The organism is Paraburkholderia sp. PAMB 6770, from assembly GCF_057748135.1.
This window is the reverse complement of sequence record NZ_CM173239.1, coordinates 1603130-1658730: the sequence shown is the minus strand read 5'-3', so window position 1 is coordinate 1658730 and position 55601 is coordinate 1603130. Positions and strand designations below refer to the sequence as shown.

At 67.9% G+C, this 55601-nt stretch carries 54 protein-coding genes and 1 pseudogene (2 of these 55 running past the window's edge); 34 read left to right on the top strand and 21 right to left on the bottom strand.

What is annotated here, in order from left to right; genetic code table 11:
- Positions 1-335, top strand: a pseudogene (locus AC3AP7_RS24780) (alkane 1-monooxygenase); its annotated part reaches 193 nt to the left of the window's first position; the annotation flags it as partial.
- A gap of 10 nt (positions 336-345) precedes the next feature.
- On the opposite strand, the gene AC3AP7_RS24775 reads toward AC3AP7_RS24780, so the two are convergent.
- The 3 genes from AC3AP7_RS24775 to AC3AP7_RS24765 all read right to left on the bottom strand — a co-directional run bounded on the left by AC3AP7_RS24775 (position 346) and on the right by AC3AP7_RS24765 (position 1858).
- Entirely contained in the window at positions 346-534 is a 189-nt protein-coding gene (locus AC3AP7_RS24775) for a hypothetical protein (RefSeq protein WP_487362945.1), read from the bottom strand.
- 139 nt (positions 535-673) lie between these two features.
- The gene (locus AC3AP7_RS24770; protein ID WP_487362944.1) at positions 674-1087 is read right to left on the bottom strand and encodes a DoxX family protein; all 414 of its coding nucleotides are present in this window, start codon (positions 1085-1087) and stop codon (positions 674-676) included.
- 45 nt (positions 1088-1132) lie between these two features.
- A complete protein-coding gene (locus AC3AP7_RS24765) occupies positions 1133-1858 on the bottom strand; it encodes a pirin family protein (protein WP_487362943.1) in 726 nt (241 codons plus the stop codon).
- A 152-nt stretch (positions 1859-2010) separates the two neighbouring features.
- On the opposite strand from AC3AP7_RS24765, the gene AC3AP7_RS24760 reads away from it, so the two are divergent.
- The 3 genes from AC3AP7_RS24760 (at position 2011) to AC3AP7_RS24750 (ending at position 5213) form a co-directional block, all read left to right on the top strand.
- The gene (locus tag AC3AP7_RS24760; protein ID WP_487362942.1) at positions 2011-2901 is read left to right on the top strand and encodes a LysR family transcriptional regulator; all 891 of its coding nucleotides are present in this window, start codon (positions 2011-2013) and stop codon (positions 2899-2901) included.
- Between the two features lie 335 nt (positions 2902-3236).
- Positions 3237-4034: a peptide-methionine (S)-S-oxide reductase MsrA gene (gene msrA / locus AC3AP7_RS24755; RefSeq protein ID WP_487365009.1), complete on the top strand. Its 798-nt coding sequence runs from the start codon at positions 3237-3239 to the stop codon at positions 4032-4034.
- A 270-nt stretch (positions 4035-4304) separates the two neighbouring features.
- A complete protein-coding gene (locus AC3AP7_RS24750) occupies positions 4305-5213 on the top strand; it encodes a MipA/OmpV family protein (protein ID WP_487362941.1) in 909 nt (302 codons plus the stop codon).
- Positions 5214-5307: 94 nt separating this feature from the next.
- Here AC3AP7_RS24750 and AC3AP7_RS24745 read toward each other — a convergent pair whose 3' ends face one another.
- From AC3AP7_RS24745 to treA, 5 genes are all read right to left on the bottom strand, one after another.
- Complete coding sequence (locus AC3AP7_RS24745; RefSeq protein WP_487362940.1) at positions 5308-5781, bottom strand: hypothetical protein; 474 nt, start codon at positions 5779-5781, stop codon at positions 5308-5310.
- Between the two features lie 571 nt (positions 5782-6352).
- Positions 6353-6553: a DUF6566 family protein gene (locus AC3AP7_RS24740; protein ID WP_487362939.1), complete on the bottom strand. Its 201-nt coding sequence runs from the start codon at positions 6551-6553 to the stop codon at positions 6353-6355.
- A 128-nt stretch (positions 6554-6681) separates the two neighbouring features.
- Entirely contained in the window at positions 6682-7035 is a 354-nt protein-coding gene (locus tag AC3AP7_RS24735; RefSeq protein WP_487362938.1) for a hypothetical protein, read from the bottom strand.
- A gap of 81 nt (positions 7036-7116) precedes the next feature.
- Entirely contained in the window at positions 7117-7404 is a 288-nt protein-coding gene (locus AC3AP7_RS24730) for a hypothetical protein (protein WP_487362937.1), read from the bottom strand.
- A gap of 244 nt (positions 7405-7648) precedes the next feature.
- Positions 7649-9667, bottom strand: coding sequence for an alpha,alpha-trehalase TreA (treA, locus tag AC3AP7_RS24725; protein ID WP_487362936.1), 2019 nt, complete (start codon positions 9665-9667; stop codon positions 7649-7651).
- A gap of 834 nt (positions 9668-10501) precedes the next feature.
- Here treA and AC3AP7_RS24720 point away from each other — a divergent pair.
- Genes AC3AP7_RS24720 through AC3AP7_RS24705 form a run of 4 tightly spaced genes read left to right on the top strand, consistent with a single transcriptional unit; the run spans position 10502 to position 16765 of the window.
- Positions 10502-14083: a response regulator gene (locus AC3AP7_RS24720; RefSeq protein WP_487362935.1), complete on the top strand. Its 3582-nt coding sequence runs from the start codon at positions 10502-10504 to the stop codon at positions 14081-14083.
- A 19-nt stretch (positions 14084-14102) separates the two neighbouring features.
- Entirely contained in the window at positions 14103-14951 is an 849-nt protein-coding gene (locus tag AC3AP7_RS24715; protein ID WP_487362934.1) for a CheR family methyltransferase, read from the top strand.
- 42 nt (positions 14952-14993) lie between these two features.
- Positions 14994-15626, top strand: coding sequence for a chemotaxis protein CheB (locus AC3AP7_RS24710; protein ID WP_487362933.1), 633 nt, complete (start codon positions 14994-14996; stop codon positions 15624-15626).
- An 11-nt stretch (positions 15627-15637) separates the two neighbouring features.
- A complete protein-coding gene (locus AC3AP7_RS24705; RefSeq protein ID WP_487362932.1) occupies positions 15638-16765 on the top strand; it encodes a hybrid sensor histidine kinase/response regulator in 1128 nt (375 codons plus the stop codon).
- Between the two features lie 47 nt (positions 16766-16812).
- Here the strand turns inward: AC3AP7_RS24705 and AC3AP7_RS24700 are convergent, their stop codons facing one another.
- On the bottom strand, positions 16813-17412 hold the full coding sequence (locus AC3AP7_RS24700; RefSeq protein WP_487365008.1) for a cytochrome b: 600 nt from the start codon (positions 17410-17412) through the stop codon (positions 16813-16815).
- A gap of 658 nt (positions 17413-18070) precedes the next feature.
- Between AC3AP7_RS24700 and AC3AP7_RS24695 the strand changes: the two genes are divergently transcribed.
- The 12 genes from AC3AP7_RS24695 (at position 18071) to AC3AP7_RS24640 (ending at position 31561) form a co-directional block, all read left to right on the top strand.
- On the top strand, positions 18071-19006 hold the full coding sequence (locus tag AC3AP7_RS24695) for an ABC transporter substrate-binding protein (protein WP_487365007.1): 936 nt from the start codon (positions 18071-18073) through the stop codon (positions 19004-19006).
- 8 nt (positions 19007-19014) lie between these two features.
- Positions 19015-20568, top strand: coding sequence for a sugar ABC transporter ATP-binding protein (locus AC3AP7_RS24690; protein WP_487362931.1), 1554 nt, complete (start codon positions 19015-19017; stop codon positions 20566-20568).
- A complete protein-coding gene (locus AC3AP7_RS24685; RefSeq protein WP_487362930.1) occupies positions 20565-21608 on the top strand; it encodes an ABC transporter permease in 1044 nt (347 codons plus the stop codon). The genes AC3AP7_RS24690 and AC3AP7_RS24685 overlap by 4 nt, the downstream gene beginning before the upstream one ends.
- Positions 21608-22672: a galactofuranose ABC transporter, permease protein YjfF gene (gene yjfF / locus AC3AP7_RS24680; RefSeq protein WP_487365006.1), complete on the top strand. Its 1065-nt coding sequence runs from the start codon at positions 21608-21610 to the stop codon at positions 22670-22672. The genes AC3AP7_RS24685 and yjfF overlap by 1 nt, the downstream gene beginning before the upstream one ends.
- 78 nt (positions 22673-22750) lie before the next feature.
- A complete protein-coding gene (locus tag AC3AP7_RS24675) occupies positions 22751-23101 on the top strand; it encodes a hypothetical protein (RefSeq protein ID WP_487362929.1) in 351 nt (116 codons plus the stop codon).
- Positions 23102-23518: 417 nt separating this feature from the next.
- Positions 23519-24778, top strand: a complete 1260-nt coding sequence (locus AC3AP7_RS24670) for an ABC transporter substrate-binding protein (RefSeq protein WP_487362928.1) — start codon at positions 23519-23521, stop codon at positions 24776-24778.
- Between the two features lie 85 nt (positions 24779-24863).
- Positions 24864-25745 (top strand): branched-chain amino acid ABC transporter permease, encoded by an 882-nt coding sequence (locus AC3AP7_RS24665; RefSeq protein ID WP_487362927.1) that lies wholly within the window; start codon positions 24864-24866, stop codon positions 25743-25745.
- Positions 25738-26694, top strand: coding sequence for a branched-chain amino acid ABC transporter permease (locus tag AC3AP7_RS24660; RefSeq protein WP_487362926.1), 957 nt, complete (start codon positions 25738-25740; stop codon positions 26692-26694). The genes AC3AP7_RS24665 and AC3AP7_RS24660 overlap by 8 nt, the downstream gene beginning before the upstream one ends.
- The gene (locus AC3AP7_RS24655) at positions 26684-27391 is read left to right on the top strand and encodes an ABC transporter ATP-binding protein (protein WP_487362925.1); all 708 of its coding nucleotides are present in this window, start codon (positions 26684-26686) and stop codon (positions 27389-27391) included. Before AC3AP7_RS24660 ends, AC3AP7_RS24655 begins: the two co-directional genes overlap by 11 nt.
- Positions 27388-28095 carry an ABC transporter ATP-binding protein gene (locus tag AC3AP7_RS24650; protein ID WP_487362924.1) on the top strand — a complete coding sequence of 236 codons (708 nt, stop codon included), beginning with the start codon at positions 27388-27390 and terminating at the stop codon, positions 28093-28095. Before AC3AP7_RS24655 ends, AC3AP7_RS24650 begins: the two co-directional genes overlap by 4 nt.
- A gap of 239 nt (positions 28096-28334) precedes the next feature.
- Entirely contained in the window at positions 28335-30224 is a 1890-nt protein-coding gene (locus tag AC3AP7_RS24645) for a sensor histidine kinase (RefSeq protein WP_487362923.1), read from the top strand.
- A complete protein-coding gene (locus AC3AP7_RS24640) occupies positions 30224-31561 on the top strand; it encodes a sigma-54-dependent transcriptional regulator (RefSeq protein ID WP_487365005.1) in 1338 nt (445 codons plus the stop codon). Before AC3AP7_RS24645 ends, AC3AP7_RS24640 begins: the two co-directional genes overlap by 1 nt.
- Positions 31562-31713: 152 nt before the next feature.
- Here the strand turns inward: AC3AP7_RS24640 and AC3AP7_RS24635 are convergent, their stop codons facing one another.
- The gene (locus AC3AP7_RS24635; RefSeq protein WP_487362922.1) at positions 31714-32007 is read right to left on the bottom strand and encodes a hypothetical protein; all 294 of its coding nucleotides are present in this window, start codon (positions 32005-32007) and stop codon (positions 31714-31716) included.
- A 173-nt stretch (positions 32008-32180) separates the two neighbouring features.
- On the opposite strand from AC3AP7_RS24635, the gene AC3AP7_RS24630 reads away from it, so the two are divergent.
- A complete protein-coding gene (locus tag AC3AP7_RS24630; RefSeq protein ID WP_487362921.1) occupies positions 32181-32609 on the top strand; it encodes a hypothetical protein in 429 nt (142 codons plus the stop codon).
- A 115-nt stretch (positions 32610-32724) separates the two neighbouring features.
- Positions 32725-33018, top strand: coding sequence for a hypothetical protein (locus AC3AP7_RS24625; protein ID WP_487362920.1), 294 nt, complete (start codon positions 32725-32727; stop codon positions 33016-33018).
- A gap of 173 nt (positions 33019-33191) precedes the next feature.
- On the opposite strand, the gene AC3AP7_RS24620 is transcribed toward AC3AP7_RS24625, so the two are convergent.
- Together AC3AP7_RS24620 and AC3AP7_RS24615 are read right to left on the bottom strand one after the other, a co-directional pair.
- A complete protein-coding gene (locus tag AC3AP7_RS24620) occupies positions 33192-33839 on the bottom strand; it encodes an MAPEG family protein (RefSeq protein ID WP_487362919.1) in 648 nt (215 codons plus the stop codon).
- 149 nt (positions 33840-33988) lie between these two features.
- The gene (locus AC3AP7_RS24615) at positions 33989-34990 is read right to left on the bottom strand and encodes an AraC family transcriptional regulator (protein WP_487362918.1); all 1002 of its coding nucleotides are present in this window, start codon (positions 34988-34990) and stop codon (positions 33989-33991) included.
- A 132-nt stretch (positions 34991-35122) separates the two neighbouring features.
- Between AC3AP7_RS24615 and AC3AP7_RS24610 the strand changes: the two genes are divergently transcribed.
- Positions 35123-35659, top strand: a complete 537-nt coding sequence (locus AC3AP7_RS24610) for a carboxymuconolactone decarboxylase family protein (RefSeq protein WP_487362917.1) — start codon at positions 35123-35125, stop codon at positions 35657-35659.
- A gap of 292 nt (positions 35660-35951) precedes the next feature.
- On the opposite strand, the gene AC3AP7_RS24605 is transcribed toward AC3AP7_RS24610, so the two are convergent.
- Complete coding sequence (locus tag AC3AP7_RS24605; protein WP_487362916.1) at positions 35952-36860, bottom strand: LysR family transcriptional regulator; 909 nt, start codon at positions 36858-36860, stop codon at positions 35952-35954.
- Between the two features lie 111 nt (positions 36861-36971).
- Here AC3AP7_RS24605 and AC3AP7_RS24600 point away from each other — a divergent pair, with 111 nt between their 5' ends.
- The 3 genes from AC3AP7_RS24600 (at position 36972) to AC3AP7_RS24590 (ending at position 39447) form a co-directional block, all read left to right on the top strand.
- Positions 36972-37868 carry an aldo/keto reductase family oxidoreductase gene (locus tag AC3AP7_RS24600; RefSeq protein WP_487362915.1) on the top strand — a complete coding sequence of 299 codons (897 nt, stop codon included), beginning with the start codon at positions 36972-36974 and terminating at the stop codon, positions 37866-37868.
- Positions 37869-38093: 225 nt separating this feature from the next.
- Entirely contained in the window at positions 38094-38708 is a 615-nt protein-coding gene (locus AC3AP7_RS24595; RefSeq protein WP_487362914.1) for a nucleoside/nucleotide kinase family protein, read from the top strand.
- A 292-nt stretch (positions 38709-39000) separates the two neighbouring features.
- The gene (locus tag AC3AP7_RS24590) at positions 39001-39447 is read left to right on the top strand and encodes a hypothetical protein (RefSeq protein WP_487362913.1); all 447 of its coding nucleotides are present in this window, start codon (positions 39001-39003) and stop codon (positions 39445-39447) included.
- A 19-nt stretch (positions 39448-39466) separates the two neighbouring features.
- Here AC3AP7_RS24590 and AC3AP7_RS24585 read toward each other — a convergent pair whose 3' ends face one another.
- Positions 39467-40321 carry an NAD(P)-dependent oxidoreductase gene (locus tag AC3AP7_RS24585; protein WP_488324875.1) on the bottom strand — a complete coding sequence of 285 codons (855 nt, stop codon included), beginning with the start codon at positions 40319-40321 and terminating at the stop codon, positions 39467-39469.
- Between the two features lie 305 nt (positions 40322-40626).
- On the opposite strand from AC3AP7_RS24585, the gene AC3AP7_RS24580 reads away from it, so the two are divergent.
- The 3 genes from AC3AP7_RS24580 to AC3AP7_RS24570 are packed head-to-tail and all read left to right on the top strand — an operon-like array spanning position 40627 to position 45380.
- On the top strand, positions 40627-43548 hold the full coding sequence (locus AC3AP7_RS24580) for a molybdopterin oxidoreductase family protein (protein WP_487362911.1): 2922 nt from the start codon (positions 40627-40629) through the stop codon (positions 43546-43548).
- Between the two features lie 15 nt (positions 43549-43563).
- Entirely contained in the window at positions 43564-44424 is an 861-nt protein-coding gene (locus AC3AP7_RS24575) for a 4Fe-4S dicluster domain-containing protein (protein WP_487362910.1), read from the top strand.
- Positions 44421-45380, top strand: coding sequence for a dimethyl sulfoxide reductase anchor subunit family protein (locus AC3AP7_RS24570; RefSeq protein WP_487362909.1), 960 nt, complete (start codon positions 44421-44423; stop codon positions 45378-45380). Before AC3AP7_RS24575 ends, AC3AP7_RS24570 begins: the two co-directional genes overlap by 4 nt.
- Before the next feature lie 100 nt (positions 45381-45480).
- Here the strand turns inward: AC3AP7_RS24570 and AC3AP7_RS24565 are convergent, their stop codons facing one another.
- The 3 genes from AC3AP7_RS24565 to AC3AP7_RS24555 form a co-directional block, all read right to left on the bottom strand.
- Positions 45481-45777, bottom strand: a complete 297-nt coding sequence (locus AC3AP7_RS24565) for a DUF4148 domain-containing protein (RefSeq protein ID WP_487362908.1) — start codon at positions 45775-45777, stop codon at positions 45481-45483.
- A gap of 210 nt (positions 45778-45987) precedes the next feature.
- Positions 45988-46353 carry a DUF4279 domain-containing protein gene (locus AC3AP7_RS24560; protein ID WP_488324826.1) on the bottom strand — a complete coding sequence of 122 codons (366 nt, stop codon included), beginning with the start codon at positions 46351-46353 and terminating at the stop codon, positions 45988-45990.
- A 58-nt stretch (positions 46354-46411) separates the two neighbouring features.
- On the bottom strand, positions 46412-47254 hold the full coding sequence (locus tag AC3AP7_RS24555; RefSeq protein ID WP_487362906.1) for a hypothetical protein: 843 nt from the start codon (positions 47252-47254) through the stop codon (positions 46412-46414).
- A 731-nt stretch (positions 47255-47985) separates the two neighbouring features.
- Here AC3AP7_RS24555 and AC3AP7_RS24550 point away from each other — a divergent pair.
- The 3 genes from AC3AP7_RS24550 to AC3AP7_RS24540 all read left to right on the top strand — a co-directional run bounded on the left by AC3AP7_RS24550 (position 47986) and on the right by AC3AP7_RS24540 (position 49756).
- Complete coding sequence (locus AC3AP7_RS24550; RefSeq protein WP_487362905.1) at positions 47986-48264, top strand: HU family DNA-binding protein; 279 nt, start codon at positions 47986-47988, stop codon at positions 48262-48264.
- Positions 48265-48500: 236 nt separating this feature from the next.
- Complete coding sequence (hmuQ, locus tag AC3AP7_RS24545) at positions 48501-48827, top strand: heme-degrading protein HmuQ (RefSeq protein ID WP_487362904.1); 327 nt, start codon at positions 48501-48503, stop codon at positions 48825-48827.
- A 68-nt stretch (positions 48828-48895) separates the two neighbouring features.
- The gene (locus AC3AP7_RS24540) at positions 48896-49756 is read left to right on the top strand and encodes a class I SAM-dependent methyltransferase (RefSeq protein WP_487362903.1); all 861 of its coding nucleotides are present in this window, start codon (positions 48896-48898) and stop codon (positions 49754-49756) included.
- Positions 49757-50068: 312 nt separating this feature from the next.
- Here the strand turns inward: AC3AP7_RS24540 and AC3AP7_RS24535 are convergent, their stop codons facing one another.
- Positions 50069-50986: a LysR substrate-binding domain-containing protein gene (locus tag AC3AP7_RS24535; protein WP_487362902.1), complete on the bottom strand. Its 918-nt coding sequence runs from the start codon at positions 50984-50986 to the stop codon at positions 50069-50071.
- 104 nt (positions 50987-51090) lie between these two features.
- Between AC3AP7_RS24535 and AC3AP7_RS24530 the strand changes: the two genes are divergently transcribed.
- Positions 51091-51876, top strand: coding sequence for a transporter substrate-binding domain-containing protein (locus AC3AP7_RS24530; protein WP_487362901.1), 786 nt, complete (start codon positions 51091-51093; stop codon positions 51874-51876).
- Between the two features lie 42 nt (positions 51877-51918).
- On the top strand, positions 51919-53031 hold the full coding sequence (locus AC3AP7_RS24525) for a succinylglutamate desuccinylase/aspartoacylase family protein (protein ID WP_487362900.1): 1113 nt from the start codon (positions 51919-51921) through the stop codon (positions 53029-53031).
- 183 nt (positions 53032-53214) lie between these two features.
- Here AC3AP7_RS24525 and AC3AP7_RS24520 read toward each other — a convergent pair whose 3' ends face one another.
- From AC3AP7_RS24520 to AC3AP7_RS24510, 3 genes are all read right to left on the bottom strand, one after another.
- Entirely contained in the window at positions 53215-54204 is a 990-nt protein-coding gene (locus AC3AP7_RS24520) for a sugar-binding protein (protein ID WP_487362899.1), read from the bottom strand.
- A gap of 202 nt (positions 54205-54406) precedes the next feature.
- Positions 54407-55399, bottom strand: coding sequence for an ABC transporter permease (locus AC3AP7_RS24515; protein WP_487362898.1), 993 nt, complete (start codon positions 55397-55399; stop codon positions 54407-54409).
- 54 nt (positions 55400-55453) lie between these two features.
- Positions 55454-55601, bottom strand: the end of a protein-coding gene (locus AC3AP7_RS24510; RefSeq protein WP_487362897.1) for an ATP-binding cassette domain-containing protein. 593 nt of this gene lie beyond the right edge of the window; 148 of the gene's 741 nt are visible here — the last part of the coding sequence; its start codon lies off the right edge, out of view; its stop codon occupies positions 55454-55456.

Sequence of the window (55601 nt, the reverse complement as noted above, 5' to 3'; positions counted from 1 at the left end):
GATTGCCGGACGGCCGCTACGAGCGCTGCCAGGCCGAGCATTCGTGGAACAGCAACCGCATCGTCACCAACCTGTTTCTGTACCAGTTGCAGCGGCACGCGGATCATCATGCGAATCCGACGCGCCCGTATCAGGCGCTGCGCCATATCGACGCCGCACCGCAACTGCCGTCGGGCTACGCGACGATGATCATGCTCGCGTATGTGCCGCCGCTGTGGTTTCGCGTGATGAATCCGCGCGTGCGCGCGCACTATCGCGGCAGGCTCGCGCAGGCGAACATCAGGCCGTCCATTCGCGCGCGCGTGCTCGCGCAGTACGCGGCGGCCGGAAGCTGACGCTGCGGGCCTACGCCTCGTGCGGCTGCGCGCAGACAGAGGGCGCGGCGCGCTCCTCGCTGCTCGCGGCGCGCACCGCGTCGGCAAAACGCTGCAGCGACGACAGCGAGCCTGTCACGCTGTGATAGGTCTGCCGGCCGATGCGGGCATCGAGCAGAATCTGCAGGCCCGCGGCGCGGGCGAGTTCGACAATATCCACGGCCTTCTCCTCGTCACGGCGGAACCGCCGCGCAATGCGCGCGACGGATCCTGTCACAAGCGTAAGATCGGCGCGCGTGCGGCGATGATCCGAACAGAAGCCATGAACGAAGGCAATTCGCCAGTTTGGCGCGCGGCGCCTACCGGCGATCGAGCGAGTACTTGCCCGGACCCGCGACGCACAGCACCAGCAGGCCGCCGATGATGCTGATGTTCTTGTAGAAGTTGATCATGTTCATGAGCCGTTCCATGCCGCTCATGCCCCAGAACGGATGGCCGATCAGCGCGGTGCCGAGCGTGTAGAGCGCGAGCAGCGCCGCGAGCGGGCGCGTGTAGACGCCCAGCACGATCGCGATGCCGACGAACAGCTCCATCACGACCGCGATGACCGCCGCGAGCGGCGGCAGCGGCGCGCCGACGTGGGCCATGTACGCGACCGTGCCCTGAAAGCCGGTGATCTTCGACCAGCCGAAGATCACGAACAGCAGCATGAGCAGCACGCGGGCGACGAGCAGGACGCCGTCCTTCTGGTTATCGAACAGGGTGTAGCGCATGACGATTCTCCTTGGTGGGTCAATAAAGGGTGGCGGGGTGCGGCCTCAGTGCCACAGATCGGGGGTGTCGGCGTTGCGCAGGTCGAATACCAGCACTTCGGCGTCGCGGCCGTCGGTGAAGCGCAGTGTGCGCTCGTCGCGCACGCGCGCGCCGTCGCCTTCGCCGAGCGCGATCCCGTTCACCTTGACGCTGCCGCGCGCGACGTGCACGTAGGCGCGGCGATCGGCGGGCAGCGCAAGCTGCGCGTGCTCGTCGCCGTCGAACAGACCCGCGTACACGCGGGCGTCCTGCTGCACGACGAGCGAGCCGTCGGCGCCGTCCGGTGAAATCACGAGGCGCAGCGCGCCGCGCTTGCCGGCGGCGTCGAAGCGGCTTTGCTGATAGCGCGGCGCGGTGCCGAACGCACGCGGCACGATCCAGATCTGCAGAAAATGCACCGGTTCCGTGCGCGACGGGTTGTACTCGCTGTGCGCGACGCCCGTGCCGGCGCTCATCAACTGGATGTCGCCCGGCACGATCACCGAGCCGGTGCCCATCGTGTCCTTGTGTTCGAGCGCGCCTTCGAGCACGTACGAGAAGATTTCCATGTCGCGGTGCGGGTGCGTGCCGAAGCCGCGGCCGGGCGCGACGCGGTCGTCGTTGATCACGAGCAGGTCCGAGAAACCGGTCTGTTGCGGATCGTGGTACTGCGCAAACGAGAACGTGTGGCGCGAGCTGAGCCAGCCGTGCTCCGCGCGGCCGCGTTCGTGGGCGTGTCGGATCTCGAGCATGCGGATTCTCCTGAAGGGTAGGACCGCGCGGCGGCGGCGCCCGCGATCGATGGCAGGCAGTGTACGTCAATCGATGCTGTCATAATCGGGCACGGAAAGGAAACACTGTCCTATCCTTGTAGACAATCCGACCGCAGGCAACCGTTCTCCCGATGCAGCTCGATGACATGCGAATCTTCGTCGCGACAGTCGACGCGCGCAGCTTCACGACCGCCGCGAACCGGCTGGCGCTGTCCAAGCAGTTCGTCAGCCGGCGCGTGATGGCGCTCGAAGCGGCGCTCGGCGTGCGCCTGCTGGTGCGCAATACGCGCAAACTGGCAGTGACGGAGCTCGGTCAGACGTTTTACGAGCGCGCGAAGCGGATTCTCGCCGAGGTCGAGGACGCCGGGCAGGCCATGTCGCTGCAGCGCGCCGCGCCGCACGGGCTGCTGCGGATCAGCGCGCCGATGTCGTTCGGCGTGCTGCATCTGTCGCCGCTGGTGGCCGCGTTTCTGCAGCGCTATCCGGACGTGCGCTTCGACATGGAGCTGAGCGACCGGCTCGTCGACGTGGTCGGCGAGGGCTTCGACATGGCGATCCGCATCGGCACGCTGGCCGACTCGACGCTGGTCGCGCAGAAGCTCGGCGACGTGCGGATGCTCGCGTGCTGCAGCCCGCAGTATCTGCGGCGGCGCGGCGCGCCGGCGACGCCCGCCGACCTCGCGCGCCACGCGTGTCTCGCTTACGGCCACGGCGGGCCCGCAAGCTGGGAGTTTGCCGTCGACGGCGCGCGCCGCCACGTCGAGGTGCGGGGGCCGCTGCGCAGCAATAACGGCGAGCTGATTCGCGATGCCGCAATGGCCGGGCTCGGGATCGCGCTGCTGCCGGATTTCATCGTTGCCGCCGCGATGAAGGCGGGGCAACTGGTCCCGGTGCTCGACCCGTATCTGCCGCGCGCGTCGGCGCTGTACGCGGTGTATCCGCAACACCGGCAAGGCTCGACGACGATCCGCGCGTTGACGGGATTCCTGCGCGAGCAACTGGCGCCGGCGCGCGGCGGGTAAGGGCGGCGGGATGCGCGCACGGGCCGCGGGCGCGTATCGAAGCGGTGCACGCGCGGTCTGCGGGAGCGTTTGCAGGCGCGACGGCCTGGCTAACAGCAAGAGCGACAGCAAGAGCGACAGCAAAAGCGACAGCAAGAGCGACAGCAAAAGCGACAGCAAAAGCGACAGCCTGACCAACGGCAAGACCGCGCTGGCCGCTGTCATAACGGCGACGTTCACGCGACCAAGCATGAGGCCTGCGTCCGGACGCGTCGTCGCGGTCCGGGCCGGGGCCCATTCCGGTCACCCGTGCACGACGCGCCGCCGGCCCTCTCACCTGGACGAGGATTGACATGATGAAACCGATCAGACTGCTCATCTCGCGCGGCACAGCGCGCGCGATATCCCGCGTGCGCCGCGCGTACGGCGCACGCGTCACGCTCGGCGCGCTCGCTGCCGCGTCGTGCGCCGGCGCGCTGCTGTTCGCGCAGCGCCCGGCCTGGCCTGCCGACCCGGAGCCGCCGGCGCCGGTGCTGCCGGCACCCGCGTTCGACGAACCGCTGCAGCCGGCGTCCGCGCACGACGAAACGGCCGTGCTTGCCGGCGGATGCTTCTGGGGCGTGCAAGGCGTGTTCCAGCACGTGCGCGGCGTCAGGCAGGCGCTGGCCGGCTATAGCGGCGGCGCGCGCAGCACCGCGCACTACGAGATGGTGAGTACCGGCGAAACCGGACACGCGGAATCGGTGCAGATTACTTACGATCCGTCGAAGATCACCTATGGACAGCTTCTGCGGGTGTATTTCTCGGTGGTGCAGGATCCGACCGAACTCGACTATCAGGGCCCGGACCACGGCACGCAGTATCGCTCGGCAATCTTTCCGCAGAACGCGACGCAGCAGCAGATCGCGCAGCGCTATATCGCGCAGCTCGACGCGGCGCATGCGTTCGACGCGCCGATCGTCACGCGCGTCGAGCCGTTCAAGGGGTTCTACGCGGCAGAGTCGTATCACCAGAATTACCTCACGCTGCATCCGGGTTCGCTGTACATCGCGATCAACGATCTGCCGAAGGTTGCGAATCTGAAGCGCCTGTTTCCGGCGCTATATCGCGACCAGCCGGTGCTGGTGGCGGGAGCGGGGCGGACGGGGCAATAGGCGGGTGCGATGCCGCGTACGCCGGCCGCGAGGAAGACGCCGTTCGGGCCCGGATTTTGCGACGGTATGAGCCGTCCGTGACGCGGCCCCGGGCGGCATGTTCGCCGCCTGGCCGGAGCCGTCGGCGCGCGGACGCCGTTTCCACGCCGGCTCCGGATGGCTTGCCGGCGGGGAAACGACTGCGCGACGCGTCGCGGCTGCCGGTTTGACAGGCCGGCGATGCGGCGCGGACCGTCAATCCCAGTGCGCCGTCGGGCGATCGGAGGACAGGTGTCGAAAAGTCGAAAGAAGGGGGCGCCGCGGCGTCAGGACCAGGCATTGCCATTGTCGCGCGCAGGCGCCGCGCCGCTGTTCGCCGCCGCGACGATCGCCGGGCTCGCGATCACGTCGGGGACGGTACGCGCGCAAACGCCCGCGCCGCTCGCCGAATGGCAGTACTCGGCGGGCGTGCCGTTGCAGAAGCTGTTTCAGCCGAATATGCCCGACTGGCAGGTCCAGCTCGGCGCGGCGGCCGCTTTCCAGCCGCGCTATGACGGTGGGGTGCGCTACCACATCGAAGGCGGCCCGGTCTTCGACGTGCGCTATCGCGATCTGTTCTTCGCGTCGACCGGCGAGGGGATTGGCGTGAACGTGCTGCGCGGGCCGAACTGGCGCATCAGCATCGGCGCCGCGTACGACCTCGGCCGGCGCGGCCAGGACGACGACGATGAACTGCACGGCATGGGCAACATCAACCCCGCGCCCGAACTGAAGATTGCCGGCGACTACGTCGTGTCGAAGTCGTTTCCGCTCGTGCTGCGCGCGGACATCCGCCGCAGCTTCGGCGGCTCGAATGGCTGGGTGGGGGACCTGGGCGCTTACATGCCGCTGCCCGGAAGCTCGAAGACCTTCTTCTGGTTTGCCGGGCCGAGCCTCACGTTTGCCGATTCGAAATACATGAACGCGTGGTTTGGCGTCGACTCGCAACAGGCGATGGATTCGCGCTATCCGTACTACCATGCGAGCGCGGGGCTGAAGGCGGCCGGATTCGGCGTGTCGGCGGTCTGGTTCTTCCAGAAACACTGGTTTGCGACCTGCGATCTGGCGCTCGAACAACTGGTCGGCGGCGCCGCGGCGAGCCCGGTCACGCAGCGCTCGTCGAATGCCGTGCTCGATCTGGCGATCAACTACCAGTTCTGACGCGCCGGGCGACGCCGTGGCGAGCGAGGCCGTGTGCGCTGGGCGATGCGCGCCGTCGCGGCGGGGCGCGGCCTCGCGCCCCCGACCTCGCCTGTCAGGCGGATGCTTCGACCGGCGCGAGCGCGCTGCTCACGCGCAGCAGACCCGCGACCATCCGCGCTTCGGCGTGCGCGATCGCGTCGAGCGACGCGTCGGCCAGTTGTGCATCGAAGACGGCGAGCGCCGCGCGGAGCCGCGCATACGGGTCTTCGCGCAGGTCCCAGCCGTGCTGCGCGAGTTCGCCTGCGTCGAGCGTGACCATGGCGTCGTGGGCGGCTTCGATGCACGGCAGCGCGTCGCTGGCGTAGCCGAGCCGGCACAGCTCCTCGGCGACCAGCAGATGCCGGCCGAGCTGCATGAACAGATCCCGCGAGCCGTGGCCGCGCCGGAATGCATCGAGCGCGCAGTATGACTGCAGGAGCATGGCCTGCGTGACGGGGCCGTGTGCGGCGCGGCTGAACGTGAGCGCGCGCAGCAGCGGCGACATCGCAGGTTGGCTGCGTTTGCGGTGAGGCGAATGGCTGGCCATGACGATGTTGACCTCTTCGAAGCGGAGTGGGCCCGCAGCCGGCGAGCCGTCCCGGAGGCGGCTGCGGAAACGCGGCGCCGGTGGGACGCCGTGCAATCATCCTGGCAAGTGACTATTAACGCAGGCTTAAAGCGAAGTAGGGCACGGAAAGCGAATTTGCAACCAATTCTTTCAGGCGTGCGCTGTGCGGGCGCCTATGTGCGGCACTTGAGCGATCTATGGAACTTTTAAAATAAGGAATGCGAACTAAAAGACGATTTTGTCCCGATGGCACGCGGGAGATGGATTTTCAGCGGGCAGGATACCCGGGAAGGGGCTGCCGCCCAGGCGAAGCGGGAAGCGTGAAGCGGCTGGTTGGGATTGCGGACCGAGCCGATAGCGCGGCGAACGGCGCTTTGCGCGGATCGGTCGGTGGCGTGAATGGGTGATGCACATGGGGCGCGCGGGGTGGCGCGGGGTGGCGCGCACGTGAGCCAGGCCCGCTCAGATCGGCGCGACTCGGCTGTCAAACGCGGTGGCCCGCACGCCACGCGTGTTGTCGCGCGTGTCGCCGCCGGCGTCACCGCAAGGCCTAGCCGTGGCTGTCGATCCACGCACGGGCCCAGTCGAGCCCGGCGAGGCGTGCATCCTGGTCGGTGCTGAAGCGGCCGAGCACGCCTGACCCTTCGATCAGTTTGCCGGCGCGCGTCACCGTGCCGCCGGCCGCATAGCCGCCGTCCTGGATAATCGCATGGCCCCAGATCTCGTAGCCCTTGTACCGTTCAGGTTCCATTTTTCGTCTCGGCGCGGACGGCGGCCCGGCGACCTGCTGCGCGGCCTCCGACCGACGCGTGGCCTGGGCAGCGCGTGCTCCGGGCGGGAGGATGCGTGCACGGGCAAGTGCCGTGCCGCGGGTGCTTTTCAATGCGTCACCTGCACGGTCATGCGGCGGTCGCTGACACGCAGCACGTTGCCTTCGGGCGTGATGACCGGCGGGAGATGGTGAAAGCGCGGACCGATGCGCCAGTTGCTGTCGCCGTCGCCAGTGTGGGGCGAGGCGGGCGATTTGATGAGCGGCGCGGCGACGCGGTGCGGTTTGACTCTCGACAGGCTGTGCCCGTGCAGCAGCGCTTTGCCGATTTTCACCCGCCCTTTCCTGAGCGGCTGCATGGCGCGCGCTTCGGGCGGATTCCAGATTTCGACATAGTGGCCGCTAGCGGCGGCTGTGGACGCGAGCAGACACAACACCGCACCCGCGCTCAACGCTCGAAGCATCCTGTTCTCCTGGTCATGATGGCGTGCGCACCGCACCGACGGATGTTTCCACGCCGCGGCACCCCCTTATTGTGCCGCATGCTAGCCCGCGCGGCAGCGCCGGCCGGTACCGACGCACGATCCGTCACAGCCGGCGCACCAGTGACGGTCGCGCACCGCGCGGTCGACACGCCAGACGCTTGCCGGAGGCGGCGCCGCGGTGCCGACCGAGCGGCCGTTCTCCGTGGCGTGGAAGGTGGGCTCGCCCGCCTTGCCGCGGTTGATCGCGGCCTCGACAGGCTGCTCGCCGAACGCGGCCTTCAGTTCCGCAATGAAAGCGGCCATCTCGGGCATTGGATGGCCGACCAGCGTACGAACGCGCATGTCCATAAACCCGCTCCCTGAACGTGCCGCTACACGGCAACGAAAGATCATGGGAAATACTGTACATCCATACAGCTTTCGGTGCAATCGCCGCGTGTTGCGCGCGGACGACGCGCGGACCGGCGGGCAGACCGGCGCGCAGACCGGCACGCAGACCGGCGCGCAGACCGGCACGCAGACCGGCACGCAGATCGACGCGCAGATCGACGCGCAGACCGACGCGCAGACCGACGCGCAGACCGGCGCGCGTTCAGTGGGACGGGGCCGCCGCCGCGCTGGCGGGGCTGCTTGCGCGCACGTCGACGGCGTCCGGATATTGCGCGAGCAGCACCCGCAGCACGCCGTTGGTCCAGCCGAAGCCGTCCTGCAGCGGATATTCGCCGCCGCCCGCCGATACGGCGGGATTCGGATCGTCGACATCGTATTTTTCGACCAGCTTGCCGGTGCGCTCGTAGTACGCGACGTTGGTGCGGATCCAGCGTGTCGCGATCGTGCGGGCGAGCGCCTGCTGTCCGTAGCGGCGCAGGCCCGTCACCGCGAGATACTGCAGCGGCGCCCAGCCGTTCGGCTCGCCCCATTGCTGGCCGCTGTCGACCTGGGTGGTCGCGAGGCCGCCCGGGCGCAGCAGCCCGCGCCGCAACGTCGCGGCCACCGCGTTCGCCTGCTCGCGCGTCGCGATGCCCGCATACAGCGGGTAGACGGTCGCGGCGGTGAGCCGGTGCATGAGCCGGCCATCGGCGAAATCGTAGTCGCCGAACGCATGCAGCGCCGGATCCCACAGCAGGCGCCGGATCGCGGCGGCGCGCACCTGTGCGCGCTGTTCGAGGTTCTCGGCGCGCGTCACGTCGCCTTTGAGGCGGTACGCGTGGGCGAGCGTGCGTTCGAGCTGGTACAGCAGGCAGTTCAGATCCACCGGGATCAGCGACGTGACGTCGATCGTGCCGAGCGTCCTGTCGTCGGCGAACCAGCGCGAGCTGAAATCCCAGCCGGTCTCGCCGCCCGCGCGCAGGTTGCGCCACAGGTCGGTGGCCGCGCGCTGCGGGGTGCGCCGCGCGGTCTCGACGTCTTCGAGGTAGGACTCGTCGCGCGGCGCCGCGCGGGCATCCCAGTAGCGGTTCAGCAGCGTGCCGTCGCTGAGCTTGACGACGTGGCGCGTCGCGTGGCCGGGCGCGAGCGTGTCGCTGCCCGCCATCCAGTACGCGTATTCGCGCCGTAGTTCGGGCAGCGCGTGCAGGTACGTCTGCGCGCCGTTCCGATGCGCCGCGAGCGCGACCATCTGCGCGAAGAACGGCGGCTGCGAGCGGCTCAGATAGTAGCTGCGGTTGCCGTTCGGGATATGGCCGTAGCGGTCGATCAGCGACGCGAAGTTCTTCAGCATGTCGTCGACGAGCGCGTGCCGGCCGCTCTGTTCGAGCCCGAGCATGATGAAGTACGAGTCCCAGTAGTAGATCTCGTCGAAGCGGCCGCCCGGCACGATGTACGGCGCGGGCAGCGGCAGCAGCGACGACCACGGGCTGGCGGGCGGCGCCGGGTTGCGGCGCAGCACGTTCCAGAGCGTGTCGATGTGCGCGACGACGTTCTGGTCCGGATCGGACACGTAGGGCTTGCCGGGCGGCGCGGGCAGCGTGAAGTGCTGCCGCACGAACGCGGCGAGGCTGAAGCCGGGCGCCACGCGGGCGCGCGCATAGGCGGCGACGATCTGCGCGGGCGGGGCGTCGGGATTCATGTCGGCGAAGGTCTTGCTGTCGGGGTACAGGTGCGCGAGTTCGACGTCGCGATACAGCGGACCGAGCGCGATCGACGGCGGCTCGGGGGTGGCTGCGGTGGCTGCCGAAGCCGACGAAGCCGACGAAGCCGACGAAGCCGACGAAGCCGACGAAGCCGACGAAGCCGACGAAGCCGACGAAGCCGACGAAGCCGACGAAGCCGACGAAGCCGACGAAGCCGACGAAGCCGACGAAGCCGACGAAGCCGACGAAGCCGACGAAGCCGACGAAGCCGACGAAGCCACGCGCGCAGCCGGTGCCGGGGACGCCGTCGGCGCGGTGGACGGGACGGACGGCGGCAGCGGCGGCGCGGCGAGCGGGTTGGCGGATGCGCGCGTCGGCTTCGCGCGGGCGGCTTGCGCGGCGGGGGCGGACTCTGCGGCGGCGGACAGTGCGGGGGCGGACTGTGCGAAAGCGGGCGCAAGTGTGGCACAGCCCGCCAGCAGCGCGAGCGCGCACAGGCGGACGCAGGGGGCGCGGCGGAATCGAAGGCGAGCGGACATGGCGGAGGCATCGTCAAGGGATCGGCACGGCGATGCACCGCAGCAAATTGCGTTCCCCGCTCGTCGCGTGCGGTCGCACCGATGCATGCGGGCGCGTGCCACGCTGCGTCGCAGCAGCCGTGGCGACCCACGCCAATGGGCACGCGGATTGCTCCGCGACGGGCTCGCGCGCATCGGACGACGCCGCAGCGGCCGCGCGCGGCAAGCATCGGCATGTGTCGGCACGTGTTGACATGAGCCGCCAGCCGCCAGCCGCCAGCCGCGGGCAGACAGGGCAGGCTGAGGCCGTTCCCCGGCCCGTCTGCCCGGGCGTAGTCGTGCGTGCAGGCGTGGGCGCCGGTGCAGGTGCAGGTGCAGGTGCAGGCGTGGGCGCCGGTGCAGGTGCAGGTGCAGGTGCAGGCGTAGGCGCCGGTGCAGGTGCAGGTGCAGGTGCGTATCGCACAACGCTACGCGTGTGGGTTGCAAGAAACGCTACGCGAAATGTCGCCATTGTGTAAATGCTGCACGCTCGCGCGGTGCTCGGTGCTCGGTGCTCGGTGCTCGGTGCTCGGTGCGCGGTGCGCGGTGCGCGGTGCAAGGTGCGCGGTGCAAGGTGCGCGGTGCAAGGTGCAAGGTGCAAGACGCGCGGTGCTCAGTGTGCAGTGCAGCGTGGCTGCCCGCAGCGCACGCGGCTGAAGCGTCGTCCGTATGCGGCGCGTGTCGACGTAGCGCGGTGCGCATAGGTATCATACGTGGCGCGCCGCGCCCGACGCGCTGCGCGCAGACTGGCGCACACGGCGGATCGCGGGCTGTTGCCGATCCGAGCATGCTGACCCGAGGAATCACACAAGAACAATGTCCGCTATTCCCGCTGCCGAACAAGACCGCTTTCGCCGCATCATCCGCCGCAACATCGCGCTGCCGCTCGGCATCGGCGTGCTGACGGTGGCGGTATTCGTCGCGCTGATTGCTTACCTCGTGAATACGATGAGCTGGGCCGAACACTCGGAGCGCGTGATCGGCGAGGCGAACGAGATGCTGCGGCTCGCCGTCGATCGCGAGTCGTCGCTGCGCGGCTTTCTGATCACGGGCGACGAGACGTTTCTCGCGCCCTACGAGCTCGGACAGCCGCGCTTCGTGACCGAACTCGCGTCGCTCGCCTCGCTCGTCGCGGACAACCCGCCGCAGGTCGACCGCCTGCGCCAGATCGGCGCGCTGCAAAAGCGCTGGGAAGGCTTCGCGCAGCAGATGATCGATCTGCACCGCCACGGCCAGAATGTCGAACCCGTGGTTGCGAGCGGACGCGGCAAGCTCGAATTCGACGAGACGCGGCGACTCTTCGCCAACTTCCTCGACACCGAACTGCAGTTGCGCCAGCAGCGCGACGAGGAGACGCGTCATGTCGCGGTGCTGCTCGTCAGCGTGTTCGTGCTGTTCAGCATCACGGCGGGCGCGCTGCTCGCGTGGCTGGGGCGGCGCGAACTGCTCGGGCTCGCGGGCACGTATGCCGGCATCGTGCAGCAGCAGGAGGCGCAGACCCGCGCGTTGCAGGAGCAGGTGTGGCTGCGCTCGGGCCAGCGGCTGCTCGGCGAGCGCGTGATCGGCCAGGCCACGTCGATGCAGGTCGGCCGCGCGATGCTCGAATTTCTGGCCGACTATCTCGGCGTCGCGGTGGGCGCACTGTATGTGCGCGACCGCGAATCCGGCGTGCTGCGGCGCATCGCGAGCTACGGATTCGCCGCCGACAGCGGACAGGTCGCGCAAACGTTCGGCAGCGGCGAGGGGCTCGTCGGCGAGGTCGCGCACGCGCGCCGCGTGCGCGTGCTGCAGGACGTGCCGGAGAACTACGTGCGGGTCGCGTCGGCGCTCGGCGGCAGCCGGCCGACTCACCTTGTCGTGCTGCCGCTCGAAAGCGACGGCACCGTCAACGGCGTGGTCGAGCTGGGCTTTCTGCGCCCGCTCGAAGCGCGCGACCACGAGTATCTGGAGCGGGTTGCCAGCATGATGGGCGACTTCCTGGAAGCCGCGCTGTATCGCGAACGCCTGCAGGATGCGCTCGTCGAGACCCAGCAGCTCAACGAGGAACTGCAGGTGCAGCAGGAGGAGCTGCGCGTATCGAACGAAGGGCTCGAGGAGCGGGGCCGGGCGCTGATCGAATCGCAGACGCGTCTCGAAGCGCAGCAGGCCGAGCTCGAACAGACCAACGTGCAGCTCGAGGAATATGCGCAACGGCTCGAACGGCAAAAGGCCGATCTGCTGCGCGCGCAGAGCGAACTGGCGACCAACGCGGAGCGGCTCGCGCAGTCGAGCCGCTACAAGTCCGAGTTTCTCGCCAACATGTCGCATGAACTGCGCACGCCGCTGAACAGCTCGCTGATCCTCGCACGGCTGCTGCAGGAGAACCGCGCCGGCAACCTGACCGACGAGCAGGTGCGCTATGCGGAGACGATCCACGCGTCGAACAGCGATCTGCTCACGCTGATCAACGATATTCTCGATCTGTCGAAGGTCGAGGCCGGGCAGATCCACATCGAGTGGGAGACCGTCTCGCTGACGGCGACGCTCCAGTCGCTGCAGGAGACGTTCGGGCCGCTCGCGGCGACGAAGCACCTGCAGCTCGCGTTCGACCGCGCGCCCGGCGTGCCGGAGACGGTGGTCACCGACAGTCAGCGCGTCGTGCAGATCCTGCGCAACCTGCTGTCGAACGCGGTGAAGTTCACCGAGCGCGGCGAGGTGTCGCTCACCGTCGCGCCGGCCGACGCGGGGATGCTGCGTTTCGAGGTGCGCGACTCCGGCATCGGCATCGCCGGGGACAAGCTGGAGCTGATCTTCGAGGCGTTCCAGCAGGCCGACGGCTCGACGAGCCGCCAGTACGGCGGCAGCGGACTCGGATTGTCGATTTCGCGCGAGTTCGCGCGGCTGCTCGGCGGGCGCATCACGGTGGCGAGCGAGCTCGGCAAGGGCAGCGTGTTCACGCTGTGGCTGCCGGCCGACGCGCGCGCCGTGACCGGCAGCGCGGCGAACGAGGCCGTGAACGGTGCTGCAAACAGTGCTGCAAACGGTGTCGTGAACGGTGCCGCAAGCGGTGCGCCGGGCGGCGGCCCGGCGGCGGATGCCGTCTTCCACGCGCGGCACGTCGCGCCGCCGGCGTCGTTCGCGCGCGCCGCCGCAGAAGCCGAAGCCGAAGCAGAACCCGACGATACCCGCGACACGTCCGTGCGCGCGCCGATCGCCGACGATCGTCACGCGCGCACGCGCGGCAGCCGCCTGATTCTCGCGATCGAGGACGATACGGCGTTCGCGCAGATTTTGCGCGATCTGACCCACGAACTCGATTTCGATTTCGTCCATGCGCCCGATGCGGCGAGCGGCCTCGCGCGGGTGCGCGAGATGCGCCCGGCCGCGGTGCTGCTCGACGTCGGCTTGCCGGACCATTCGGGGCTGACCGTGCTCGAATGGCTGAAGAGCGATCCGCAGACCCGCCATATCCCGATCCATATCGTGTCCGCGACCGATCACGCGGACAAGGCGCTGCATCTCGGCGCGATCGGCTACACGCTCAAGCCGACCGCGCGCTCGACGCTGGAGGCCGCGATCCATCGTCTGGAAGCGCGCCTGCAGCAGAGCCTGAAGCGCGTGCTCGTGATCGAGGACGACAGCGCAATGCGGGAGAGCATCCGCGCGCTGCTGCAGGGCGAGCACACCGAGATCGTCGCGGTCGACACGCTCGCGCGCGCCTATACGGAGCTCGCCGCGGCGCCGTTCGACTGCGTCGTGACCGACCTCGCGCTGCCCGACGGCACCGGCTACGATCTGCTCGAAAAACTCGCGGCCGATGCGACCCACCATGCGCTGCCGGTCATCGTCTATACCGGCCGGATGCTGTCCGGCGACGAAGAGCACCGGCTGCGACGCTACTCGAAATCGATCATCATCAAGGGGGCGAAATCGCCGGAGCGCCTGCTCGACGAGGTGACGCTGTTCCTGCACAGCGTCGAGTCGTCGCTCGCGCCGGAGCAGCAGCGGATGCTGCGCACCGTGCGGCAGCGCGACAACGCGTTCGAGGGCCGCACGATCCTGCTGGCCGAAGACGACGTGCGCAACATCTTCGCGCTGTCGCACGTGATCGAGCCGCTCGGCGCGACGCTGCAGATCGCGCGCAACGGCCGCGAGGCGCTCGCGCTGCTGAGGGACGGCCCCGAGGTCGATCTGGTGCTGATGGACATCATGATGCCCGAGATGGACGGTCTGACCGCGATGGCCGAAATTCGCCGCGATGCGCGCTTCGCGCAGCTGCCGATCATCGCGCTCACCGCGAAGGCGATGGCCAACGACCGCATCCGCTGTCTCGAAGCCGGCGCCGACGACTATGTCTCGAAGCCGATCGATGTCGACAAGCTGGTGTCGCTGTGCCGCGTGTGGCTGCGGCAGCGCTAGCGCGCAAGGAACCTCCCCGATGAACCCATCCGCCACCGTGCCGGCCGCCGCGTCCGAAGACGACTTCGACATCGAGCTGAAGCTGCTGCTCGAAGCGATCTATCTGAAGTACCAGCACGACTTTCGCCGCTACGCGATGTCGTCGCTGCGGCGCCGCCTGCAGCAGGCGCTCGACGGCTTCGGGGTCGCGACGCTGTCGCAGCTGCAGGACCGCATCATGCGCAGCGCCGACGATTTCGCGCGGCTCTTCGCGTACCTGACGGTACAGGTGAGCGACATGTTCCGCGATCCGTCGTATTTCCTCGCACTGCGCCGCCATGTGATGCCGGTGCTGCGCACGTATCCGTCGGTGAAGGTCTGGGTGGCCGGGTGCAGTACCGGCGAGGAGCTGTGGTCGCTGAAGATCCTGTTCGACGAAGAGGGGCTGACCGAGCGCACGCTGTTCTACGCAACGGACATCAACCGCGACGCGCTCGCGCGCGCGGAAGCCGGCATCTACACGCTCGAACGCATTGCCGGCTTTTCGCAGAACTATCTGGCCGCGGGCGGACGGCGCTCGCTGTCGGACTACTATCACGCGGCCTATGGCAGCGCGCGGTTTGCGGGCGGACTGAAGGAGCGCGTCGTGTTCGCGGATCACAGCCTGTCCACCGACGAAGTGTTTCTCGAAGCGCATCTCGTGTCGTGCCGCAACGTGATGATCTATTTCGACCGCTCGCTGCAGGACCGCGCGCTCAGCCTGTTCGAGCACGCGCTGGTGCGGCGCGGCTTTCTCGGCCTCGGCGCGCGCGAAACGCTGCGCTTTTCGAGCCGCTTCGAGGCATTCGACGAATTTTGCGCGCGCGAGCGCATCTACCAGAAACGCTAGCGCCGCCATGCGATCGAACTCCCTTTTTCCGCGCGTGTCGTCATGCATGGCAAGCCTCTGACTGCACGCGTGCGCGCAGGCGGCAGCCTGTCGCCCATCGAGGCCGTGGCGATCGGCGCGTCGGCGGGCGGCGTCGACGTGCTCAACGGGCTGATCGCGGCGCTGCCGGCCAGCTTCGCGCCGGCGGTGATCGTCGTCGTGCACGTGCTGGCCGATACGCCGAGCTATCTCGCGCAGACCTTCAGCTACCGCAGCGCGCTGCCGGTGATCGAACCCGATGCGGGCGAGCGCGTGCTCGGCGGCCGCGTGCACGTCGCGCCGCCCGGCTATCACCTGATGGTGGAAGACGACCGTACGGTGGCGCTGTCGACCGAGGCGGCAGTGCGCTTTTCGCGGCCGTCGATCGACGTGATGTTCGAGTCCGCCGCGCGCGTGTACCGCGAGCGGCTCGTCGCCGTGCTGCTGTCCGGTGCGAACGACGACGGTGCGCGCGGCCTCGAAGCCGTGCGCGCGCACGGCGGCCGCACATGGGTGCAGGCGCCGCACAGCGCCGCGTCGCCGGCGATGCCGCGCGCGGCGATCGAACGCGGCGTGGCCGACGAAATACTGACCCCCTCGACGCTCGCGCGACGCCTCGCGCAACTGACGTACCGCTCCGATCATTCCTGCTCATGATGACCGAACCGATGCCGACTTTTCCTGTGAACATCCTGCTCGTCGACGACATCGCGCACAACATCACCGCGCTGCAGGCATCGCTCGAGCGCCCCGGGATCAACCTGCTCGTGGCCGGCTCCGGCACCGCGGCGCTCGACCTGCTGCTGCGCCATGACGTGGCGCTCGCGATTCTCGACGTCAACATGCCGGGCATGAACGGCTTCGAACTCGCGGCGCTGATGCGCGGCAGCCCGCGCACCTCGCATGTGCCGATCATCTTCCTGACCGCGACGGCGCAAGACGCGTCGCGCACGTTCCTCGGCTATGAGGCGGGTGCGGTCGACTTCCTGTATAAGCCGTTCGATCCGCGCATCCTGCGCTCGAAGGTCGAAGTGTTCGTGCAGCTCGAACAGCACAAGCGTCAGCTGGCCGCGCAACTGGTGACCGCGCGGCAGATGCTCGAAGCGAACGAGATGCTGATGGCGGTGCTGAGCCACGACCTGCGCACCCCGCTCGGCGCGGTGCTTGCGTCAGCGGAGTATCTGATGCGCGTCGAGGCGGCCGACCCGGTGAGCGCGACCGCGACGCGCATCCGCAACAGCGCGCTGCGCATGGCGCGGATGGTCGAACAGCTGCTGAATCTTGCGCGCCTGCAGGGCGGACGGCTGCAGTTGCAGCCGCGCGCGGCGGAGCTGGCGGCGCTGTGCCGCGGCGTGCTTGACGAGTTCGCGTCGCGCGCCGACGCGGGCCGGCTCGCACTGCGCTGCGAAGGCGACTCGACAGGCCGCTGGGACGTGGATCTGTTGTGGCAGGCGGTGTCGAACCTCGTCAGCAACGCGCTGCATCACGGCGACCCGCACGGCGAGGTGGGGGTGAGCGTGGATGCGGTGTCCGCCGGGCCGATCCGCGTTGCCGTGAACAATCGCGGCGTGATCGCCCCCGACGTGATGCCGCAGCTTTTCACCGCGTTCGGCGCAAGCGGGGTGGGCGGACGGCCGCGCGAAGGCCTGGGGCTCGGGCTGCACATCGTGCGCGAGATCGTGCAGATGCACGGCGGCGAGGTCAGCGTAAGCTCCGACGCGGACGCGGGCACGACGTTCACGCTGACGCTGCCACGCGCGCCGGCGTTTGCCCGGGCAGGGATGGCGGGGCGATAGCGGCGAACGTCTGACAATCGCGGCTAACGCGGCGCAAGGCCGAATGCTCAGAGCATCCTGCTGAGCACTGCGCGACGCGCGAACAGCTGGTGCTTGACGACGGCGAGCACATGAAGGATCACGCCGCCCGCCAGCAGCGCGCAACTGGCGCGATGCACCGCAAACAGATCGTCGGTCAGCCAGCCGTGCTGGAACGGCGTGTGAATCCTGAGCATGCCGAAGAACGGGTAGCCGTTCGGGACCATCAGGAAGCCGCTTGCAAGCACAGCGAAGATCAATCCATACAGCGCGCGATGGACGACGTGCGCGAGCGCTTGCTGCCGGGCGGACACGCCGGGCAGCGCGCGAGGTTCGCGGCGGCACAGTTTCCAGCCCACCCGGAACGGAAAGAGCGCGATGAGCACGGTGCCGATCGACATGTTCAGTTGCGACAGCGCGTCGCGGACGGGGCCGTGGGGAATCCGGGTGAGCGAATAGCCCGCGATGCTCGCATAGATGATGCCGGCGGCAAAGATCCAGTGAAAAAATCGCGCGACGCGGTCATAGCGATCCGGGGCGGCGTGACGCGCCGACGGAGGCGCGCCGATATCCTCAGCTCGCGCCCGCTCGCCTGCCTGCGTTTCGTCCGGCAGCGCGGCTCGCCGCATCGGGTTCACATGCTTCTCCTTGGGATGCCCGTCGATCAGCGCTGCATCGTACCGGCGCGGTTAGTTTTCGTCAACAACAATGAGAATAGTAACGATTTGCATTTACGGTGCTGCTCTGCCGATCAGATGCCGTCCAAGACTCATTCAAAATAGAAATACTATTTATTAAGCGCATAGTGAGGCCTGGATAGGAATTAGTCGGTTGATTTTCATGGGAAGCGAACATGAATGACTGACTTTCCTGAAAATTGGACGGACATGTCGTGCTATGCGTTATAAATAGAATGACTATATAGACGGGCAACATCGGGAAAACGCTAGTCGCACCGGCGCCGTTCGCGACATATAGTCTGCCTATATCAAATCCGGCGCGCTGCGCGGATTGGGCATGCAGCACGCGAAGCCCTGCGTCGGCGGCGTGTGCTCGCGTGCGGCGGGGCGGGCGGAGCGCCCGGCGTCCGATGGCGTATCAGGGGTGATGGATAAACAGGAAAACATTTCGTCGTCCTTATGATGTGACTTCGTCCTGCGCGGCGACATCGTCTGTCGTCGCGCCGGCTCGCGGGGTCGTGCGGTACCGAAGATTCACCATGCCGTCAACAACAGGAACAACAGGAGAAGAACGATGACAAGCATCAAACGGCGGACGCTCACCGCCATGCTGGGCGCTGCGATTGTCTGTGCTGTGCTGCCGGCTGCCAGCGCGAACGCGAAGGACATCACGCTCGGCTTTTCGCAGGTCGGCGCGGAAAGCGCGTGGCGCACCGCGAATACCGAGTCAGTCAAGTCGGCCGCGAAGGACGCGGGTATCAACCTGAAGTTCTCGGATGCACAGCAGAAGCAGGAAAACCAGATCAAGGCCATCCGCTCGTACATTGCACAGCGCGTCGACGTGATCGCGTTCTCGCCGGTGGTCGAGACGGGCTGGGAGCCGGTGCTGACCGAAGCGAAGCGCGCCGGCATTCCGGTGATCCTGACGGACCGCTCGATCGACGTGAAGGACAAGACGCTTTACCGGACGATGATCGGTTCGGACTTCCTCGCCGAAGGGCAGCGCGCGGCGAACTGGCTCGAACAGCACTACAAGAACGATCCGGGCCCGATCAACGTCGTCGAGTTGCAGGGCACGGTCGGTTCCGCGCCGGCCAACGACCGCCACGCCGGGCTGATGGCACTCGTCCAGAAAGATCCGAAGTTCAGGATCATCGCGTCGCAAAGCGGCGATTTCACGCTGGCGGGCGGCAAGCAGGTCATGGAAGCGTTCGCGAAGACTTACGGCAAGAAGATCAATGTCGTCTACGCGCAGAACGACGACATGGCGCTCGGCGCGATCCAGGCGATGGAGGAGGCAGGCATGAAGCCCGGCAAGGACGTGACCGTCGTGTCGTTCGATGCGACCAAGGGCGGCTTTGAAGCGATGATTGCGGGCAAGATCAATGTCGACATCGAGTGCAGCCCGCTGCTCGGACCGCAACTGATGGCCGCCGTCAAGGACATCGCGGCTGGCAAGCCGGTGCCGCGGCGCATCGTCACGAAGGAAACCATTTTCCCAATGGACGTCGCCGCGCAAATTCTGCCGCAGCGCAAGTACTGAGCGTGACGATGAGCGCATCCCCGATCCTCGAAACTGTCGGGATCAGCAAGACCTTTCCCGGCGTGCGGGCGCTGCAGGGCGTCGACTTCCGCCTGCTGCCGGGCGAGATCCATACGCTGATGGGACAGAACGGCGCCGGCAAGTCGACGCTCATCAACGTGTTGACGGGCGTGTTGCCGTCCGACGCGGGCGAAGTGCGCATGGCCGGGCAGCGCGTGCATTTCGCCGCGCCGCTCGATGCGGAGGCGGCCGGCATCCAGACGCTCTATCAGGAGATCAATCTGTGCCCGAACCTGTCGGTCGCGGAGAACATCTTCGCGGGGCGGCAGCCGATGCGGCGCGGCGCGATCGACTGGAAGCGGATCCACGCGCGCGCACGCGACGCGCTGGTCGCGCTGAACGTCCATCTGGACGTCACGCAGTCGCTCGACACCTATCCGATCGCGGTGCAGCAGATGGTCGCGATTGCGCGGGCGGTGTCGGTCAACGCGCGTGTGCTGATCCTCGACGAGCCGACGTCGAGCCTCGACGACGGCGAGGTCGCGCGGCTCTTCGACGTGATGCGGCGGCTGAAGGCATCGGGGATCGCGATCCTGTTCGTCACGCACTTTCTCGAACAGACCTATGCGGTGTCGGACCGCATCACGGTGATGCGCAACGGCGAGCGCGAAGGCGAGTATCTCGCGAGCGAGCTTGCGGTCGATCAGCTCGTCTCGAAGATGGTCGGGCACGTGCGTACCGCGTCGCCCGTGCTGGAAAACGCCGCGGAGAACGGAGCAGAAAGCGGCGCGGAGAACGCCGCGCACGACGCCCGCGTGGATCCGGGCGCCGCGACGACGTTTGCGCAGATGCGCGGCGTCGCCCAGCGCGGCGTGATGCATCCGGTCGATCTCGACGTGCGCGCCGGGCGGATTCTCGGGCTCGCGGGGCTGCTCGGCTCGGGACGCACCGAGACCGCGCGGCTGCTGTTCGGCGCCGAGCGGGCCGACGCGGGCGCGATCCGCATCGACGGCGAGCCGGTCAGGCTCGGCTCGCCGCGCGATGCGGTCCGGCGCGGCATCGGCTACTGTCCGGAAGACCGCAAGAAGGAGGGGATCGTGGCGGACCTGTCGATTCGCGAGAACATCGTGCTCGCGCTGCAGGCGCGGCGCGGCTGGCTGCGTTATCTGAGCCGCGCGCGGCAGCGGCAGATCGCCGATGCGTACATTGCGCAGCTCGGCATCAAGGCGCGCGACGCGGAGCAGCCGATCGGCCTGCTCTCGGGCGGCAACCAGCAGAAGGCGCTGCTCGCGCGCTGGCTCGCCACCGAGCCGAAGATGCTGATTCTCGACGAGCCCACACGTGGTATCGACATCGCCGCGAAGTTCGACATCATGGATCGCGTGAGCGCGCTATGCCGCAAAGGGCTCGCCATCCTGTTCATCTCGTCGGAAGTGAGCGAGGTCGTGCGCGTGAGCGATCGCGTCGCGGTGCTGCGCGACCGGCGCAAGGTGGCCGAGCTCGCCGGCGACGACATGACCGAGGACCACGTGTACCGGCTCATCGCGGGGGGCGGCGCATGAAGGCGATCCGGACCGCGTTGCGCCACCCGCTTGCGTGGCCGGTGCTCACGCTCGTCGCGCTGTTCGCGTTGAACGTGGCGTACCGCTCGACGTTTCTCGACATCACGCTGCTGAACGGGCATCTGTTCGGCGCGCCGATCGATATCCTCAACCGTGCCGCGCCGCTTGCGATCGTCTCGCTTGGCATGACGCTCGTGATCGCGACGCGCGGCATCGACATCTCGGTGGGCGCGGTGGTTGCGATCGCGGGTGCGGCGGCGGCCGTCGTGCTGGCCGGCGCGACGCCGAGCGTGACCGTGGCGCTGCTCGCCGCGCTCGGCGCGGGCCTGCTCGCGGGGGCGTGGAACGGGCTGCTCGTCGCGTCGGTGGGGATGCAGCCGATCATCGCGACGCTGATCCTGATGGTCGCGGGCCGTGGCGTCGCGCAACTGCTGACGGGCGGCCAGATCATCCCGATCGGCGTGCGCGGCTACCTCGTGCTCGGCGACGGCTATCTCGCCGGCGTGCCGTGCGCAGTGTGGATCGCGATCGGCGTGACGGCCGCAACCGCATTGCTCGTGAGCCGCACCGCGCTCGGCCTTTTCATCCGCGCGATCGGCGTGAATCCGGTGGCGACGCGTCTTGTCGGGCTGCGTTCGGCTGCGATCGTGTTCAGCGTCTATGTGTTCTCGGGCGCGATGGCCGCCGTCGCCGGCATCCTGATCAGCTCGAACGACCGCAGCGCGGACGGCAACAACGCAGGCCTGCTGCTCGAACTCGACGCGATTCTCGCCGTCACGCTCGGCGGCACGTCGCTGCTCGGCGGGCGCTTCAGCCTCGCGGGCACGGTGCTCGGCGCGCTGATCATCCAGACGCTCACGTACACGACGTATTCGATCGGCGTGCCGCCCGAGGCCACGCTCGTCGTCAAGGCGATCGTCGTGCTGCTGGTGTGCGTGATCCAGTCGGACACCGCGCGTGCGATTCTCGTTCGCGAGGCACGCCGGGCGTTCGCATTCGCCGTCGCAAGATTGCGGCTACTCAACAGGACTGCAAAATGATGACACGACGCCTGACCGACCCGCGCACGCTGCCGATCATCGTTACGATCGCGCTGTTCGCGCTGCTGTTCGGCTTCGGATCGGTGATGTACACGGGCTTCTGCTCGCTGCAGGTGCTGCTCGGCCTGCTCGTCGACAACGCGTTCCTGCTGATCGTGGCGATCGGCATGACCTTCGTGATCGTGTCGGGCGGCATCGATCTGTCGGTCGGCGCCGTTGTCGCGTTCACGACGATGCTCTGCGCAGTCGGCGCCGAATGGCTGCACTGGCCGATCTGGGTGGTCGCGCCGATCGTGCTGGCAGTCGGCGCGCTGTATGGCGCGGCGATGGGTGCGCTGATCCACTATTTCCGGCTGCAGCCGTTCATCGTGACGCTGGCGGGCATGTTCCTCGCGCGCGGCGCGTGCTTCCTGATCTCGACGGAGTCGATCGCGATCCACGAGCGCACGTTTCATGCGGTGTCGGAATTCAGCGTGGCGATCGGCAGCGGCTCGCTGACCGCGGGTGCGTTCATCGCGCTCGCCACGCTGGCCGGCGCGATCTACGTCGCGCACTTCACGCGCTTCGGCCGCAACGTGTACGCGATCGGCGGCAACGAGCGCTCGGCGCTGCTGATGGGGCTGCCCGTCGCGCGCACGAAGATCGGTGTGTATGCACTCAGCGGCTTCTGCTCGGCGCTCGGCGGCCTCGTGTTCACGCTCTACGTGCTGTCGGGCTACGGCCTGCAGGCACAGGGGATGGAGCTCGACGCGATCGCCGCGACCGTGATCGGCGGCACGCTGCTCACGGGCGGCGTCGGCTATGTGATCGGTTCGGTGTTCGGCGTCGGGATTCTCGGCACGATCCAGTCGCTCATCATCTTCGACGGCACGCTGAGTTCGTGGTGGACGCGCATTGTCATCGGCGCGCTGCTCTGCGCGTTCTGTCTGCTGCAGCGCGGAATCGAGCGCCATTCGGCGCGCCGCAAGTCGAACGGCACGGGCCTCGGCGCCGGCACGGCGGCGAGCCCGGCCGCCGACGCACCGCGGCCGTTGCCGGGGACGCTGGTCGTCGCGAGGCGCTGAAGCGCGCGCGTCGCACCGCCCCTTGGCCTATCGCCTGAACCCGCGCGAAACAGGCGCGCCTACCCCAGGAGCAGCATCGTGAAAGCGGATGAGCTTACCCCCGACCGGCGCCGGGTGCGCGCGCCGGATGTTGCGGCAGCGCGCACGAAGGCGGCGCGCGCGGCCGCTCCCCGTCACCCGTTGCTCGATCCCGGAACCGACGCGGATCGTCAGCTTCTCGCCGACGCGCTCGCCGCGCTGCTGCGGGAGCGTTCGAGCGCGTGGCAGATCGCCGCGCGCATCGCGCGGGCGCGCAACCGTCCGAGCCCCGATCCGGGCGATTTCGGCTTGACCGATATCCTGCGCCTGAGCCGCCAGCTCGATTCCGGTATCGGGCAGGGCGCCCGCGAGCCGGGCGACGGCGAAGACGAGGCGCTCTGGTCTCACTAGAGCGGAGCCTCATCCCGGCGACGCGCCCGGCGCGGCTGCCGGGCGTCACTTTTTCCAGCCATCCTCCGGCGCCTTTGTGCGGATTTCCGCGCAACCTGCGCGTTGCGACCCGCACGGACCCCGCTGCATCAGGCCATTTCCCGCGTTCGCGTGACTGGCATATGCCTTGCTTAAACGTCTCCAAACAATCGATTACCGATTCCAAGGAGACACGTCATGAATTTCCCCGCTTATTTCCCCGCTTCCCGCTCGTCCTGACGAGCCGGGCCGAGCCCTGAGCTGTCGGTTCGCTTTCGCTTGTCATTCGCTTCCGATTCGCTTCCCGCGCAGCAGCACCCTGACCACGTGCGTTGTCACGGCCGTCGCCGTGCGGCGTGGACAGGTCTTGATGTCACAACCATCCCAGAGGAGATCTCGATGCACGTTCGACCCACCCGTAAAGCCTCCACGCCGCTGAAAATGGCCGCCGCCGCGCTCGCCTGCGCACTTGCCAGTCTCGGTGTGCATGCCGCACCCGCGCCGGCGCAGATCAGCATCGGCACGCTCTACGCGAGCACCGGCCCGTTCGCCGTGGCGTCCCAGGGGCAATACGAAGGTCTGAAGTTCTGGGCCGACACCGTCAACCAGCAGGGCGGCGTCTTCGTGAAAGCCTATGGCAAGAAGATTCCGGTGAAGATCGTCGCATACGACGACCAGAGCTCGACGTCGACGGCCACCACGCTCTACAACCAGCTGATCACGCAGGACAAGGTCGATCTGCTCGTTGCCGACTTCGGCTCGGTGCTCACCTCGGTCGCGGTGCCGCTCGCGGCCGAACACCACATGCTGCTGATCGACCCGACCGGCTCGGGCGCGAACTTCTTCACGCAGAAAACCGACTACCTTGCGGACGTGAGCATTCCGTCGTCGACGGTCTGGCCGGTTCCGCTCGCGAACTTCCTGCTGAAGCAGAAGATCAAGCGTGTCGCGATCATCTACGGGGCGAACGACTTCGACGCCTCGCAGGCCGAGACGATGAAGGCGGTGCTCATCAAGGGCGGCGTGACGCCGGTGTTCTACCACAGCGTGCCGACGGCCGAATCGAATTACAACGTGCTGCTGCATACGGCAAAAGCAGCCGACCCACAGGCGCTGCTCGAATTCGGCTATGCGCCGAACGACATCGCGTTCCTGCGTCAGCTGTCGCAAAGCGGGCTGCATTTCGACATGACGTTCACGATCTTCCCGGGCCAGCTGCTGCAACTGCTCACGAAGGATGCCGGCACCGATGCGCTCGCGTACACGTACACGTACCCGACGCCGCCGCTCGTCAAGTACGACAAGGTCAGCTACGGGATGAACACCGCGCAGTTCGCGTCCGCCTTCCAGGCGGCCCAGCACAAGGATCCGACCTTCCTCGATTCCGCCGGCTACAACACGGGCATCGTGATGCAGAAGATGCTCGGCGATGCGCCGCAGTTCACGCAGACCGATTTCCACCGCGCGCTGATGGACATGTCCGGCAAGACGACGACGCTGCTCGGCGCGTTCGAGATCAATGCGAACGGCGCGCAGCTCGGGCAGCCGTTCCCGGTCGCGCAGATGGTGCCGGACGGCAACAAGGGGCTGAAGTTCGTCGTCGTGTATCCGCAGGCGCACGCGACCGGTACGCCGGTGTATCCGGCGCCGGCGCACTGATCGCCGGACGCTTTCCCGGATCAGGAACCGGCCGGCGCCGCATGACGGCGCCGGCTGTCACCTCCTCGCTTGCGAAGGGACGAACGTGGAACTTCTTGCTTATGCCGTCATGGGCGGCATCCTGTACGGTATTTTCTTCACGCTGGTCGGACTGGGGCTCAACCTGGTGTTCGGCGTGATGCGCATCATCAATCTGGCCCACGGGCAGTTCATCGTGCTCGGCGGCTATGGGGCGTGGCTCGTCTCGCAGCATTTCGGGCTCAACCCGCTATGGGCGATTCCGCTGTCGGTTGCGGGCGCAACGATTATCGGCTGGCCGCTGTACCGGGCCGTCGTGCCGCGGCTGCAGCGCAGCGACGACCCCGAAATGCTGTCGTTCATCCTGTTCTTCGGCATCGGCCAGATGCTCGAAGCGCTGACGGTGCTGCTGTTCGGCGCCGACCAGCGCTCGCTGCCCGACGACGCGCTCGGCAGCGGCAATCTGGGCGCATTCGGCCAGCAGTTTCCCGATAGCTGGTGGTGGGCGGCCGGCGTCAGCATCGCCGCGCTGGTCGTGCTGTGGCTGTATTTCTCGCGCACGCGGCTCGGCTACGCGACCCGCGCGGTGATGGCCAATCGCGACGAGGCGGTCGCCACCGGCATCGACGTGCGCCGCGTGTCGACGATCGCGTTCGTCGCGGGTCTCGCGCTCGCGGGCATCGCCGGCGTGTTCGTGCCGTATCTGCTCGGCTCGGTGTCGCCGGATCTCGGCAGCAATCTGACCACTACCGCGTTTGCGATCGTGATCATCGGCTCGCTCGGCAATCCGCTCGGCACGATCGCCGGCGGACTCGTGTTCGGTCTCGGCACGATGCTGATGCAAACCTACTATTCGTCGTGGTCGAACGTGGTGCCTTACGTGCTCCTGTTGATCATCGTGCTCATTCGTCCCTCGGGCCTGCTCGGAAAGGCGGTGCGTCTTGCCTGATATCACTCTCCCCCAAACCGGAGCGGCTGCGCCGCGCCGCCTGCGCGCGCCGGCCATCCTGCTCGCGGCGCTCGCCGCGATCTTCGTCGCGGCCCCGCATCTGTACGGCAACCAGTCGCTGCTGTTCACGATCATGACGTTCATCGTGCTCGCCCAGGGGCTGAACCTGCTGTACGGCTTCACCGGCTATTTGCCGTTCGGCTACGTGGGCTTTTTCGGCAGCGGCGCGTATGGGACGTCGCTGCTCGTGATGCACACGCATCTGCCGGTGCTTGTGTGCGTCGCGGGCGGCGGCGTCGCGGCGGCGCTGATCGGGCTGCTGCTCGGGCCGCTGCTGCGGCTCTCGGGCGCGTACTTCTCGATTGCGAATCTGGCCGCGTCGCAGATCATCTACTTCGTCGTGTCGAACCCGAACCTCGCCGGCATCACGGGCGGCCCCTACGGGCTCAAGATCGAGCAGGTCTACGATCCGGGCGCGAGCTATCTCTGCATGCTCGGGGTGCTGCTGCTCGCGTGCGCGCTGGCGGCCTACTTTCGCCTGTCCGGCTTCGGCATGGCGCTGCGGGCAGTCAAGCAGGACCCGGTGAGCGCGGCGATGGCGGGCGTCAACGTCGTGCAGGCGCGGCTCGCCGCCTGGCTCGTGTCGGCGCTGGTCGCGGGGCTGGCGGGCGGCGTGTACGCGTGGGGCCTCTCGGTGTTCTATCCGGACGCGGTGTTCACGCTGCAATTCTCGGTGTTCGCGATCGTGTTCGCGCTGTTCGGCGGCGTCGGCACCGTGATCGGGCCGATCGTCGGCGCGGCGCTGCTCTACGCGCTGTATGCGGCGATCGGCATCTCGACGCCGCAGTACTTCCAGTTCATCTATGGCGGTCTCATCGTGCTGCTCGTGCTGTTCCTGCCGGGTGGTCTGCTGTCGCTGCTGCAACGCCGGGGGTTCCATGTCTTCTGAACTGCTGCAACTGGCCGGCGTCCACAAGCGCTTCGGCGCACAGGTCGTGCTCAACGACGTGAACTTCGGCGTCGTGCCCGGCGAAATCGTCGGTCTTGTCGGCCCGAACGGGTCCGGCAAGACGACGACCATCAACGTGATCTCTGGACTGCTGCAGGCGGACGAGGGGACGATCGATTTTCTCGGGCACAAGATCAACCGCTTGCCGATGCATCGCCGCGCGCATCTCGGCATCAACCGCACGTTTCAGGTGCCGAAGGTGTTCCGCGACATGACGGTGCGCGAGAACGTCGAGGTCGCGGCGCGCAGCGTGCGTCTGGACCCGCGCGAGGTCGCGCCGATTCTCGACGAGATCGGCCTTGCAGGCGTCGCGTCGCGCCATGCGGGTTCGCTCACCGTGAACCAGCAGAAGCTGCTCGATCTCGGCCGCGCGCTCGCGACGCGGCCGAAGCTGCTGCTCGTCGACGAGATCGGCGCGGGGCTCAACCCGGCCGAGCTGAACGTGATGGCCGATCTGCTGCAGCGGCTGTCGGCGCGCGGCATCGCGATGATCGTGGTCGAGCATCTGCTCGATTTCCTCAACCGCATCACCGGGCGCGTGATCGTGCTCGGCGCGGGGCGCATGCTGTTCGAGGGACCGCTCGCGACGGCCTCGCGCGACCCCGAGGTGATCGCGGCATTCATTGGAGCGGCATGATGACGGCATCCCTGGTAATCGAGGGTGTGGAGGCGGGCTATGGCGCCATGCAGGTACTGTGGGGCGTCGACATGCAGGTGGAACCGGGGCAGACGGTGCTGCTGCTCGGCGCGAACAGCGCGGGCAAGACGACGCTGCTGCGCACGCTGATCGGGCTGTTGCCGTGCACGGGCGGGCGCATCACGCTCGACGGCGAGCGCATCGACACGCTGCGGCCCGACCAGCGCATCCGGCGCGGCATCGCGTTCATGTCGGAGCTGGGCGTTTTCCCGACGCTGTCGATCGACGAGAACATCGCGCTCGGCGGCTATTTCATGCCGGAGGCGAAGATCCGCCAGCGCAAGGAGGTGCTGTTCGCGCTGTTTCCCGCGCTGGCGGCGAAGCGGCGCGCCGCCGCGGCGAGCCTGTCGGGCGGGCAGCGCAAGATGCTCGGCATCGCGAAGGTGCTGATCGCCGAGCCGCGTCTGCTGCTGATGGACGAACCGTCCTCCGGGCTCGCGCCCGTGTTCGTGAAGAACGTGATCGACGCGCTGCGGACCGCGATTGGCGACGGCACGTCGTTGCTGATCGCCGAGCAGAACATCGCGTTTCTCGACCTCGCCGATCGCGGCTATCTGCTCGATCACGGCAAGGTGCGCGTATCGGGCACGCGCGCGGAACTCGAAGCGAGCGACGCGGTGCGCGAGACCTACTTCGGGCTGTGACGGGCCCGCCGATGTCCGGGAGGCCGGCGCATCGGCCTCCCGGACGGCCCGCTGCGACGGCGCGCACCGCACGAAACCAGCGCGGCGTCCCGGGTCGCCGGCGTGCGGGCCGCCCGTCTGTCCGATGGCCACCATCGCGCGTCCCGCTAGAATGACGGCTTCGGAGGAGACGATGCAATGGGGCGGTGGGCAATGAACGGTCGCGAACCCGTCGGCCGCGCGCTGGCGGGAGGCCGGTCGTGAAGAACGTGTGGGCAACCTCGCGGCGCACGCGCCTCATGCTTGCGTTCGCGCTGGTTCTGCTGATAGCGGCGGGCGCGTGGCTGGCCTATCGTTACGCGGAGCAGGTGGAGATCGGCACGCTGCGCGACACCGCCGCGCATCGGCTCGACGGCTACGAGAACGCGCTGACGAGCGAGGTGCGCCGCTACAGCTACCTGCCGTCGCTGGTGAGCCTGAACACCGACGTGCTGTCGATGCTGCGCAATCCGGCCGATCGCCGCGTGGTCGCGCGCGTGAATACCTATTTGCAGACCGTCAACGCGGACGCGGGCTCCAGTGCGTTCTACGTGATGGACACGCAAGGCAACACGCTCGCGTCGAGCAACTGGAATCTCCCGAAGACGTTCGTCGGCTCGAATTTCTCGTTTCGCCCGTATTTCATCGGTGCGATGCGCGACGGCTATGGACGCTTCTACGGGCTGGGCACCGTCAGCAAGGAAGCCGGCTATTTTCTCGCCGAGCGTATCTATGACCACGCGCACCGCGTGGTCGGCGTCGTCACGCTCAAGATCAATCTCGACCGGATCGAATCCGTCTGGCGGCAGGGCGCCGAGCCCGTGTTCGCCACCGACGCGCACGGCGTGATCATGCTGTCGTCGGTGCCGGGCCTCAAGTACCGGACGCTGCGTCCGCTGTCGGCCGCCGCGCGCGCCGGGATCGTCCGCACGCATCAGTACGATGCGCCCGGCGCGCTCGAACCGGCTGGCTTCACGATCGTGCGCACGCTTGCGCCGAATGCGTGGATCGAATCGGTGGCGCGCGGCAATCCGCTTGCCGCCAGCCTGCCGACTCCGCGCCCGTTTCCGACCGCGTTCCTGGTCGTCACGCGGCCCGTGTCGGGCACCGACTGGCACATCGTCGTGCTGTCGAATCTCGCGCCCGCGAAGGCGGTGGCGCGCTCGGTGGCAAGGACGGTGGCGCTCGGGCTCGCGTTCGTCGCGGTGCTCGCGCTGACCGTGCTGCAGCGGCGGCACATCGTCGCGCAACGGCTCGCGCTGCGCGAGGCGTTGCAGCAGTTGAACGAGGAGCTCGAACGCAAGGTCGCGCGCCGCACCGCGGCGCTCAGCCGCGCGAACCGCAATCTCAAGCACGAGGTCGCGATGCACCGGGAAACCGAGGCGCAGCTCAAGGCGGCGTTCGAGGAACTGGTGCAGGCGGGCAAGATGGCCGCGCTCGGCCAGATGGCGGCGAGCGTCACGCACGAGCTCAATCAGCCGCTGGCGGCGTTGCGCACGCTGTCGGACAATGCGCTGACGTTTCTCGAACGCGGTCGTGCAGCGCACGCCGAGGCCAATCTGCGGATGATCGGCGAACTGATCGAGCGGATGGGCGGCATCACGTCGCAACTGAAGCGCTTCGCGCGCAAGGCGCCGACGCAGCTGCAGCCGGTCGTCGCCGCCGAGGCGATCGACAATGCGCTGTTCCTGGTCGGACAGCGGCTGCGCAAGGAGCGGGTCGAGCTGGCGTTCGACGCGCAACAGGCGGGCGCGCGCGTGCTCGCCGACGCGAACCGGCTCGAACAGGTGCTCGTGAACCTGTTCGCGAATGCGCTCGACGCGATGAGCGGAGCCGATGTGCGCCGCCTCGAGGTGGCGGTCGAGACCGACGGCGACGCGACCGTGATCCGTGTGCGCGATACCGGCACGGGCCTGCCCGACGCGGTGCGCGCGCGGCTCTTCGAGCCGTTCTTCACGACCAAGGAGCAGGGCGCGGGGCTCGGTCTCGGGCTGGCGATCTCGGACGGCATCGTGCGCGAGTTCGGCGGCGCGCTGAAGGCGGCCGGGCGGCCGGGCGGCGGCGCCGAATTCAGCATTTATCTACGCACCGACAGGGAGGACAATCCGTGATCCCAGACAGCTTGCGCGTGCTGCTCGTCGAGGACGACGCCGCCGTGAGGCTTGGCACCGTCCAGGCGCTGCAGCTGGCCGATATCGAGGTCGATGCGTTCGGCTCCGCCGAGGAGGCGCTCGCGCGTCTCGACGGCGACTTTCCGGGGATCGTCGTCAGCGACGTGCGCCTGCCCGGCATCGACGGACTCGAACTGCTCGAACGCGTGAAGGCCGCGAGCGCATCGATGCCGGTGATTCTCGTGACCGGGCACGGCGACATTGCGATGGCCGTGCAGGCCATGCGCCTCGGCGCCTACGATTTCGTCGAAAAGCCCTTCGCGTCCGAGCGGATCGTCGAGCTCGCACGGCGCGCGCTCGAACAGCGGCGCCTGACGCTCGAACTGACGGCCGTGCGCCGGCAACTGGAGAGCCGCGAGCGCATCGACGCGCGGATCCTCGGGCATTCGCGTCCCGTCGAGCGTTTGCGCAAGCTGATTCTCGAACTCGCCGACACCGATGCGAACGTGCTCGTGTTCGGCGAGACCGGCACCGGCAAGGAGCTTGTCGCGCGCTGCCTGCACGATTTCGGCCGGCGTCGCGACAAGCCTTTTGCGGCGCTCAACTGCGCGGGTCTTCCGGAATCGCTGTTCGAGAGCGAAGTATTCGGCCACGAGGCCGGCTCGTTCACGGGCGCGTTGAAACGCCGCATCGGCAAGCTCGAATATGCGCAGGCCGGCACGCTCTTTCTCGACGAGATCGAGACGATGCAGATGGCGCTGCAGGTGAAGTTCCTGCGCGTGCTTCAGGAGCGCCGTTTCGAGCGGATCGGTTCGAACGAACTGCTGCCGATGAACTGCCGGATCATCGCCGCGACGAAAGCGGATCTGCTCGATCTCGCGCGCCAGCAGCGGTTTCGCGACGACCTCTACTATCGGCTCGGCGTGATCGTCCTGGAGATTCCGCCGCTGCGCGAGCGGCGCGAAGACATTCCGCTGCTGTTCGAGCACTTCGTGCTGCAGGCGGCAGCGTCCTATGGCCGTCCGGTGCCGGACATCGGCGCCGCGCGCCTGAACCGGCTGATGGCGCGTCCGTGGCCCGGCAACGTGCGCGAGCTGCGCAACGTCGCCGAGCGCTACACGCTCGGACTCGGGACCGGCGACCCGGAGGACGGCCCGGAGGGCGCGCCGCGCACGCTCGACGAGCAGATGAACCTGTTCGAGCGGCGCCTGATCGAAGAGGCGTTGCGCGCGTCTTCGGGACGGGCGTCGCTCGCTTGCGAGACGCTCGGCGTGCCGCGCAAGACGCTGTACGACAAGATGCGCCGGCTGGGAATCGCATCCGACGATTTCAAGTGACCGGAGTCCCGCAGGCGAACGGTGCGGTACACCGGCCGGTTGCGCCGTTGCGCCTCTCGTGCCATTCGCTGACAGGGGCCTTTTTCAGCGCGTGATTGCGTTTGGCGACGGTGTGCTTTACGTCGTTGCGTTTGACATCGTACGGCGTCGGCTCAGCCGCTGTATGCGGCTATCACGATCCACAGTTCGCGGGCGCCGTCGTCGTAGCGGGGCGCAAGCGCATAGGAATCGTCCGGGCCGCGGGCTGTTTCAAGCGCCTTGCGGGCCCGCTCGGGATCATCGAACTCGTCCTGGCACAGCATCCTGACTTCATCGCGTCCTTCGAACATGACGCCGTAAGGCCGGTCAACGAGCGGCTCGCTTTTCCACACGCGGAAGCACCCGGCGACGTGCTGAAAGTCGCCGCCGCAGACGTTGACCTGAAAACGTGGGCGGGGTCGGGTCATGATTCAATCCTCTTGAATATTATATGTAGTACGAAATAATTGTCGATAGACCGGAATGCGTCGATCGCGTCGATCAAACGGCAGCATTTGCCATTCCAGATTTGACTGAATGATGACGGGCACGCGCGATGCGGCAGTCGGGTTGTCGCATCGCATGCAGCATGAAGCGCGAAATGAACACGAACACCTATGCCGGACAGTCCCGCGACGAGCGGATCGCCGCGCGAAAGCAGAGGAAGCAGAGGAAGCAGAACGCGCAGGAACAGCCGGGCGGCTCGATGGCGGTTGAAGGGACCGAGCCCGACACCACGCATAGCAGCGGCGAACTGTCCGATGAAGGCAAGAAGGTGTGGCGCACCGGCGCCGGGCTCGACGGAGGCGGCAAGCGCCCGATACGCGCCGTTCACGAGCGAATCCGTATGCAAATCGCGCGCGACGGGTACCGGACACGCCCGGCCCGCCTGGGCAGCGGAATCGTCCGCCTTGACGCATGCACGATTTGCAAACCGGGCGCGGAAATTTCATGCATTACGCAATGCGCACATAAATCGAAATTTACCTTTGCGAGCAATGCGCTTAATGATTGGGGGCCCTTTTTCTAAACTTCGCGTTACCCGCGTGGACTCGATCCCGCGCTATCGACGCACGGCACTGCATAGGCCAGGACAAAGCGATCGCTGGCGTCGACATTCCCATTCAATCAAAGAGGAACGCGTCATGAAAAAGGCAAGCCTCACATTCATCGCGGCCGCCGCCGCACTCGCGCTGTCCGGCAGCGTTTATGCACAGAGCAACAACACGCTGGCGACCCCGAGCACCGTGTCGCCGGTCCAGGCCACGAGCGGCTACGGCACGCCTGGCGCCACGAGTTCGGAGAGCGGCGCAGGTGCCGGATCGCAGAGCCAGGGGATGCCGACGAGCACGAGCACTCGCACGAGCGACCTCGCCAACCCGCCCGGAAGCCATAACACGCTCGCGACGCCGAGCACGGTGTCGCCGGCTGCACAATAGCGGCTACATCGGCAGCCGCTTCTCCCGCGAAGCCCATCCTGCACCGACGACCGCGCCTCAGGCCGAGGCGAGGGGCCACGGAGCCGGGCAGACAACGGGAAGACAACGGGAAGACAAGCGGGAAGATGAGCGGACAGACAAGCGGACAGATCCGCTCCGGTCGCGTTGCCCGGTCAGCGGCCGGCGGGTCTGTCCGGCCGTGTTCCCCAGAACAGCACGGCTTCGATCAGAAGGAACATGGCGAGCGGCACGATGGCCCCCGCCGGTCCCGCGATCTCGCGCCCAAACCGACCCGTCACATACAGCAGCACGATCATGCTGAGCGCCATTCCCGGTGCGCCGAGCCCGCGAAGCGCCGCGCTGCGATGGTAGCCGAGCCAGAACGCGGCCCGCGCGGCGATCCAGGTCACGGTCGTCGCCACCACCGCGCGCATCGCCGAGCCGTCGGCGCAGTAGGCCGCCAGCCCGAATAGCGAGACGCCGAACACGATGATCTGCTCGACGGTGTTCTGCAGATATCGCTGATTGACGCGCAGCCTTCTCGTTTCGAAGTTCGCCAGCGGATCGAACGCGGGCGAGGTCAATCGTTCGTGCGCGACGGCTTCGATGCCGGTCACGAGGCAAAACAGCACGGCCACGCAACAGCACTTGAGGGTCAGCAGCATCCGGGCTGCGAGACTGTCCATGCCCGGCAGCGGGGACATCAGGTGATCGACGCCGAGCCAGAGTCCCGCGGCAAGCAATGAAGCGACGGCGATCGCGGCGATGCCGCTCGCGCGCTGCTGACGGAAATCGACCGGGTTCCGGATCGGATCGCTCATGGCGTGTCCTTGTGATGGGTGATGATGAGGCGCGCGGGCTGCCCGTTGCACTGCCCGTCGCGCGACCTGTCCGCGTCACGGCACGCGGCGTGCCCGATGCGAGTGTGCTCGAAATCGCGGCTCCCGGGGGGACGCTGCGCGCAGCGGCATCATGTACGCGAGTCCGCCCGCGCAGCGTTCCCCGCCGCCTGCGCCGCCGCCCGCCACTGCGCCGGCGTCATTCCCACCTGCCGCTTGAACACCCGCTGAAACGCGGCATCCGACTGGTAGCCGACCGCCTCGCCGATGTCGGCGACCGGCAGGCTCGTTTGTGCGAGCTTGCGGCCGGCGAGCGCCATGCGGACGTCGGTCAGCACGTCGGCGGCGGAGCGGCCGAACGCGTCGTCGAACTGGCGCACGAAGGTCGCGCGCGACATGTGGCAAAGCTGCGCGAGCGCGGGCAGCGTCCACGCCTCGCCCGGCGCGTCGAACATGGCCGCCAACGCCGGCTGCAGGCGCGGCCGCGCGGCGAGCGCAAGCAGACCGCGCGGCGGCGTGCCCGCCGTGCTCGCAAAGCGCAGCGTCAGCGCGAACAGCGCGCCCGACAGATGGTCGATCAGCGTCGTGCTGGCCGGACCCTGTTCGAGTGCTTCCTCGCGCATCAAGGCGATCAGCCGCGCGAGCCGGCTCGTGGGCAGTCCGCCACCGGCCGTGCTTTCTTGCGTGGGGGGGCCGTCGTCGGCCTGCGCGCCGGCAGGTTCGGGCACGCTGTGCACCAGCAGTTGCGCCGGCAGGCTTTCGCGCAGCAGCCGCTCGGGCATCGCCGGCAGCAGGAAACGCCCGCACAGCAGATCGACGCCGTCGCCGCCGTTGCGCTCCAGCGCGATGCCGTCCACCACCTCACGCGACGGCGCGCGCGGCGCCGCGCCGCTGCCGTCGTGCAGCGCATGCGGCGCGCCTGCCGGAAACAGCACGATGTCGCCCGCGCGCATGCGCACCGGCTCGCCGTGCGGACCGTCGAGCGTCGCCTCGCCGCGCAGCAGGACGTGATAGGGCATTTCGCGCGCATCGGTGCCGGGATTGTCGATGCGCCACGGCGTGCCGAACTGGCACCGGACATCGACGCGACCCGCGACGGGCATCAACGCAAGCAGGCGGCTGAGTAGATCCATCGGGATGGATTGAGACGTTTGAGCATGAATGTGCGACATTGTGGCATTAAAAAGCTCTCCTTGGGCCCCTAAACTGTCTTCCATGCCAGCCACGGTGGCGGGCAACCCAACCAGAACCCGAAGGAGTCGATCATGTCCCGTCTTTCCGTCATTGCTGCTGAAGCCGCCACGGGCGCTACCGCCGAAGTGTTTGCCACGGTCCGCAAGGCCGCGGGCCGCGTGCCGAATGCGTACGCGACCATCGGCACGCACAGCCCGGCTGCGCTTGCCGCGATCCTGAACGTCGAAGGCGTGCTGGCGCGCGGCAGTCTCGCGAAGGCCGATATCGAAGCGATCAAGCTCGCGGTGAGCGAGATCGCCGGTTGTGACTACTGTATCGCCGCGCATACGCTGATGGGCAAGTTCGCCGGTCTTGCGCCGCAGACGATGGAGCAGGTGCGCGTCGGCGCGCCGACCGGCGACGCGAAGCGCGACGCGCTGGTGTACTTCGTGCGCAAGCTGGTGAGCACGCACGGCACGCTGCCGGCCGCCGAACTCGATGCGCTGCGCGCGGCGGGCTACAGCGAGCAGCAGGTGATCGAAGTGACGCTGGCGATCGCGGCGATCACGTTCACGAACCTGGTGAACCGGGTGAACGACACGGTGGTGGATTTTCCGGCTGTCGCGTGACGACGGCGCGGCGGGCGCGGATGCAGCGCGTTCGCCGCGACGCCGAACGCCGTGCGCGGAACGCCGTGCGCCGAACGCGGAACGCCGTGCGCCGAACGCCGAACGCCGAACGCCGAACGCCGAACGCCAAACGCCAAACGCCAAACGCCGTGCGCCAAACGCCGAACGCCAAACGCCAAACGCCAAACGCCAAACGCCAAACGCCAAACGCCAAACGCCAAACGCCAAACGCCAAACGCCAAACGCCAAACGCCAAACGCCAAACGCCGTGCGCGCCGTGCGCTGCGCGCTCTCAAGCAGCGCGCACAGCGTCGAAGTTTTTGACAAAATCGACGAACGCGCGCAGCGGCGCAGGCAGATGCCGGTGCCCCGGGTAGTACAGGAACGGACCGGAGAAGCGCTGCCACCATGGTTCGAGGATCGGTTCGAGTGCGCCGCTCTCCAGTTGCGGGCGCAGCATGTCCTCGAACAGATGCACGACGCCGGCGCCCGCGACGGCCGCGCTCACCGCCAGATCGATTGCGGCGCCCGGGCGCACCAGCAACGGGCCGCTGGGGTCGAGACGCACGTGTTCGCCGTCGCGCTCGAAGTCCCAGGTGGGTTTCGCGCCGCCCGCGAACTGTCCGCGCAGGCAGGCGTGCGCCAGCAGTTCGCGCGGATGCGAGGGCCGGCCGTGCCGGTCCAGATACGCGGGCGCGGCGGCGGTCGCGAAGCGCTGCACACGCGGGCCGACCGGCACCGCGATCATGTCCTGCTCCAGCCGCTCGTCGTAGCGGATGCCGGCGTCGCAGCCGATTGCGAGCACGTCGACGAACCCGTCCTCGACGACGACTTCCACGCGAATCTCCGGATACGCCTGCAGGAACGGCGGCAGCAGCGGCGCGAGCACGATGCGCGCCGCGCTCGACGGCACGTTCAGCCGCAGCGTGCCGGTCGGCCGCTCGCGAAAGCCGTTCAGCACGTCGAGCGCGTTCTCGATTTCACCGAACAGCGGCGCGAGCCGGTCGATGAGGCGCGCGCCAGCCTCGGTCGGCACGACGCTGCGGGTCGTGCGGTTCAGCAGGCGCAGGCCGAGCTTCGCTTCCAGACGCCGCACGGCGAGGCTCAGCGCCGACGGCGACAGGCCGCTCGCGCGCGCGGCATCGCGAAAGCCGCCGGCGCGGGCGACCGCCAGAAAGGCGGCCAGATCGTTCAGTTCCATCAGTCGATTGTGCACAATTTAAAACGACCCGTACAATCTAGAGGGGATTATTCAACAGCGCAATCGTCGCCATACTGTCGCTCATCCGGTTCATTCACGAAGGAGCGTGTCATGTCGAACTTCAGTCCCGCGGGCACCTACCCGCTTGCCGGCCGTCCCGTCCAGCGGATCGGCTATGGCGCGATGCAGCTTGCCGGTCCGGGCGTATTCGGGCCGCCGAAGGACCGCGAGACCGCACTTGCGGTGCTGCGCGAAGCGATCGCGCTGGGCGTCGACCATATCGATACCAGCGACTTCTACGGTCCGCACGTCACGAACCAGCTGATCCGCGAAGCGCTGCATCCGTATCCGGAGCGCCTCGTGCTCGTCACGAAGCTCGGCGCGGTGCGCGATGCGGCGGGCGCGTGGCTGCCCGCGATGGAGCCGGAGCAGCTCGCGCGCGGCGTGCACGACAACCTGCGCAATCTCGGGCTCGACGTGCTCGACGTCGTGAACCTGCGCGTGATGGGCGCGATCCATCATCCGTCGGAAGGGTCGATCGAGCCGCAGGTGAGCGCGCTGGCGGCGTTGCAGCAGCGCGGGCTGATCCGCCATATCGGCCTGAGCAACGTGACGGCGGCGCAGATCGACGAGGCGCGGCGCATCGTCGACGTGGTGTGCGTGCAGAATCACTACAACCTGGTGGCGCGCGCGGACGATGCGCTCGTCGATACGCTGGCGGACGCCGGCATTGCGTACGTGCCGTTCTTTCCGCTCGGCGGATTTACGCCGATCCAGTCGGACGTGCTGTCGACGGTCGCGCGCGGCGTCGGCGCGACCCCGATGCAGGTCGCGCTCGCGTGGCTGCTGCAGCGCGCGCCGAATATTCTGCTGATTCCGGGGACGTCGTCGCTCACGCATTTGCGCGAGAATCTGCGCGCGGCGCAGTGGCGTTTGCCGCAGGACGCGCTGGCGCAGCTTGACGCGCTGCGCGGCGCGGGTTCGGACGGCGACGGGGCGCACGCGTAGCGGGCTTGCCGTCCGGCGCGGGCGGGGTGCGGCTGGCGGTGCGCGGCAGGCGGCGGACGGCGGACTGCGGAGCAGCCAGCAAGTAGCAGGCATCAGGCAGCAGGCAGCAGGCAGCAGGCAGCAGGCAGCAGGCAGCAGGCAGCAAGCAGCAAGCCCCCCGCGCCCTTGCACGCCAGACGCTTTCGTGTAACGTGGCGGCATCGCTTTTCACGGGAAACGCTGCGCATGATCAACGAAACCCATCTCGCCCGCCTGCGCGAGCGCATTGCCGGCGGCCGGCGCTATGTCGTCGGGCTGACCGGTGCGCCGGGTGCCGGCAAGTCGACGGTCGCCCGGCAACTCGCCGAACACTTCGCGCAGCAGGCAGTCGTCGTGCCGATGGACGGCTTTCATCTGGCCAATGTCGAACTCGCGCGTCTCGGCCGCGCATCGCGCAAGGGCGCGGAAGACACCTTCGACAGCGCCGGTTACGTCGCGCTGCTGCGCCGGCTGCGCGCGCAGACGCCTGATGAGACCGTCTACGCGCCGACCTTCCGGCGCGAGCTCGAGGAGCCGATCGCCAATGCGATCCCGGTGCTGCCGCAGACGCCGCTCGTGATCACCGAAGGCAACTATCTGCTGCTCGATCGCGGGCACTGGCGGCACGTGCGCGGACTGATCGACGAGATCTGGTATGTCGGCGTCGACGATGCGCTGCGGCTCGAACGGCTGATCGCGCGTCACGTGCAGTTCGGCCGCACGCCCGAGGCGGCGCGCGAGTGGGTCGAGCGCAGCGACGAAGCCAACGCCCGCCTGATCGCGACGACGCGCGCCCGCGCGGACTTCGTCGTCGAACCTTGAGTCCGGGCCCGGCGCGCGACGCGCCGGACGATCACACCCTCGCACCCGGCTTTCGCCGGAACGTCACGCGGCGCGCGCAACGTGTCATCCACGTGTCGCGCGGGCGGTGCGCTGCGGGGCGGTGCCGCGCCGGCCGCGCCCGCGCGCAGTGTGCGCCCGCGCATGTCGGCTTGCGCGTACTCGGGTAAGCTGGACGTGCGGGCGTCGCACGCGCGGTGCGTGCCGCGCGGCGCGCGCGATGCAGCGGCGCGGCGCGTACCCGACCTCCCGCCGGGATAGAGGTGGCCTGACCATGAGAAAGTGCTGGGCGGCCGCGCTCGCCTTATTGGGCGGCAGCGGCGCGCTACTCTGTTCGGTTGCGTCGAGTGCGCAGGCGCTCGACGCACAGCTGGCCTGCACCACGAGCGCGCATGCGTTCATCGCATCGCTCAGGCAGGCGCACGCGATCGACGCGCAGCCGATGCGCGTCGAGGCGAATTCGGTGAACGCATTTCGCCCGGCGCGCGGCAGCCATCTGAGCGCGTTCGGCTATCGCGTCTACGCGGTGCTCGGCTACGCGCCCGACGACGACCTGTTCCGCCAGGGCAGCGGCGCGGCGATGTCCGGCTCGCTGTACGGCGTCGTCGTGTTCGGGCCGAGCGAGGATGTCGGCGCGCATCTGCGCGACGCCGGCAGCGACGCGCTCGTGCACGAAGTGATGCCGCTGCTGATGACCGCGGTGCTGTGCAAGACGCGCTGAGCCGCCGGGCGCCGCGCCGTCAGTCTTGCCGGGCGCGCGCGAGCTGGCGCAGCCGCCAGATCAGGCTCGACGTGTCGAGCCGGTTGCCGCCGAGGTTCTGCACGTCGCCGTAGAACTGGTCGACGAGCGCCGTGACCGGCAGCGCGGCGCCGTTGTGCTTCGCCTCTTCGAGGCAGAAGCCGAGGTCCTTGCGCATCCAGTCGACCGCGAAGCCGAAATCGAACCGGCCTTCGACCATCGTCTTGCCGCGATTGTCCATCTGCCAGCTGGCGGCCGCACCCTTGCCGATCACGTCGAGCACGAGCGGCATGTCGAGTTCGGCGCACTGACCGAAGTGGATCGCTTCCGCGAGACCCTGCACGAGCCCGGCGATGCAGATCTGGTTGACCATCTTCGCGAGCTGCCCGGCGCCCGACGGCCCGATCCGCGTGACCGCCGCGCCGTAGTGGCGCAGCGTTGGCGCGGCGCGCTCGAAGGCGGCCGCGTCGCCGCCGCACATGATCGTCAGCTTGCCGTTCTGCGCGCCGGCCTGGCCGCCGGACACCGGCGCGTCGATGAACTGCAGGCCGGCCCCGGCCGCGTGCCCGGCGAGCTCGCGCGCGACGTCGGCCGACGCGGTCGTATGGTCGACGAACACCGCGCCGCGCGCCATGCCGGCGAACGCGCCGGCTTCGCCGCGCGTCACGCTGCGCAGATCGTCGTCGTTGCCGACGCAGGCCATCACGAGCTGCGCGCCCTCGGCGGCCTCGCGCGGCGTGCGCGCCGCGCGGCCGCCGTGCCCGGCGACCCAGGCCTCGGCCTTCGCGAACGTGCGGTTGTAGACCGTCACGTCGAGGCCGGCGCGGGCCAGGTGGCCGGCCATCGGATAACCCATGACGCCGAGGCCGAGGAACGCGACGCGGGGCTGCGCGTCGCGGGAAGACGAAAGGCTGGAATCGGTCACTGCAACTCCTTGCTCGATGAAGTGGGGTGGGGCCGCTCATTATCGCAGCGCGGGCGCGCGCGTGCCCGCGCTGCGCCCCGAAGTATCGGCTCGCGCGATAGTTGCGATATCAAATAACGATTTTTCATTTGCTTATACGCGCTTTAGGATAAAGCCATGAGCGGAGCCGCATGCCGATGCGCGGCGTCCGCCCGAAGCTACGCGCACGGGGCGCGGGCGTCGACTGGGAGGCTGGAATGGAACACACGGCGCGCACGCAGAACGAGCAGCTGGAGATCAAGACCACCACGTGCTACATGTGCGCGTGCCGCTGCGGCATCCGCGTGCATCTGCGCGAGGGCGAGGTGCGCTATATCGACGGCAACCCTGAACATCCGCTGAACCAGGGCGTGATCTGCGCGAAGGGCTCGTCAGGCATCATGAAGCAGTATTCGCCCGCGCGGCTCACGCAGCCGCTCAGGCGCAAGGCGGGGGCCGAGCGCGGCAGCGCGCAGTTCGAGCCGGTCTCGTGGGAGGAGGCATTCTCGACGCTCGCCGGGCGGCTCGCGCACCTGCGCGCAACCGATCCGAAGAAGTTCGCGCTGTTCACCGGCCGCGACCAGATGCAGGCGCTCACCGGCCTGTTCGCGAAGCAGTTCGGCACGCCGAACTACGCGGCGCACGGCGGCTTCTGCTCGTCCAACATGGCCGCGGGCATGATCTACACGATGGGCGGCTCGTTCTGGGAATTCGGCGGCCCCGATCTCGACCAGGCGAAGCTGTTCCTGATGATCGGCACCGCCGAGGACCACCACTCGAATCCGCTGAAGATCGCGCTGTCGAAGTTCAAGCGCGCGGGCGGCCGCTTCATCGCGATCAATCCGGTACGCACCGGCTATGCGGCGATCGCCGACGAGTGGGTGCCGATCCGCCCGGGCACCGACGGCGCGCTGTTCATGGCGCTGATCCGCGAGCTGATCGAGAACGACGCGTACGACCACGCCTTCGTCGCGCGCTACACGAACGCCGCCGAACTGCTCGACATGAACGCCGGGAGCGACAGCTTCGGCCTGTTCGTGCGCGATGCGCAGGCGCCGGAGGTCAATGCGCTGTTTCCGCAGAATCACCAGTGGTGGGATCTGCGCACCCAGCGCGCGGTGCTGCATCACACGCCGGGCGCGGAGCCGGCGCTCGCGGGCACCTACACGCTCGAGGACGGCACGCCGGTGCAGCCGTCGTTCGCGCTGCTGCGCGAGCGCGCGGCCGACTGCACGCCCGAATGGGCCGCGCAGATCACCGGCATCCCGGCCGACACGATCCGGCGTCTCGCGCGCGAGATGGCGCAGACCGCGCGCGATCACAAGATCACGCTGCCGGTCCGCTGGACCGACGCGTGGGGCGAGACGCACGAAACCGTCACCGGCAACCCGATCGCGTTTCACGCGATGCGCGGGCTTGCCGCGCATTCGAACGGCTTTCATTCGATCCGCGCGCTGTCGATCCTGATGACGCTGCTCGGCACGATCGACCGGCCGGGCGGGTTTCGCCACAAGTCGCCGTATCCGCGCGCGGTGCCGCCGTCGGCCAAACCGCCGAACAGCCCCGACGCGGTGAAGCCGAACACGCCGCTCGCGACCGGGCCGCTCGGCTGGCCGGCCGCGCCGGAGGACCTGTTCGTCGACGGCGACGGCGAGCCGGTGCGCATCGACAAGGCGTTCTCGTGGGAGTATCCGCTCGCCGTCCACGGTCTGATGCACAGCGTGATCACCAACGCGTGGCGCGGCGATCCGTACCCGATCGATACGCTGCTGATCTTCATGGCCAACATGGCGTGGAACTCGTCGATGAACACGGTCGAGGTCCGCAGGATGCTCGCCGACAAGGACGAGAACGGCGAGTACAAGATTCCGTTCCTCGTCGTGTGCGATGCGTTCCAGTCCGAGATGACCGCGTTCGCGGACCTGATCCTGCCCGACACGACGTACCTCGAACGGCACGACGCGATGTCGGTGCTCGACCGGCCGATCTCCGAGTTCGACGGCCCGGTCGATTCGGTACGCGTGCCGGTGGTGCCGCCGACCGGCGAATGCAAGCCGTTCCAGGAGGTGCTGATCGAGCTTGCGAGCCGCCTGAAGCTGCCCGCGTTCACGACCGCGGACGGCGCGCGGCGCTATCGCGACTACCCGGATTTCATCGTCAACTTCCAGACCGCGCCGGATTCGGGCGTGGGCTTCCTGATCGGCTGGCGCGGCAAGGACGGCGACAAGGCGCTCGTCGGCGAGCCGAACCCGCGCCAGTGGGAGGAGTACGCGAAGAACAACTGCGTGTTCCACTACACGCTGCCGCAGTCGCTGCAGTACATGCGCGGGATGAACGGTCCGTACCTGAAGTGGGCGGTCGAAAACGGCTTTCGCAAGTTCGACACGCCGATCCTGATCCAGCTGTATTCGGAAGTGATGCAGACGTTCCGCCTCGCGGCCCAGGGCAAGCGCGCCGGCCGCCAGCCGCCCGAGCGGCTGCGCGCGCGCGTCGAGCGCTATTTCGATCCGCTGCCGTTCTGGTACGAGCCGCTCGAACTCGACGCGACCGACCGCGCGCGCTATCCGCTGTCCGCGGTCACGCAGCGGCCGATGGCGATGTACCACTCGTGGGATTCGCAGAATGCCTGGCTGCGCCAGATTCACGGCGAGAATTTCCTGTTCATGAATCCGCGCGCGGCGCGCGAGAACGGCATCGAGGACGGCGCGTGGATCTACGTCGAATCGCAGTGGGGGCGGGTGCGCTGCATGGCGCGCTATAGCGAGGCGGTCGAGCCCGGCACCGTGTGGACGTGGAATGCGATCGGCAAGGCGGCCGGCGCATGGAATCTCGGGCCGGGTGCGAACGAATCGCAGCGCGGCTTCCTGCTGAACCACCTGATCACCGACGAACTGCCCGGCGCGACGCCAGCCGATGCGCGGATGTCGAACTCCGATCCGGTGACCGGACAGGCGGCGTGGTACGACGTGCGGGTGCGCATCTATCCGGCCGAGGCCGACGCCGATCACACGCTGCCGCAATTCGCCCCGATGACGCCGCTGCCCGGTTCGACCGGCGTCGCGAAACGGCTCGTGCAGCGCTATTTCGCCGGTCGCGGCGAGTTCGCCGCGCGGCTGCGCGCGAACGGCAAACAGAAATAACGAGGAGCATCCGACATGACCCAGATGGCGCTCGTAATCGATCTGAACGTTTGCGTGGGATGCCACGCGTGCGTGACGAGCTGCAAGGAGTGGAATACGTCGGGCGAAGCCGGCAGTCTCGCCGATTTCCGTCCGTACGACGAAGATCCGTCCGGCACGTTTTTCAACCGCGTGCAGAGCTTCGAGGCCGGCGAGTTTCCGCTGACCGACACGATCCACTTCCCGAAATCGTGCCTGCACTGCGAGGATCCGCCGTGCGTGCCCGTGTGTCCGACCGGCGCGAGCTTCAAGCGCAAGGAGGACGGTCTCGTGCTGGTGGACTTCGACAAGTGCATCGGCTGCAAGTACTGTGCGTGGGCGTGCCCGTACGGCGCGCGCGAACTCGACGAGGCGCGCAAGGAGATGACCAAGTGCACGCTGTGCGCGGACCGCATCCATAACGAGGCGCTGCCCGAGCGCGATCGCAAGCCGGCCTGCGTGCTCGCGTGTCCGACGTCGGCGCGCCTGTTCGGCGACATCCACGACCCGGACTCCACGGTGTCCCAGGCAATCCGCGAACGCGGCGGCTATCAGCTGATGCCGGAGTGGGGGACGAAGCCGGCCAATCACTATCTGCCGCGCCAGAAAACCGGTGGATGCGGCAGCGGTTCGTGCGGCTGTGCGAGCGGCGGCGAGGCTGCCGCGGTTCCGAACGGGGAGCGGGGCGCGGCTGCGGGCACGAACGCGGTCAACGCCGGCTCGCCGGCGAGCGCCGCCGCCCGTCCGGCGCCGTCCCTGCGCGCGAACGTGAACGCAGATGCGGATGCGGCGCAGCCGGTCCGCCAGGGGGCGCTCGGACGTCTGTTCAACCTGCTTAATCTCGGGAGTGGCGCATGAAGCCCGCTTTCTCAGTCGTGTTCCTGACAACGCTGTGCGGCGCCGCGCAAGGCCTGATGATCGCGCTGTTCGGCGTCGAGCTGGCCGCCCGGCTCGGGTGGGCCACCGCGCAGGCGGGCGCGTCCGTGCAGTTTTTCATGTTCGGCGCGGCGCTTGCGGTCGTGCTGGGCGGGCTCGGGCTGTTCGCTTCGTTCTTTCACCTCGGGCATCCTGAGCGGGCATGGCGGGCGATCGCGATGTGGCGCACGTCCTGGCTCTCGCGCGAATGTCTCGCGTTGCCGGCGTTTCTGGCGTGCTCGGCCGCTTACGGCGCCGCACATGTACTCGGTTCGCCGTGGTCGCTGGCGATCGGCGCGCTGACGGTGCTCGCGAGCGGCGTGCTGTTCGTCTGCACGGCGATGATCTACGCGTGCCTGCGCTTTCTGCAGGAATGGGCGACACCGCTCACGCTGGTCAATTTCGTGCTGCTCGGCTGCGCGTCGGGATGCACGCTCGCGGCGGCCTGCGCGGCCGGGTGGGCGCCGCCGCTTGCCGCGCCGCTCGCCGCCTGCGCGGCGGTGCTGACGCTCGCGGGATGCGCGGGACGCCTCGCGGCGCTGGCGCGCAATGCGCGTCTGCGGCCGAAGTCGACCGTACAGAGCGCCACCGGGATTCACGTGCCGAAGCTCGTGCAGACCTCGCGCGGGTTCACGGCCGGCGCGTTCAACCTGCGCGAGTTCTTCCACGGACAGACGCTGCAAACCCTGCAGCGGATCAAATGGACCTTCCTGGTGGGCGCGTTCGCCGTTCCGTTCGTGCTGCTCGCGCTGGCCGGCGCGCGCGTGCCGGTGTCCGCGCCGCTCGGGCTGCTCGTCGCGGCAGGTGTCGTGCAATACGCGGGACTCGTCGCCGAGCGCTGGTTTTTCTTCGCGCAGGCGCGTCATCCGCAGAACATCTACTACCGGCAGGCGGCGTGATACGCGGGCGATGAAGCACGGGCGCGCGTCGCGCGCCGCGCCCGGATGCGCGTTGATGTGGGCCGATGCGCTGACGCGGTGATCGCGCCCATGCGCCCGATCACTCGCCCGGCGTGAGCGCGGGCGGCTCGCCGGACTGCGCGGAGCCGCTCATCCCCGAGCCGTAGCTTGTCTGCGCCGCGGACCTGGCTGCGGCGACGCGCGCTTCGGCGGCCTGAATATCGTGCGGATAATCCGCGTCGTTCGACACGCTCGGGTTATAGCCGGCGCGTTCGAGATCGATCAGTTGCTGCCTGACTTCGGCGCGCGTCATCGGCGCGTTCGACGACTGCGCATACGTGACGACCGGCGCGGCCAGTAGCGCCAGCGCGGCGATCGCAAAGACGGACGTTTTCATGGTGCTCTCCTGCCAGGACGGACTGAACGGGAACATGAGCGAGGATGCGACGGCGGAAACCAGGCACGACTACGCGCAGCGGCGCGACGGCCGGGTGCACCATCGATGCTTGCAACGGTAGTCTAGCCGCCCGCTTGTTCGCGCTTTCAGGACTTTTGCGAAACTCAGAATTGTGCGTATGCGGGGGATCGGCGTGTGGGTGCCGCGGGGTTAACGGTATTCGTCGATGTCGACCGTGCCGCCCATGTCGTCCATCAACGCGCGGATATCCGCGGGGATATCGGGAATGCGATCGCCCGAGGCGTTATTCCAGTAGCAGAAGAAGCGCATTCGTGCGGCGCTACGTTTGACGAGTTGACGAAGATCGGACCGGGGCAGCGCCAGGCGTTCGACCAGGTAACGAAGGTGTGGCTCCAGTTGATCGGAATGGACGACGGTCCTCGTGCGTAGACTCCATACGCTAGTTCGTCCGGGAAAGCGGCTGATCCGGCCAGACGACGCGACAAAGGGCTCTCCCTTGATGATGACCGTATCGGGTTGGACAGCGAAATAGCCGGTCCAGAACTCAGGGACCACCTGGTCGCCTGAAAGGGAGAAGGATGCGTATGCTAGTGGGTGTGCGTTCATCCCGGGCTCACTGGTAATCGTGCATGTTTCCGATCATCTGACCGCCGAATTCCACGTCGCCGTTGTCGTGCCAAATGACGTTATCGGCACCGCCCAGATCGAGGTCGTCTTTCATCGCGTGGATCATGTTGCCAAAGGTCTGCCGCTCGTATCCGAGCATCCTCGCTGCGTAATCGGGATTATTTGTACTGGCCGCCAACGCTTCGGTATCGCGATCGACCGGATCGGGCGTGTACGCGAACGGCCGCGCATGGCTGGGCGGCTTCTGGCTTGTTCCCGGAGAGTATGCCGCCGTGCCGGGATTCACGGGCGTGCCCGGGGCCGCGTCCGCGCGGCCCCGAGCCCGGTCGGCCGTAACAGGTTGCTGAAGCCTCGCACAAGCAGCCTGCGAGGCCCTCTGCCGTTCCTCGCGAATCGCCTTCATGCACGCGCACATCGCCTCGCGATCGGGCACGAAGATGAGCCGGCCGGCCTGAACTTCTTCGTACAGCGCCGCGGCGACCCGGCGGTCGTTCATCTTGAACATCTCGTAGTAGCCATCGCCTGTGCCGAGCGCAGCACGCAGGTCGTGGGAAGATTGGGACAGAAGCGAGTCCAGCGTATTGAATCTTAACCATGCCGCGCGAGCGTCCCTCATACCTCGCAGCAGGTCACTATGTTCTTCACGTGGTGTGCCGTCAGATAACGCGAAGTGATACCACTGGCTCACGTCGAAGAGATGCGGCGAGCGGATGTGCAGGTAGACGGACGTCTGGGTACTGCACCAGAAGAAGTGTTCGCGCACGCCCTCGTCGTGGTCGTAACGGGGGCCGAGGAAAAGCGAGGATATCGGCGAGGACATCGCAGTCATGGCAATCGGGTCATGCCGGAGTATGGCACGATATAGATCAGTATTACGAATTTATTGACATTGTTTTGGAATGCTATGTTTTAAACAGGCTGAATCGGCGACACAGGACGATCAATGAAATCCGCCCTTCGTGTGGCGACTGACCTGTCGCGACATCAAGAGGCACGGGCACGCACGGCGTCCTGCAACTCACGTGCGCGGGTGCTTTCGGAACCGCAGACTGCCGACGTTTCCGTCTCCCGAAGTCACGCTATTGCGTCGCGCGTCGACCGATCCCGACATGAAGCCGCGTCGGGCAGTCCGTGCCTGGGGTGAGGCACGCGCACGCCCGCTCGCGGAGTCCGCCCCCGCCACCTCGTGAGGATGCCGCGTTGTGCGAACAACGGGAGCGCGCCTCGCATCGCTGCGGGGCGCGTCGTGCGACACACGCCATCGCAGACAACGTTCGGGAAGCGGGCGCTGCCCGCGTCGACGGCGTATACGTGCCCATCCGCATTCATATCGTCGCAAATCGCATCAGTTTGACGGATGTTCCGCTCACTTGGCCGTGCCGACGCAGGCTGGGCATGAGAATTGCCGTCCAGCGCCAATGTGCTGTCGCGCCGCGAGGCGCGGTACGATAGCGGCTCGCGCAGTATCTCGATTTGCGCAAAACCCTCCGGTTGGGGTAGGGTTGCGGGTCCGGCATACCGAATGGCGGCCGGTTTGACCAATAGACAAGAGGATGTGCAATGAACAAGCAGGAACTGATTGACGCTGTTGCGGCAGCGACCGGCGAAAGCAAAACGGCAACCGCGAAGTCGATCGACGCGATCATCGAGACGGTGACCCACGCCGTGTCGAAAGGCGAGACGGTGCAGCTGATCGGCTTCGGGTCGTTCTCGACCGGCGCGCGCGCGGCACGCGTGGGCCGCAACCCGTCGACCGGTGAAGAGATCCAGATCGCCGCGGCAAAGACGGTGAAGTTCGTCGCCGGCAAGGCGTTCAAGGACTCCGTCAACGGCGCCTGAGCGCCGCTTGCGCATGGCCGGCGACCGCGCCGCGACTGCGGCATCGCCGCCGCGCGGCAACGCGACAGCGCGGGCCGTATCGCGTGCGCAAGCATTTTCTGACCGGCGGCGAGTGGCGCATGGCGTGTGCCGCGCGGCACTGCGCGCGCCAATACGCATTGCGCGTTTGCGGCCGCCGCACTGACCGTCAGATTGCCCCGCATCGTGCGTCCCCCACAACGACGAGTGAGACGGCCATGTTCATCGCAATGAACCGCTTCAAGGTGGCGCCCGGCTCGGAGCACGCATTCGAGACCTTGTGGGCCACGCGCGACACGCATCTGCACGAGGTGCCGGGGTTTATCGCGTTTCATCTGCTGCGCGGCGCGCGGCAGGCGGATCATGTCCTGTATGCAAGCCACACGCTCTGGGCGAGCCGCGCCGCATTCGAAAACTGGACGACGTCCGACGCATTCCGGGCCGCCCATCGCCATGCGGGCGGCGACACGCGTGCGCTCTATCTCGGGCATCCGGAGTTCGAAGGCTTCGAAGTCATCCAGACGGTTTCGTCCGCGCAGGCGTGACGCCGCGCCGGTTGCTTGCCGCGCGCGCTGCGTGCGAGCGGCGCTGAACGCGGACAAGGTGAACCATCATGAACGACCCGCGTGATCCCGAACCGGACAGCACCGCCGCACGCGTCGCATTGTGGCGCGCGCTGCACGTGATGGCGGATCCGCCGCCGCACGTGTTCGACGACCGCATCGGCCTCGCGCTGCTCGCCCCCGACGCCGGCTGGCGCGCACGCGGCGACATGGACCTCGGCTTTACGCGGCCGTTTCGCGCGTCGATCGTCGCCCGCGCGCGCTTCATCGAAGACCGGGTAGCCGACGAAGCGCAGCGTGGGCTCGATCAGTACGTGATCCTCGGCGCGGGTCTCGACACCTTCGCACAGCGTCGGCCCGAGATTGCGTCGCGTCTCACGGTGTTCGAGATCGATCGTCCGGGTCCGCAGGCCTGGAAGCGGGCCCGGCTCGTCGAACTGGGCTTCGGCGTGCCGGACTGGCTGCGCTTCGTGCCGGTCGATTTCGAGGCCGGCGAGCCCTGGCGCGACGCGCTCGCCGCGGCGGGGTTCGACGCGCGCAAGCCGGCCGTCGTGGTGTCGACTGGCGTCAGCATGTACCTGACGCGAGAAGCAAACGCCGCGACGCTGCGCGAAGTCGCGGCCTGCGCGCCCGGTTCGACGTTCGCGACGACGTTCCTGCTGCCGCTCGATCACGCGGACCCGCAGGTGCGGCCCGGTCTCGAACGGGCGCAGCAGGGTGCGCGCGCGAGCGGCACGCCGTTCATCAGTTTCTTTACGCCGGACGAGATGGTTGCGCTTGCACGTAATGCGGGGTTTCGAGCGGCGCAGCACGTGTGCGCGGACGATCTGGCAAAGCGCTACTTCGCGGACCGCACAGACGGGCTGCGTCCGCCGGCGCGCGCGGAAGAACTGCTGGTCGCGCAGACCTGAGCGTCGGGCGCGGACGGGCGCAAGCGGTGCGAGCGCCGCGGCGTGCATCACGGCTTGCATCGCAGCACGCACAGGCACGCACAGGCACGCACAGGCACGCACAGGCACGCACAGGCACGCACCGACACGCACAGACACGCACAGACACGCACAGACACGCGTGGAGACGTGTCCCGCGCGACGACACGCTGCCGACGCGGGCATGCTGACCGGATTGCGCGGCTGCCCGCTCACCGCCGGTTCATCGGCGGCCGTCGCAGTCCGCGCACGTGAAGCCGCGGCCGCCGATGGCCTCGCATCGGGCACCCCGCCTTAGCGCTTCGTCATCCGCGCATACGACGCGATCATCGTGGCCAGTTCCTGAGCGGCTGGCGTGAGCGGCACGCTCGCGCGCTGCAGCACGCACACCTGCGAACCGGCGGCCCGCTCGGCGATCGGGATCGCCGCAAGCTCGCCGCCGAACATCCGGTGACGCGTGACGACCGACGGTTCGAGCGACAGCCAGTCGGTTTCGGCGACCAGATGCAGCGTATCGAACAGCGACTCGGTGGTCGCGACGATGCGCGGCGCCGCGAGGCCGTGCGCGGCGAACAGGTCCGTCAGGCGGTTCACCGGCGGCTCGTTCAGCGTGCCGGGCGCGCGCGTGGCGATCCAGTCGCACCCGGCGAGCGCGGCGAGCGTCGTCGCATGCCGCAGCGGATGAGCGCGCCGGCACACGACCACCGGGTCCGACGGATACAGCGGCGTAACGATGAGATCGTGCGTATCGGTGCTCGCCGCGACGAGCGCGACGGCGAAGTCGAGCGAGCCGTCGCGCAGCCACGAGATCATCTTGCGCGACGTGCCGCTCGCCAGATGCACCGAGACCCGTGCAAAGCGCGCGCGATACTGCGTGAGCACCGGCGCGAGCGCGTCGATCATCGGCTCGGTGGTCATGCCGAACGCGACGCTGCCTTCATGATCGCCGCGCAGTTGGCGCATTTCGCTCTCGGTGCGCTCGCACTCGCCGAGAATCACACCGGCGCGCGCCAGCAGCCGTTCCCCATACAGCGTCAGCCCGATCCCGCGATTGGTGCGCGTGACGAGCGGCGCGCCGAGTTCGAGTTCCAGATTCTGCAACTGCTGCGTGACGCTGCTCTGCGCGAGCTGCAGCGCGCGCGCCGCGCCGCGCAGGCTGCCGTGCGCGGCGACCGCGGCAAACACGCGCAGTTGGGCAAGGGTCAGGGCCATGGGCGGGCGATCGGTAAAAGCGATCATGATAGCCGCAGCGGTACTACGCGTCGCCTTTTGGGCGCCCTACGATAGGCGCTCGATTCTTCGGGAGGAAGGCGACAATGAACAGATTCTGGCGCGCCGCGCTGAGCGGTCTCGCGGCAGCGAGCCTGCTCGGCGCGGCAGGCGGCGCGCATGCGGGCGACACGAAGGTGATCCGGTTCGGGATCGACCCGACCTATCCGCCGATGGACTCGAAGGCGCCCGACGGCAGCGTACGCGGGTTCGACGTCGATCTCGGCAACGAGATCTGCCGGCGCCTGCACGCGCGCTGCCAGTGGGTCGAACTGGAGTTCTCCGGGATGATCCCGGCGCTCGAAGCGCGCAAGATCGATGCGATCCTGTCGGCGATGGCGATCACCGCGAAGCGCGAACAGCAGATCGCGTTCTCGTCGAAGCTCTACCAGTTCAAGTCGCGCGTGGTGGCGCGCGCCGGCTCGGGACTCGGCAGCGATGCGGCGTCGCTCGCGGGCAAGCGGGTCGGCGTGCAGTCGGGCACGCAGTTCGAGAGCTATGCGCTCGCGAACTGGGCGCCGCATGGGGTGAGCGTCGTGTCGTACAAGAGCCAGGACGAAGTGTTCGAGGACCTCGTCAACGGACGCCTCGATGCGGCGCTGCTCGGCATCGTCGAAGCCGATCAGGGGTTCCTGCGCACGCCCGAGGGCAAGGGCTTTGCGTTCGTCGGCGCGCCGCTGTCGATGGGCGATCGCGGCGTCGGCATCGGCCTGCGCAAGGACGATGCGGCGCTGAAGGCGTCGATCGACGCGGCGATCGCATCGATGCTCGCGGACGGCACCTACGCGCGGATCGCGCATCGTTATTTCTCGTTCGATCCGTACGGCGGATGAAATCATCAATACTGCTAACGACATTCCGATCTTGTTTCTGCCATGCATACGCACACGATACCGCTGATTTCGCCGGCCGTCGGCACGCGCCGAGAACTGACCAGTTTTCACTTCGGGCCTGCCGACGCGCGCGAGAAAATCTATATCCAGGCCGCGCTGCACGCGGACGAGATTCCGGCGATGCTCGTCGCCGTCATGCTGCGGCGCCGTCTTGCCGCGCTGGAAGCGGCCGGCGAGCTGGCCGCGCAGATCGTGATCGTGCCGGTCGCGAACCCGGTCGGACTTGCGCAGCATCTGCTGGGACAGTTCATCGGGCGCTTCGATCTTGCGAGCGGGCGCAACTTCAACCGCAGCTTTCCAGCCTTCGACGGTGTCGCGCAGCAGCTGGACGGCGCGCTCGGCCCCGACGCGCAGCGTAACGTCGCCCGGGTGCGCACGCTGATGCGCGACGCGCTCGCGCGCCAGACGCCGCGCACCGAGTTCGAATCGCTGCAGCATGCGCTGCTCGCGCTGTCGCTCGACGCGGATGTCGTGATCGACCTGCACTGCTCGCTCGAAGCGACGCTGCATCTGTACACGAGCGATGCGGCGTGGCCGCAGTTCGAGCCGCTCGCGCGCTACCTGGGCGCGCAGGCGTCGCTGCTCGCGACGGACTCGGGGGCGCAGGCATTCGACGAGGCGCACAGCCTGCCGTGGTGGACGCTGCAGCAGCAGGCGGGCGACGCGCCGCTGCCGCCGGGCACGATCGCCGCGACGATCGAATGCCGCGGGCAGCGCGACGTGTGCAACGAAACCGCCGCGCGCGACGCGGACGCGATCGTCGATTTTCTGCGCGCGCGCGGCGCGCTGCGCGGCACGGCGCGGCCGATGCCCGCGCTCGTGCGGGCGCCGACGCCGCTTGCCGGCAGCGAGCAGTTCTACGCGCCCGCGAGCGGCATCCTCGTGCATCGCGCGGCGCCGGGCGACCTGATCCGCGCGGGCGATCCGCTGTTCGACATCGTCGATCCGCTGAGCGACGAGACGATCACCGTGCGCAGCCATACCGAAGGCGTGTTCTACATGCGCCGCGCGATCCGCTTCGTGACCGCGGGCGCGCCGCTCGGCCGCGTGACGGGCACGCGGCCGATCCGGACCGGGGTGCTGCTAGGGGCGTGAGGGGGGAGGAGGGGCGCGTGGACCCGCGGCTGAACGACCCGCGGCACGGCGAGGGCGCCTTGTCCCGTTCCCCGTTGGACGTCGACGGCCCTGAAATTCAGCCTTTTCGCGCGCACCACGCGCTTTGTGCACCGCACAGACCGGATGGTCCATGCGGTGCATCGTGGGCCGCCGCGCGGGCGGTCAGTGCTTCAGGCAGGTATCGGCATTCTTCCAGGTGCAGGTGTCGAGCCCGGTGTGAATGACGGGCGGCACCGACTTGCCCTGGACGAGATCGCGCATCACCATTGCCGCGCGGTAGCCCATTTCCTCCGGCCGCTGCCCGACGAGCGCATTGACCTTGTGCTCCTTGAGCGCCTGCATCTCGGGAGCGAGCGTGTCACCCGACACGATCACGAACTTGCCGTCCTGGATCTTCTGCATGATCGGAGCGACCACCTGCGAGTAGGCCTGCGGCGCGAACAGCGGCCAGCCGCCTTCCAGGACGAACGCGTCGAGGCCGGTCGGATTGGCCGTCAGCGTGTCCTGCATCATCTGGTTGGCGCGCGCGGCATCGTCGTTCACGTACAGCGGACAGGCGCTGATTTCATGCCAGCCGTTCTGCCCGTCGAGCTTGCCTGTGTTCTTCTTGCCGGACAGCGCATCGCGCGTGCCCTGTGCGCGCTGGTTGATGTTTTCGGCCGCCGGGTTGCCCATCACGAGGCAGATGTTGCCGCCCTTCGGCATCAACCCCTTCAGTTGCTGGCCGAGCTTGTAGCCCAGTTCATAGTTGTCGGTGCCGACGTAGCTCTTGCGCAACGACGCGTCCTTCGGCAGCAGATCCGCGTCCGTGGTGATGACCGGGATCGTCACGTGGCGGCGGCGCAGTTCCTCGGCGACGGCCGGCGCATTGGACGGCGAGATCGCGAGCGCCGATACGCCCTTGGTCAGCAGGTCGTCGATGATCTGGACTTCGGCGCTTTCGTCCGCGGCGGTCGCGGGTCCGGTGTAGTAGCAGTTGAAGCCCTGCTTGTGGAGTTCCTTGTTCGCCCGCTCGCATCCCTGATGCATGAGGTCGAAGTAAGGGTTGTCCAGACCCTTGACGACCAGCGCCAGGGTCTTGTCGGCTGCGAAGGCGGAGGAGGCCATGACGAGCCCTCCGATCGCGGCGATGCACATCCACGTCTTCTTCATTGTTTCCTCCTGTTCGGCGCCGCGTGCGCGGCGCGCATGTCTGCTCGCACGATTTTCTTCATCATCCGGGGCCGACCCGTGTCCGGGCGCAGCCCCTTGCGCGGAACCTGACAATCCCTCTCACTGCTGCGCCCGGCAGTTCCGCCTTTCGACCGGCCGCGCCTTGCTCGCCTCGCTCGCTACGCCTCGCACCGCGGCCCTGTCACCGCCCTTGCCGGTTGCCGATCCGGTTGAACAGCACGGCGACGATGATGAAGCTGCCGACCACCGTGCCCTGCCAGAACGAATCGACGCCGAGCAGGATCAGGCTGTTGCGGATCACTTCGATCAGCGCCGCGCCGATGACCGTGCCGAACGCGCTGCCGATGCCGCCCATCAGGTTGGTGCCGCCGATCACCGTCGCGGCGATCACGCGCAGCTCGTCGCCGGTGCCGAGCCCGGTGGTCACCGCGCCGAGCCAGCCGACTTCGAGGATCGCGGCCACGCCCGCCATCAGGCCGCCGAGCACGTAGACCGAGCAGATCACCGCGCGCACCGGCACGCCGGTGAGGTTGGCCGCATGGCGGTTGCCGCCGACCGCGAACACGTAGCGCCCCCAGCGCGTCCACGCGAACGCGAACCAGAACAGGATCGCGAACAGGATCAGGAACCACACGGGGTTCGCGACGCCGAACGTGGCGCCGCCGCCGAGCGCGAGCAGCTTGCTGCTGTCCGGACCGAAATCGAAAATGGTGCTGCTGCCCGAAATCACCAGCGCGAGGCTGCGTCCGACGCTCAGCATGCCGAGCGTCACGACGAACGGCTGCATGTCGAGGTACGCGATCAGCAGGCCGTTCACGAGCCCGACGAGCCCCGCGGTAAGCAGCCCCATGCCGATGCCGGCCCAGATCGAGTGGCCCGCGTGCATCACCACCGAGAGCACGACGCCGGATACGCCGATCGTCGAGCCGACCGAAATGTCGATGCCGCCCGTGACGATCACCGCCATCGCGCCGAGCGCGACGATCGCGACGAACGCGAAATTGCGCGTGACGTTGAACAGGTTCTGCTCGGTGGCGAACGTCGACGTGACCACCGACAGCACCACGCAGGCGGCGATGGTGGCGAGCACGACCCAGAACACCTGGCTCGCGAGCATGCCGCTCCAGCGCGTATGGGTTTTCGCGGCTTGCGTATCGTCGAGCAGGGTCGGCATGGGGTTGGGCCTTTGCGGCGCGTCGTTCACGTTCGGGTCTCCGTGCAGGCGGATTCAGGCGGCGGCGATGGCCCCGGTGATGAGGCCGGTGACCTCTTCCGGCGAGGAGGTCGCGGTGAGCTTGTCGGCCACCTTGTGTCCGCGCCGCATCACCACCACGCGGTCGGCGACGGTGAAGACGTCCGGCATCCGGTGGCTGATC

Coding starts and splice junctions, on each gene's coding strand:
- AC3AP7_RS24770 (WP_487362944.1), bottom strand. CDS start 1,087: ATGCGCTACACCCTGTTCGATAACCAGAAGGACGGCGTCCTGCTCGTC.
- AC3AP7_RS24765 (WP_487362943.1), bottom strand. CDS start 1,858: ATGCTCGAGATCCGACACGCCCACGAACGCGGCCGCGCGGAGCACGGC.
- AC3AP7_RS24760 (WP_487362942.1), top strand. CDS start 2,011: ATGCAGCTCGATGACATGCGAATCTTCGTCGCGACAGTCGACGCGCGC.
- msrA (WP_487365009.1), top strand. CDS start 3,237: ATGAAACCGATCAGACTGCTCATCTCGCGCGGCACAGCGCGCGCGATA.
- AC3AP7_RS24745 (WP_487362940.1), bottom strand. CDS start 5,781: ATGGCCAGCCATTCGCCTCACCGCAAACGCAGCCAACCTGCGATGTCG.
- AC3AP7_RS24740 (WP_487362939.1), bottom strand. CDS start 6,553: ATGGAACCTGAACGGTACAAGGGCTACGAGATCTGGGGCCATGCGATT.
- AC3AP7_RS24735 (WP_487362938.1), bottom strand. CDS start 7,035: ATGCTTCGAGCGTTGAGCGCGGGTGCGGTGTTGTGTCTGCTCGCGTCC.
- AC3AP7_RS24730 (WP_487362937.1), bottom strand. CDS start 7,404: ATGGACATGCGCGTTCGTACGCTGGTCGGCCATCCAATGCCCGAGATG.
- treA (WP_487362936.1), bottom strand. CDS start 9,667: ATGTCCGCTCGCCTTCGATTCCGCCGCGCCCCCTGCGTCCGCCTGTGC.
- AC3AP7_RS24720 (WP_487362935.1), top strand. CDS start 10,502: ATGTCCGCTATTCCCGCTGCCGAACAAGACCGCTTTCGCCGCATCATC.
- AC3AP7_RS24715 (WP_487362934.1), top strand. CDS start 14,103: ATGAACCCATCCGCCACCGTGCCGGCCGCCGCGTCCGAAGACGACTTC.
- AC3AP7_RS24710 (WP_487362933.1), top strand. CDS start 14,994: ATGCATGGCAAGCCTCTGACTGCACGCGTGCGCGCAGGCGGCAGCCTG.
- AC3AP7_RS24705 (WP_487362932.1), top strand. CDS start 15,638: ATGCCGACTTTTCCTGTGAACATCCTGCTCGTCGACGACATCGCGCAC.
- AC3AP7_RS24700 (WP_487365008.1), bottom strand. CDS start 17,412: ATGCGGCGAGCCGCGCTGCCGGACGAAACGCAGGCAGGCGAGCGGGCG.
- AC3AP7_RS24695 (WP_487365007.1), top strand. CDS start 18,071: ATGCTGGGCGCTGCGATTGTCTGTGCTGTGCTGCCGGCTGCCAGCGCG.
- AC3AP7_RS24690 (WP_487362931.1), top strand. CDS start 19,015: ATGAGCGCATCCCCGATCCTCGAAACTGTCGGGATCAGCAAGACCTTT.
- AC3AP7_RS24685 (WP_487362930.1), top strand. CDS start 20,565: ATGAAGGCGATCCGGACCGCGTTGCGCCACCCGCTTGCGTGGCCGGTG.
- yjfF (WP_487365006.1), top strand. CDS start 21,608: ATGACACGACGCCTGACCGACCCGCGCACGCTGCCGATCATCGTTACG.
- AC3AP7_RS24670 (WP_487362928.1), top strand. CDS start 23,519: ATGCACGTTCGACCCACCCGTAAAGCCTCCACGCCGCTGAAAATGGCC.
- AC3AP7_RS24655 (WP_487362925.1), top strand. CDS start 26,684: ATGTCTTCTGAACTGCTGCAACTGGCCGGCGTCCACAAGCGCTTCGGC.
- AC3AP7_RS24650 (WP_487362924.1), top strand. CDS start 27,388: ATGATGACGGCATCCCTGGTAATCGAGGGTGTGGAGGCGGGCTATGGC.
- AC3AP7_RS24635 (WP_487362922.1), bottom strand. CDS start 32,007: ATGACCCGACCCCGCCCACGTTTTCAGGTCAACGTCTGCGGCGGCGAC.
- AC3AP7_RS24630 (WP_487362921.1), top strand. CDS start 32,181: ATGAACACGAACACCTATGCCGGACAGTCCCGCGACGAGCGGATCGCC.
- AC3AP7_RS24625 (WP_487362920.1), top strand. CDS start 32,725: ATGAAAAAGGCAAGCCTCACATTCATCGCGGCCGCCGCCGCACTCGCG.
- AC3AP7_RS24620 (WP_487362919.1), bottom strand. CDS start 33,839: ATGAGCGATCCGATCCGGAACCCGGTCGATTTCCGTCAGCAGCGCGCG.
- AC3AP7_RS24615 (WP_487362918.1), bottom strand. CDS start 34,990: ATGGATCTACTCAGCCGCCTGCTTGCGTTGATGCCCGTCGCGGGTCGC.
- AC3AP7_RS24610 (WP_487362917.1), top strand. CDS start 35,123: ATGTCCCGTCTTTCCGTCATTGCTGCTGAAGCCGCCACGGGCGCTACC.
- AC3AP7_RS24605 (WP_487362916.1), bottom strand. CDS start 36,860: ATGGAACTGAACGATCTGGCCGCCTTTCTGGCGGTCGCCCGCGCCGGC.
- AC3AP7_RS24600 (WP_487362915.1), top strand. CDS start 36,972: ATGTCGAACTTCAGTCCCGCGGGCACCTACCCGCTTGCCGGCCGTCCC.
- AC3AP7_RS24595 (WP_487362914.1), top strand. CDS start 38,094: ATGATCAACGAAACCCATCTCGCCCGCCTGCGCGAGCGCATTGCCGGC.
- AC3AP7_RS24590 (WP_487362913.1), top strand. CDS start 39,001: ATGAGAAAGTGCTGGGCGGCCGCGCTCGCCTTATTGGGCGGCAGCGGC.
- AC3AP7_RS24585 (WP_488324875.1), bottom strand. CDS start 40,321: ATGGGTTATCCGATGGCCGGCCACCTGGCCCGCGCCGGCCTCGACGTG.
- AC3AP7_RS24580 (WP_487362911.1), top strand. CDS start 40,627: ATGGAACACACGGCGCGCACGCAGAACGAGCAGCTGGAGATCAAGACC.
- AC3AP7_RS24575 (WP_487362910.1), top strand. CDS start 43,564: ATGACCCAGATGGCGCTCGTAATCGATCTGAACGTTTGCGTGGGATGC.
- AC3AP7_RS24570 (WP_487362909.1), top strand. CDS start 44,421: ATGAAGCCCGCTTTCTCAGTCGTGTTCCTGACAACGCTGTGCGGCGCC.
- AC3AP7_RS24565 (WP_487362908.1), bottom strand. CDS start 45,777: ATGAAAACGTCCGTCTTTGCGATCGCCGCGCTGGCGCTACTGGCCGCG.
- AC3AP7_RS24555 (WP_487362906.1), bottom strand. CDS start 47,254: ATGACTGCGATGTCCTCGCCGATATCCTCGCTTTTCCTCGGCCCCCGT.
- AC3AP7_RS24550 (WP_487362905.1), top strand. CDS start 47,986: ATGAACAAGCAGGAACTGATTGACGCTGTTGCGGCAGCGACCGGCGAA.
- hmuQ (WP_487362904.1), top strand. CDS start 48,501: ATGTTCATCGCAATGAACCGCTTCAAGGTGGCGCCCGGCTCGGAGCAC.
- AC3AP7_RS24540 (WP_487362903.1), top strand. CDS start 48,896: ATGAACGACCCGCGTGATCCCGAACCGGACAGCACCGCCGCACGCGTC.
- AC3AP7_RS24535 (WP_487362902.1), bottom strand. CDS start 50,986: ATGGCCCTGACCCTTGCCCAACTGCGCGTGTTTGCCGCGGTCGCCGCG.
- AC3AP7_RS24530 (WP_487362901.1), top strand. CDS start 51,091: ATGAACAGATTCTGGCGCGCCGCGCTGAGCGGTCTCGCGGCAGCGAGC.
- AC3AP7_RS24525 (WP_487362900.1), top strand. CDS start 51,919: ATGCATACGCACACGATACCGCTGATTTCGCCGGCCGTCGGCACGCGC.
- AC3AP7_RS24520 (WP_487362899.1), bottom strand. CDS start 54,204: ATGAAGAAGACGTGGATGTGCATCGCCGCGATCGGAGGGCTCGTCATG.
- AC3AP7_RS24515 (WP_487362898.1), bottom strand. CDS start 55,399: ATGCCGACCCTGCTCGACGATACGCAAGCCGCGAAAACCCATACGCGC.